The sequence below is a fragment of the Mesobacillus harenae genome, assembly GCF_013343715.1.
Classification (GTDB): domain Bacteria; phylum Bacillota; class Bacilli; order Bacillales; family Cytobacillaceae; genus Mesobacillus_A; species Mesobacillus_A harenae.
Genome location: NZ_JABUNR010000026.1, coordinates 1 through 42,572, shown reverse-complemented (window position 1 = coordinate 42,572; position 42,572 = coordinate 1). Strand labels below are relative to the sequence as shown.

36 protein-coding genes, 9 tRNA genes and 1 rRNA gene are annotated in these 42,572 nt (G+C 40.5%); 39 read left to right on the top strand and 7 right to left on the bottom strand.

Annotated features, from left to right (window positions below; all coding sequences use genetic code 11):
* Nucleotides 1-193 precede the first annotated feature (193 nt).
* From rrf to rocF, 11 genes are all read left to right on the top strand, one after another.
* A 5S ribosomal RNA gene (rrf, locus tag HRJ06_RS22135) occupies nucleotides 194-309 on the top strand.
* Between the two features lie 11 nt (nucleotides 310-320).
* A tRNA-Asn gene (locus HRJ06_RS22130) sits at nucleotides 321-395 on the top strand.
* 28 nt (nucleotides 396-423) lie between these two features.
* Nucleotides 424-496: transfer RNA gene (locus HRJ06_RS22125), tRNA-Thr, on the top strand.
* Nucleotides 497-516: 20 nt separating this feature from the next.
* A tRNA-Glu gene (locus HRJ06_RS22120) sits at nucleotides 517-591 on the top strand.
* A gap of 37 nt (nucleotides 592-628) precedes the next feature.
* Nucleotides 629-704, top strand: a tRNA-Val gene (locus tag HRJ06_RS22115).
* A 17-nt stretch (nucleotides 705-721) separates the two neighbouring features.
* Nucleotides 722-797, top strand: a tRNA-Thr gene (locus HRJ06_RS22110).
* Nucleotides 798-804: 7 nt separating this feature from the next.
* A tRNA-Tyr gene (locus HRJ06_RS22105) sits at nucleotides 805-888 on the top strand.
* Between the two features lie 82 nt (nucleotides 889-970).
* Nucleotides 971-1,045: transfer RNA gene (locus tag HRJ06_RS22100), tRNA-Gln, on the top strand.
* Between the two features lie 88 nt (nucleotides 1,046-1,133).
* Nucleotides 1,134-1,206, top strand: a tRNA-Lys gene (locus tag HRJ06_RS22095).
* Between the two features lie 64 nt (nucleotides 1,207-1,270).
* A tRNA-Ala gene (locus tag HRJ06_RS22090) sits at nucleotides 1,271-1,346 on the top strand.
* Nucleotides 1,347-1,529: 183 nt separating this feature from the next.
* Nucleotides 1,530-2,426: an arginase gene (rocF, locus tag HRJ06_RS22085; RefSeq protein ID WP_174735113.1), complete on the top strand. Its 897-nt coding sequence runs from the start codon at nucleotides 1,530-1,532 to the stop codon at nucleotides 2,424-2,426.
* A 571-nt stretch (nucleotides 2,427-2,997) separates the two neighbouring features.
* Here the strand turns inward: rocF and HRJ06_RS22080 are convergent.
* Complete coding sequence (locus HRJ06_RS22080; RefSeq protein ID WP_174735112.1) at nucleotides 2,998-3,156, bottom strand: aspartyl-phosphate phosphatase Spo0E family protein; 159 nt, start codon at nucleotides 3,154-3,156, stop codon at nucleotides 2,998-3,000.
* 230 nt (nucleotides 3,157-3,386) lie between these two features.
* Here HRJ06_RS22080 and sigW point away from each other — a divergent pair, with 230 nt between their 5' ends.
* From sigW to HRJ06_RS22010, 14 genes are all read left to right on the top strand, one after another.
* Nucleotides 3,387-3,950, top strand: coding sequence for an RNA polymerase sigma factor SigW (gene sigW, locus HRJ06_RS22075; protein ID WP_174735111.1), 564 nt, complete (start codon nucleotides 3,387-3,389; stop codon nucleotides 3,948-3,950).
* Between the two features lie 15 nt (nucleotides 3,951-3,965).
* On the top strand, nucleotides 3,966-4,619 hold the full coding sequence (locus HRJ06_RS22070) for an anti-sigma factor family protein (protein ID WP_277874719.1): 654 nt from the start codon (nucleotides 3,966-3,968) through the stop codon (nucleotides 4,617-4,619).
* Nucleotides 4,620-4,738: 119 nt separating this feature from the next.
* Nucleotides 4,739-5,560 (top strand): diadenylate cyclase CdaA, encoded by an 822-nt coding sequence (cdaA, locus tag HRJ06_RS22065; RefSeq protein ID WP_174735110.1) that lies wholly within the window; start codon nucleotides 4,739-4,741, stop codon nucleotides 5,558-5,560.
* Complete coding sequence (locus HRJ06_RS22060) at nucleotides 5,553-6,788, top strand: CdaR family protein (RefSeq protein WP_174735109.1); 1,236 nt, start codon at nucleotides 5,553-5,555, stop codon at nucleotides 6,786-6,788. Before cdaA ends, HRJ06_RS22060 begins: the two co-directional genes overlap by 8 nt.
* A 32-nt stretch (nucleotides 6,789-6,820) precedes the next feature.
* Nucleotides 6,821-8,170, top strand: a complete 1,350-nt coding sequence (glmM, locus tag HRJ06_RS22055) for a phosphoglucosamine mutase (RefSeq protein ID WP_174735108.1) — start codon at nucleotides 6,821-6,823, stop codon at nucleotides 8,168-8,170.
* A 514-nt stretch (nucleotides 8,171-8,684) separates the two neighbouring features.
* Complete coding sequence (gene glmS, locus HRJ06_RS22050) at nucleotides 8,685-10,487, top strand: glutamine--fructose-6-phosphate transaminase (isomerizing) (protein ID WP_174735107.1); 1,803 nt, start codon at nucleotides 8,685-8,687, stop codon at nucleotides 10,485-10,487.
* 373 nt (nucleotides 10,488-10,860) lie between these two features.
* Nucleotides 10,861-12,015, top strand: a complete 1,155-nt coding sequence (locus HRJ06_RS22045; protein ID WP_174735106.1) for an ABC transporter substrate-binding protein — start codon at nucleotides 10,861-10,863, stop codon at nucleotides 12,013-12,015.
* Nucleotides 12,016-12,133: 118 nt separating this feature from the next.
* The gene (locus HRJ06_RS22040; RefSeq protein ID WP_174735105.1) at nucleotides 12,134-13,009 is read left to right on the top strand and encodes an ABC transporter permease subunit; all 876 of its coding nucleotides are present in this window, start codon (nucleotides 12,134-12,136) and stop codon (nucleotides 13,007-13,009) included.
* A 12-nt stretch (nucleotides 13,010-13,021) separates the two neighbouring features.
* Nucleotides 13,022-13,999 (top strand): branched-chain amino acid ABC transporter permease, encoded by a 978-nt coding sequence (locus HRJ06_RS22035; protein WP_174735104.1) that lies wholly within the window; start codon nucleotides 13,022-13,024, stop codon nucleotides 13,997-13,999.
* Nucleotides 13,971-14,744 carry an ABC transporter ATP-binding protein gene (locus HRJ06_RS22030; protein ID WP_174735103.1) on the top strand — a complete coding sequence of 258 codons (774 nt, stop codon included), beginning with the start codon at nucleotides 13,971-13,973 and terminating at the stop codon, nucleotides 14,742-14,744. The genes HRJ06_RS22035 and HRJ06_RS22030 overlap by 29 nt, the downstream gene beginning before the upstream one ends.
* A complete protein-coding gene (locus HRJ06_RS22025) occupies nucleotides 14,737-15,447 on the top strand; it encodes an ABC transporter ATP-binding protein (protein WP_174735102.1) in 711 nt (236 codons plus the stop codon). The genes HRJ06_RS22030 and HRJ06_RS22025 overlap by 8 nt, the downstream gene beginning before the upstream one ends.
* Before the next feature lie 189 nt (nucleotides 15,448-15,636).
* A complete protein-coding gene (locus HRJ06_RS22020; RefSeq protein ID WP_174735101.1) occupies nucleotides 15,637-16,662 on the top strand; it encodes an alpha/beta fold hydrolase in 1,026 nt (341 codons plus the stop codon).
* 298 nt (nucleotides 16,663-16,960) lie between these two features.
* Nucleotides 16,961-17,383 (top strand): anti-sigma regulatory factor, encoded by a 423-nt coding sequence (locus HRJ06_RS22015; RefSeq protein WP_174735100.1) that lies wholly within the window; start codon nucleotides 16,961-16,963, stop codon nucleotides 17,381-17,383.
* A 219-nt stretch (nucleotides 17,384-17,602) separates the two neighbouring features.
* Nucleotides 17,603-18,310: a Na-translocating system protein MpsC family protein gene (locus HRJ06_RS22010; protein WP_174735099.1), complete on the top strand. Its 708-nt coding sequence runs from the start codon at nucleotides 17,603-17,605 to the stop codon at nucleotides 18,308-18,310.
* A gap of 166 nt (nucleotides 18,311-18,476) precedes the next feature.
* Here HRJ06_RS22010 and cysC read toward each other — a convergent pair whose 3' ends face one another.
* From cysC to HRJ06_RS21990, 4 genes are read right to left on the bottom strand one after another with little or no spacing between them, the layout of a single operon-like run.
* Complete coding sequence (gene cysC / locus HRJ06_RS22005; protein WP_174735098.1) at nucleotides 18,477-19,070, bottom strand: adenylyl-sulfate kinase; 594 nt, start codon at nucleotides 19,068-19,070, stop codon at nucleotides 18,477-18,479.
* Nucleotides 19,060-20,226, bottom strand: coding sequence for a sulfate adenylyltransferase (gene sat, locus HRJ06_RS22000; RefSeq protein WP_174735097.1), 1,167 nt, complete (start codon nucleotides 20,224-20,226; stop codon nucleotides 19,060-19,062). The genes cysC and sat overlap by 11 nt, the downstream gene beginning before the upstream one ends.
* Nucleotide 20,227: 1 nt before the next feature.
* Nucleotides 20,228-21,325: an inorganic phosphate transporter gene (locus tag HRJ06_RS21995; protein ID WP_174735096.1), complete on the bottom strand. Its 1,098-nt coding sequence runs from the start codon at nucleotides 21,323-21,325 to the stop codon at nucleotides 20,228-20,230.
* A gap of 12 nt (nucleotides 21,326-21,337) precedes the next feature.
* Entirely contained in the window at nucleotides 21,338-22,048 is a 711-nt protein-coding gene (locus tag HRJ06_RS21990) for a phosphoadenylyl-sulfate reductase (RefSeq protein WP_174735095.1), read from the bottom strand.
* 270 nt (nucleotides 22,049-22,318) lie between these two features.
* On the opposite strand from HRJ06_RS21990, the gene HRJ06_RS21985 reads away from it, so the two are divergent.
* The 6 genes from HRJ06_RS21985 (at nucleotide 22,319) to HRJ06_RS21960 (ending at nucleotide 29,039) form a co-directional block, all read left to right on the top strand.
* Entirely contained in the window at nucleotides 22,319-23,008 is a 690-nt protein-coding gene (locus tag HRJ06_RS21985; RefSeq protein ID WP_174735094.1) for a 2-phosphosulfolactate phosphatase, read from the top strand.
* Nucleotides 23,005-23,784 carry a phosphosulfolactate synthase gene (locus HRJ06_RS21980; RefSeq protein ID WP_174735093.1) on the top strand — a complete coding sequence of 260 codons (780 nt, stop codon included), beginning with the start codon at nucleotides 23,005-23,007 and terminating at the stop codon, nucleotides 23,782-23,784. The genes HRJ06_RS21985 and HRJ06_RS21980 overlap by 4 nt, the downstream gene beginning before the upstream one ends.
* Entirely contained in the window at nucleotides 23,781-24,179 is a 399-nt protein-coding gene (locus HRJ06_RS21975; protein WP_174735092.1) for a VOC family protein, read from the top strand. Before HRJ06_RS21980 ends, HRJ06_RS21975 begins: the two co-directional genes overlap by 4 nt.
* 194 nt (nucleotides 24,180-24,373) lie before the next feature.
* On the top strand, nucleotides 24,374-25,627 hold the full coding sequence (locus HRJ06_RS21970; RefSeq protein WP_174735091.1) for an ATP-binding protein: 1,254 nt from the start codon (nucleotides 24,374-24,376) through the stop codon (nucleotides 25,625-25,627).
* Nucleotides 25,628-26,293: 666 nt separating this feature from the next.
* Nucleotides 26,294-27,982, top strand: coding sequence for a methyl-accepting chemotaxis protein (locus HRJ06_RS21965; protein ID WP_174735090.1), 1,689 nt, complete (start codon nucleotides 26,294-26,296; stop codon nucleotides 27,980-27,982).
* A gap of 178 nt (nucleotides 27,983-28,160) precedes the next feature.
* Nucleotides 28,161-29,039: a TSUP family transporter gene (locus tag HRJ06_RS21960; RefSeq protein ID WP_174735089.1), complete on the top strand. Its 879-nt coding sequence runs from the start codon at nucleotides 28,161-28,163 to the stop codon at nucleotides 29,037-29,039.
* Nucleotides 29,040-29,218: 179 nt separating this feature from the next.
* Here HRJ06_RS21960 and HRJ06_RS21955 read toward each other — a convergent pair whose 3' ends face one another.
* Both HRJ06_RS21955 and mgtE read right to left on the bottom strand, forming a co-directional pair.
* A complete protein-coding gene (locus HRJ06_RS21955; RefSeq protein WP_174735088.1) occupies nucleotides 29,219-30,394 on the bottom strand; it encodes an FtsW/RodA/SpoVE family cell cycle protein in 1,176 nt (391 codons plus the stop codon).
* A 372-nt stretch (nucleotides 30,395-30,766) separates the two neighbouring features.
* The gene (mgtE, locus tag HRJ06_RS21950; protein ID WP_174735087.1) at nucleotides 30,767-32,128 is read right to left on the bottom strand and encodes a magnesium transporter; all 1,362 of its coding nucleotides are present in this window, start codon (nucleotides 32,126-32,128) and stop codon (nucleotides 30,767-30,769) included.
* Between the two features lie 641 nt (nucleotides 32,129-32,769).
* Here mgtE and HRJ06_RS21945 point away from each other — a divergent pair.
* From HRJ06_RS21945 to HRJ06_RS21910, 8 genes are all read left to right on the top strand, one after another.
* Nucleotides 32,770-33,546 carry a hypothetical protein gene (locus HRJ06_RS21945; protein WP_174735086.1) on the top strand — a complete coding sequence of 259 codons (777 nt, stop codon included), beginning with the start codon at nucleotides 32,770-32,772 and terminating at the stop codon, nucleotides 33,544-33,546.
* 419 nt (nucleotides 33,547-33,965) lie between these two features.
* Nucleotides 33,966-35,048: a D-alanine--D-alanine ligase gene (locus HRJ06_RS21940; protein WP_174735085.1), complete on the top strand. Its 1,083-nt coding sequence runs from the start codon at nucleotides 33,966-33,968 to the stop codon at nucleotides 35,046-35,048.
* A gap of 26 nt (nucleotides 35,049-35,074) precedes the next feature.
* A complete protein-coding gene (locus tag HRJ06_RS21935; protein ID WP_174735084.1) occupies nucleotides 35,075-36,451 on the top strand; it encodes a UDP-N-acetylmuramoyl-tripeptide--D-alanyl-D-alanine ligase in 1,377 nt (458 codons plus the stop codon).
* A gap of 253 nt (nucleotides 36,452-36,704) precedes the next feature.
* Complete coding sequence (locus HRJ06_RS21930) at nucleotides 36,705-37,397, top strand: alpha/beta hydrolase (RefSeq protein ID WP_174735083.1); 693 nt, start codon at nucleotides 36,705-36,707, stop codon at nucleotides 37,395-37,397.
* A gap of 242 nt (nucleotides 37,398-37,639) precedes the next feature.
* Entirely contained in the window at nucleotides 37,640-39,094 is a 1,455-nt protein-coding gene (gene cshA, locus HRJ06_RS21925) for a degradosome RNA helicase CshA (protein ID WP_174735114.1), read from the top strand.
* A 296-nt stretch (nucleotides 39,095-39,390) separates the two neighbouring features.
* The gene (gene uvsE / locus HRJ06_RS21920) at nucleotides 39,391-40,356 is read left to right on the top strand and encodes a UV DNA damage repair endonuclease UvsE (protein WP_174735082.1); all 966 of its coding nucleotides are present in this window, start codon (nucleotides 39,391-39,393) and stop codon (nucleotides 40,354-40,356) included.
* A 93-nt stretch (nucleotides 40,357-40,449) separates the two neighbouring features.
* Nucleotides 40,450-40,929, top strand: a complete 480-nt coding sequence (locus HRJ06_RS21915) for a PH domain-containing protein (protein WP_174735081.1) — start codon at nucleotides 40,450-40,452, stop codon at nucleotides 40,927-40,929.
* Nucleotides 40,922-42,412, top strand: a complete 1,491-nt coding sequence (locus HRJ06_RS21910; RefSeq protein WP_174735080.1) for a PH domain-containing protein — start codon at nucleotides 40,922-40,924, stop codon at nucleotides 42,410-42,412. Before HRJ06_RS21915 ends, HRJ06_RS21910 begins: the two co-directional genes overlap by 8 nt.
* Nucleotides 42,413-42,572: the final 160 nt, after the last annotated feature.

The following is a 42,572-nucleotide window of genomic DNA, read 5'->3' as shown; positions in this document are numbered from 1 at the left end:
GTAGATAGGTCTGAGGTGGAAGCGTGGTGACACGTGGAGCTGACAGATACTAATCGATCGAGGACTTAACCAAAATATAAGGCGATACTCAACTTTCTTTTCTTCTTCTTTATTACATTATCTAGTTTTGAGGGAACAAATTCCTCTTGAAAAAAACATACAAGCTATTATAATAGAGTATGTCTTATAAAAGTCTGGTGGCGATAGCGAGAAGGTCACACCCGTTTCCATACCGAACACGGAAGTTAAGCTTCTCAGCGCCGATGGTAGTTGGGGTTTTACCCCTGTGAGAGTAGGACGCTGCCAGGCTGTTATATTATTCCGCAGTAGCTCAGTGGTAGAGCATTCGGCTGTTAACCGAACGGTCGTAGGTTCGAATCCTACCTGCGGAGCCATATTATTTTATCTAAACAAGCAGGAATTGCTTCCATAGCTCAGCAGGTAGAGCACTTCCATGGTAAGGAAGAGGTCAGCGGTTCGAGCCCGCTTGGAAGCTTTCTATTTCTATTATTCTATGGCCCCTTGGTCAAGCGGTTAAGACACCGCCCTTTCACGGCGGTAACACGGGTTCGAATCCCGTAGGGGTCACCAGTATTTTTTATATAAGCACAAAGCCTTTTTAAAAAATGGAGGATTAGCTCAGCTGGGAGAGCATCTGCCTTACAAGCAGAGGGTCGGCGGTTCGATCCCGTCATCCTCCACCATTATTGTTAAACACTATGCCGGTGTAGCTCAATTGGTAGAGCAACTGACTTGTAATCAGTAGGTTGGGGGTTCAAGTCCTCTTGCCGGCACCACCTAAATGGAGGGGTAGCGAAGTGGCTAAACGCGGCGGACTGTAAATCCGCTCCTTCGGGTTCGGCAGTTCGAATCTGCCCCCCTCCACCATTATAATCTAAAGAAACTTTGGACATGCTATATACTGTCCTTTTTATTTTGCTAAAATACCTCGTTCAATTTAACTAACTATTGGGCTATAGCCAAGCGGTAAGGCAACGGACTTTGACTCCGTCATGCGCAGGTTCAAATCCTGCTAGCCCAGCCATTTTTATCTTTTTAAAGCGTTTGAGATCGGGACATCGAAGATACCTTATCTTTAGTAAATCCTAAGATTAGGACGCATTTTTTATAACGAGCCATTAGCTCAGTTGGTAGAGCATCTGACTTTTAATCAGAGGGTCGAAGGTTCGAATCCTTCATGGCTCATATCTCATATGTAATTTTTGGTGGAGGCCTCCGAACCCTAGAGCCTTCCGTTCAGTCAATGTTTGGGGCCTTAGCTCAGCTGGGAGAGCGCCTGCCTTGCACGCAGGAGGTCAGCGGTTCGATCCCGCTAGGCTCCACCACCATCATATACTACATATTGCAAGCCCTAAACTCTGTTTAGGGCTTTTTTTTGTGTTCCAGATAGGGGTTCTCTTGTTTTTAGGGGATATCTGTATTTATATGCATAGATTTGTCGAGTTGAGTCATTCGTTACAAAACAGTTACAATAGATAGTAGATGACAAGAATTAAAGGGGAGAAATTATGCGAAAGCTTTCAATAATTGGTATGCCAATGGACTTAGGACAAATGAGACGTGGCGTTGATATGGGACCAAGCGCGATTCGATACGCTGGCATCAACGAAAAACTAAGAAACTTATTTGTTCAAATTGATGATTTGGGAGATATTCCGATAGGCAGGCCTGAACTTGTGGAAGATCCTAAAACGAACTTAAGAAACTTGGACTTAGTTGCTGAAAAAAACGAGCTTCTTTCAGAAAAGATTGATGAGGTTATTAAGTCGGGGTCATTTCCGCTGATTTTGGGTGGGGATCACAGTATTGCCATTGGGACATTAGCTGGTGTTTCAAAGCACTATAAAAACCTTGGAGTTATCTGGTATGACGCACATGGAGATTTAAACACTGCCGATACTTCTCCATCTGGAAATATCCATGGTATGCCCTTGGCTGCCAGTTTAGGAATTGGACATGAAGCGCTGACTAGTATTGGCGGTTACAGCCCTAAAATAAAGCCTGAGAACACAGTGATTATTGGTGCCAGATCGCTTGACGATGGTGAGAAAAAATTAATAAAAGAATTAGGGATTAAAGTTTACACAATGCATGAAATTGATCGAATAGGCATGACGAAGGTAATGGAAGAAACGATTGAATACTTAAAGGGAAAAACAGATGGGGTTCATTTGTCCTTAGATTTAGATGGACTTGATCCTTCTGATGCACCTGGTGTGGGAACACCTGTTATTGGGGGTATTAGTTATCGGGAAAGTCATTTAGCTATGGAAATGCTGGCAGAAGCTGATATGATTACTTCTGCAGAGTTTGTTGAAGTAAATCCGATCCTTGATGATAAAAACAAAACGGCATCTGTGGCTGTAGCCTTAATGGGATCATTGTTTGGTGAAAATTTATTATAAAATAAGTAAAAACAAGAGTGAATGAACTTCACTCTTGTCAGTTTGTCGACAAAAGGGGTTTGGAATGTTCTCATTCCGAACCCCTTTTTGGAATATTTTGAGGACTAGATGTTCCTGAGGACCAAGTTGATCTAAAGCGACCATCCTCTAATTGATCTCGTTGGATTGGACAATTTTTCGAAAGCATCTTCATCATCTCAAGCGTTATACGGTTCTATTTTAAAATAGACTTTCGTATAGTTCTACCTTAAGTTTAAAAGCTCTGTTGATTGGAGTGGAAGGCGCGTAGACTCCTCGAAAATGCTATCGCATTTCCTTCGTGCGTGGGCATATTCGAGGATGCCCAATCAATGTCCTGCGGGATTAGCTGGAGAGGTGAGACCCCGCAGACGCCAACGGCGGCGAGGAGGCTCAGCGCCGGCCCCGCGGAAAGCGTAGCGCCTGGAACGGAAATCAACAGCCCATTCCACCACGAACCAAAAAAAGACTGTAAACAAACCGATTTTCATCGAGTTTGTCTACAGTCTGACAAGAGTGAATGGACTTCACTCTTGTTTTTATTTGCGATAATTTAGTTTTCGGAAAGCATTCTATGATACCGGTTGATAAGTTCATCAAGTTTTCTGCTAACTTCAATAACTTGCTTGCTTTGAAGAGGCATGCGAGAGGCTAACAGGTTCATTTCCACGCGGCAATTTTCGATATCCTTCAGCAATTTATTCTGACACATAATGTGTCCCCCTTTACTGGGAATGAAGTATGTACACTAAAATATTACACTTCTATTATTGGACTTTTTTTCCATTCATAAAGCATAGTTACCCTTTGGGAAATTTTTTAAACTATTTCTATAGTTTTTTGTTAAAATAATGGAAGTTGAGAGGGAAAAAGCAAAGAAAGTGAAACCTTTTCTGCTATCGATTCGTAAATCGTATAGCCGCAGCAGAGCGGAGGGGAAAAATGGAAACAATCGTAAAGAAAAGGATTAAAGAAGTCTTAAAGGGCGACCAAAACGCCTTTGGTGAAGTTGTAGAGTTATATAAAGATAAAGTTTTCCAGTTATGCTACAGAATGCTTGGCAATCGGCACGAAGCTGAAGATATAGCGCAGGAAGCATTTCTTCGTGCGTATATGAATATACACAGCTTTAACCTCAATTTAAAATTCTCCACCTGGATATACCGGATTGCGACTAATCTCTGCATAGATCGAATACGAAAGAAAAAACCAGATTATTTCCTGGATGCTGAGGTCCCGGGCACCGAGGGTTTGAACATGTATTCTCAGGTAGCATCAGATACTGCTCTTCCTGAGGATGAATTAGAGAGTCTAGAACTACAGGATGCTGTACAAAAGGAAATATCAAAGCTGCCAGAAAAATACCGTTCTGTAATCGTTTTAAAATATATTGAAGAACTGCCTTTAAAGGAAATTAGCGAGATCCTAAATCTTCCGTTAGGAACGGTTAAAACGAGAATCCATCGGGGGAGAGAAGCTTTAAAGAATCAACTAAGGTATGTTTAATGGAGGTGAGAACGATTGAATTGTCAGGACACGATTAACCAGTATATGCATGAATTTTTAGATGAGGATATTTTACCTGAACATGAAAAGGAGCTGCGGGAACATTTACTGCATTGTCCAGCTTGTCAGAACGAATTCAGGGAACTGAAAAAGGCTATAGCTCTTGTACAAAGTACATCACACATTCAAGCTCCTGATGGTTTTAGCTCAGACGTAATGGCGAAGCTTCCTAAGGAGAAGAAGAAGGTTGAATTAAAGCGTTGGTTTAGACATCACCCGTTGCTAACAGCAGCATCCCTGTTTATAGTTCTCATGATGGGCAGCCTAATATCCACCTGGAATCAAGACGAGCAGTTCTCTGTCAGCAAACAGCCTAATCTGGTTGTTCAAAATGGTACGGTAATAATCCCAAGGGGTCAAGTTGTTACGGGAGATGTAGTCGTACGTAATGGCACAGTTAAAGTGGAAGGTGAACTACAAGGTAACTTAACGGTTATTAATGGCGAGAATTACATGGCTTCAGCAGGGAATGTTACGGGTGAAATACAGGAAATTAATGAAGTGTTTGAATGGATATGGTACCATATAAAAAATGCCATGAATAATTTAATAGGTGTGATTGGGAATAACGAAAAGGAGCAGTCACTTTTAGAAGTGGCTGCTTTTTAATCCCTAGTTACCTGTAGTCATTAAAAATGACTATAATATGATATAATAATAAAGCTATAGGGATTTAAGCCTTATAGCATTACATTCAGGTTTTCAACTACATTTTTGGAGGAAGTACAATGCCGTTTGCAGATTTCGCTATATTAGACTATCTAGCCAATATCGTTGACATTCTCCTTGTCTGGTTTGTTATCTATAAGCTAATTGCTATTGTAAGAGGCACTAAGGCTGTCCAGTTACTAAAGGGTATCTTTGTTATACTCATTACAAAGTTTATAAGTGATTCTTTTGAGCTAAATACACTCAGTTGGATGATGGAACAAGCCATGATTTGGGGCGTACTAGCCATCATAATTATTTTCCAGCCTGAACTGAGAAGAGCACTCGAGCAACTGGGCCGAGGCCGATTGTTTGCTAGGACGGCGTTCCAGGAAGAGGACGAAGAAGATAAAACAGTTCAAGCAATCATGAAAGCAACAGATTACATGGCAAAACGCCGAATTGGTGCACTAATTTCTGTAGAGCGAGAGACCGGCATGAGTGAGTACATAGAGACTGGCATACAATTGCATTCAAAAATATCAGCAGAACTATTGATTAATATCTTTATTCCAAATACTCCGCTTCATGATGGTGCAGTCATCATTCAAAAAAATCAGGTTGCAGCAGCAGCGTGTTATTTGCCTCTTTCCGAGAGCCCATTTATTTCTAAAGAACTCGGGACCAGACACAGAGCTGCCCTTGGAATAAGTGAGGTAACAGATAGCATTACGATCATCGTCTCAGAGGAAACCGGGAATATTTCATTAACAAAAAATGGGGAGCTTCATCGTGATCTGAATCAGGAAAGCTTCAGGGATCTTTTAATTAATGGACTAATCCAGAATCATACCCAAGCGGCTACTGCTCGGTGGAACTGGAGGGGGAAGAAAAATGGATAAACTTATGGACAATCCATGGTTTATGAGGGTAGTTGCTCTTGTACTCGCAGTTATGCTGTTTTCTTCAGTGCCAAAAAACGATCAAGACACATCTCAGGATGTAAATGTTCCTTCCGACAGAAGTACTGAAATCATATCGGACGTTCCAATAAAGACATATTATGATACGGAAAACTTGGTTGTGACCGGTGTTCCTGAAACAGTAGAGCTAACAGTACAGGGGCCGAAAAATTTAATCTCCCAAGCCAGAACACTTAAGGACTTTGAAGTTTACGTTGATTTGACTGAAGTTGATATTGGGGAACAGCGAGTCCCGATTCTAATTACTGGCATATCTGATCGAATTTCGGTGACAATTGATCCTGCTTTCGTAAACGTATCTGTTCAGGAAAAAGTTACACAGGAGTTTAGAGTAGAGCCTGAGTATGATCGTGATACAATTGGAGAAGGTTATATAGCCGAAACTCCTGAAGTTAATCCCAATACTGTAAGAATTACTGGTGCTAAGGATGTCATAGAGTCAATCAGCTATGTAAAGGCGACTGTCAACTTGAATTCACCGATATCTGAAACTGTGACGAGAGAAGCAAATGTACGGGTACTGGATAGAGATCTAAATAAACTAGATGTTATAGTTGAGCCAGAAATAGTTGAGGTAACTATTCCAGTGAAGACATCAAGTAAAGATGTTCCGATAGAAATTGTCCGTGAGGGATCCTCACCAGATGGGGTAACGATAGAATCTATAACGTTAAGTCAAGAGGAAGCAACTATTATCGCCGATCCAAGTATTTTAGAAAAGACAGACAGCGTCAGAGTGGAAGTAGATGTCAGTCAAGTAACAGAGGATACAGAGCTGACACTGCCGGTCATTATCTCTGAAGGGGTCGTTTCTGTTTCTCCTGAAACAGTTAAAGTTAATATAAAGGTAGACAATCAAGATGAAAAAACAATTTCTAATATACCCATTAATATTGAAGGAACAGCCGAACAATATAATGTTGATTTTATAAATCCTAACGATGGTGTAACTAATATTATTGTCTCCGGCAGAAGGGAAGCAATATCTCCCATATCATCTGATGACTTCGATTTATTTATAGACATCTCCAGTCTCCAGGAGGGAGCACACGAGGTTGATATTCAGGTTAGCGGCCCAGATGAGGTTAACTGGAGACTTGGCAGGGAAACAGCCAGCATAGAGATTAGCCAGCAGGATGATGTATAAGTGACGATTAATTTTTGAAGGAGCGATTGCCCATGGGTAAATATTTCGGTACAGATGGAGTACGCGGAGTTGCAAATAGTGAACTGACTCCTGAGCTTGCATTTAAGCTCGGGCGTTTTGGAGGATATGTTTTAACAAAGGATAAGGAGCGTCCGAAGGTATTGATAGGGCGGGACACAAGAATTTCGGGGCATATGCTTGAAGGAGCGCTTGTAGCAGGTCTGCTGTCAATTGGGGCAGAAGTAATGAGAGTCGGTGTTATATCAACACCAGGCGTAGCTTATTTAACAAAGGTACTTGGAGCACAGGCAGGGGTCATGATTTCCGCTTCGCATAACCCAGTAGCTGATAACGGTATTAAGTTTTTTGGCCCTGATGGTTTCAAACTTTCCGATAGTCAGGAAAATGAGATTGAAGGTCTGATGGATATGGAAGAAGATCAGTTGCCAAGACCTGTAGGTGGAGATATTGGACAAGTTAATGATTACTTCGAGGGCGGCCAAAAATACCTTCAATACTTAAAACAATCTGTGGATGAGGATTTCTCAGGAATTCATGTAGCTCTAGATTGTGCTCATGGAGCCACCTCATCATTAGCCACCCACTTGTTTGCTGATTTGGATGCTGATTTATCGACCATGGGTGCCTCACCGAGCGGGTTGAATATCAATGATGGAGTTGGTTCAACTCATCCAGAAGCACTTTCAGCGTTCCTGAAGGAAAAAGGTGCAGATGTTGGGCTGGCTTTTGATGGTGACGGTGATCGTCTAATCGCGATTGATGAGAATGGAACGATCGTGGATGGAGATCAAATTATGTATATCTGTGCAAAATATATGAAAGATCAGGGCCAATTGAAACATGGCACAGTTGTTTCTACAGTGATGAGCAACTTAGGATTCTATAAAGCGCTTGAGGAACACGGCATTAAGAGCATGCCTACTGCAGTTGGGGATCGATACGTCGTAGAAGAAATGAAAAATAATGGCTATAATCTTGGCGGCGAACAGTCTGGTCATATTATTTTCCTTGACTATAACACTACTGGGGATGGTTTGTTGACAGGACTGCAGCTTGTTAATATTATGAAAGCTACAAAACGGCCGCTTTCTGAACTTGCCGGTGAAATGAAAAAGTTCCCGCAAGTGCTCGTTAACATACGAGTGACCGACAAACACCATGTTACAGATAATGAAAAGGTGAAAGCGGTTATTAGCAAAGTTGAAGAGGAAATGAACGGAAATGGGAGAATTCTTGTAAGACCTTCTGGTACAGAGCCATTGGTGCGTGTAATGGCAGAAGCTCAAACTGAATCACAGTGCCTTGAATTTGTTGAACGAATTGCAGCTGTTGTCAGAGAAGAAATGGGTCTAGCTGAATAACTATATTTCCTATGCATAGGGAACCGTTTAGGTACCCTATGCATATTTTTAATTATAAGAAGGAGAGTAACAGAGGGGCATGGAACTGCTCCTTTTCTGTTTAACTTTCTTTAGCAAGGGTAAAAAAGCGGTGAAGGTCAATTTCCTTTAGTTCACTATTGACGGAAGGATAATCCGTAGGTTATGATGATTCTGTTTTTGAGTTTTGAATTAAACTTTATTTTTATAAAGAAAGGTGGATTGGATGGCTATTTTAAGTTTAAAGCGCCAGGGCTAATTCTGTCAGGATTAGTTGACGAGGTGGAGGTTCATCGATCGTTCGGCGGATGCCTCCCGGTTGAAAGCACAACCGTTAATCACATCTTTAAAACATTAAGGCAACTTAATGCACAAAGAGATGGGAATGTTAAAAATAGCTGGCTGTCTAGCCAAATAACTAAAACAGAGATAAGGGGGGCGAGTTAGTCCCCTAAAGGTTGACTTGTCCCCCTTTTATTAGGGAGGATACAATTAAATGTGTGGTATCGTTGGATATATTGGATCAAATGATTCTAAAGAAATTTTGCTTAAGGGCCTGGAAAAGCTTGAATATAGAGGCTATGACTCAGCCGGTATTGCTGTCATGAACTCTGAAGGTGTTCATGTTTTTAAGGAAAAAGGACGGATTGCAGACTTAAGAACTGCAGTTAAACCGGATGTAGCAGCAAACACAGGGATTGGGCATACACGCTGGGCTACACACGGTGTACCTAGCAAGCTTAATGCCCATCCTCATCAAAGCAGTTCAGCAAGATTAACACTCGTGCATAATGGGGTCATTGAAAACTATGACATCTTAAAACGTGAATACTTGCAAAATGTTTCCTTGAAAAGTGATACAGATACTGAGATCATTGTTCAGCTAATTGAGCTGTTTGTTAATAAGGGAATAGCTGTCGAAGAGGCGTTCCGCAAAACGCTCTCACTTTTAAAAGGTTCGTATGCAATTGCCCTTTTAGATAGTCAAAATGAAGAAACGATCTTTGTTGCAAAAAATAAGAGCCCGCTGCTAGTCGGTTTAGGAGAAGGATTCAATGTGGTGGCCAGTGATGCGATGGCTATGCTACAGGTAACAGACCAGTTTGTCGAGCTTATGGACAAAGAGACAGTCATTGTTACAAAAGATAAAGTTACGATCCTTAATCCAGAAGGCGAAGAGATGAGCCGTGATCCATATACAGCTGAACTTGATGCGAGCGATATCGAAAAAGGAACATACCCTCACTATATGTTAAAAGAGATTGATGAACAGCCGCTGGTTATTCGTAAAATCGTTCAAAACTATCAAGGCAGCGATGGAGAACTAACTATCGACAAAGATATTTTGAATGCAATGAGCCAGTGTGACAGGATTTATATTATTGCTGCCGGCACCTCTTATCATGCAGGGCTGGTTGGAAAACAGTTCATCGAAAAGATGGCCAAAATTCCTGTTGAAGTTCATATCGCCAGCGAGTTCAGCTACAATATGCCGATTCTTTCTGAAAAACCGCTATTTATCTTCATATCCCAGAGTGGGGAAACAGCAGATAGCCGGGGCGTTTTAGTTTCAATTAAAGAACTAGGTCATCAAGCCTTAACGATCACAAACGTTCCGGGATCCACTCTGTCCCGTGAAGCAGATTTTACCCTGATGCTTCATGCTGGTCCTGAAATAGCTGTAGCTTCTACAAAGGCATATACGGCGCAGCTTGCTGTCTTATCCATTCTTGCTGAAGTAACGGCCAGATACCGCGGCTTAAAAATTAATTTTGATTTAATTCAAGAACTAGGAATCGTAGCAAATGCAATGGAAGTCCTATGTGATGCTAAAGAGGAGTTTGAGGAAATTGCCCGTGAATTTTTGGCCACGACGCGGAATTGTTTCTTTATTGGCCGAGGAATCGACTTTTATGTAGGGCTCGAAGGAGCTCTTAAACTGAAGGAAATTTCTTATATACAGGCTGAAGGATTTGCAGGAGGCGAGTTAAAACACGGGACAATTGCTTTAATTGAAAATGGCACTCCTGTTTTAGCGCTTGCTACTCAGGAAAGTGTAAACTTAGGCATACGCGGTAACGTCAAAGAGGTCGTTGCGCGTGGAGCAAACCCTTGTATCATCTCCATGAAAGGAATGGAGACAGACGAAGATCGTTTTGTCATTCCGGAGGTATACGAAATCTTAACACCTCTTATCTCTGTAATACCGTATCAATTAATTTCTTACTACGCAGCTCTTCATCGTGAATGTGATGTCGATAAGCCAAGGAACCTGGCAAAGTCCGTTACAGTCGAATAAGGGCACGTTTCTAAACGTTTTTTCGAAGAAATTATTAAAACCGATAGTTTTTAAATTATAAGTAAATAATTTCTTCAACCCTCTACTTTTAAAAGCAGAGGGTTTTTTTATGCAGCATTCTGCCAATTTTGCCCATTCATTTTACTTCTTAAAGACGTTTAAATTGCTATCTAATTCAAAAAAGTGAGAACTGATAGAGGATTTTCACCCAAAAGAGGGGAGACTCCCGATAACCCCAAATTACAAAAAATAAAAAATCAACAAGTATGTCAGAAAAGTTTCCATAATATTGTTTACTTTGACAAGCTTTTGTATTTTAATAGTTATATGGTTTTGAAAATTTATATATTTCAGAAAAAAACGGGGGATAAAAATGAGAAAGCAATTTAAAAAGATCATCCAATTGACAACGTTGTCCAGTTTGCTGGTACTTACAGCATGCGGCGGCAATGAACCAGCAGGAGACCAAGACGCGCAAACCGAAGGAGGAGCAGTTAAAGCAGATATAGGAGTTGTGTCTTATATTAGCGGTCCTGGAGCAGCCTACGGGGAAGCAATTACAAATGGATTAAAACTAGCGCAAGAAGAGATTAACAGCAATGGTGAAGTAGAGATAAACCTTGTTGTTGAAGATTCGGCGGGTAAACAGGACCAGGCATTAACAGCGGCACAAAAACTAATGAATTCTGAGAACGTGACAGCCATTATTGGACCAACTTTAAGTACAGAAATGAATGTAGTCGGCCCTGAAGCAGACATTAATGGTGTGCCAATTATGGGAACATCGACAACAGCAGAGGGGATCCCGCAAATAGGTGAGTATGTTTTCCGTAACTCGCTTCCTGAGGCATTAGCTATCCCGGCTGCGATTGATAAAGCAATGGAAAAATACGACGCTAAGAAAGTTGCTATCTTATACGGGAATGATGATGTATTTACAAAATCAGGCTTTGATACTATGAAAGCTGCAGCTGAAGAAAAAGGACTTGAGATCCTAACGATTGAGACCTTCCAAAAAGGCCAATCAGACTATAATGCTCAACTAACAAAAATTAAAGGTTTAAATCCTGACCTGATTTTAGCATCTGCTTTATATAATGAAGGAGCAGTTATTATGGGACAGGCACGGAAAATGGGAATTGACGTACCATTCGTAGGCGGAAATGGTTTTAACTCTCCTGAAGTTATCAATATCGCAGGGGATGCTGCAAATGGTTTAATAGTTGCAACGCCTTGGTATGGTGAAAAAGACGATCAAAAGGTACAGGATTTTGTAACTAAATATGAAGAAGAATATGGAAAAAAGCCTGACCAATTCGCAGCTCAGGCATATGATGCTCTTTATATTATGGCTGAAGCACTTAAGAATGCAGGGGAAGCTGACCGTGATGCTGTAAGAGATGCATTGGCTGAGATTCAAGGCTTTAACGGAATTCTTGGAGAATTCTCCTTTGATGAAGAGGGAGATGTCGTCATGGAGCCAACCGTTTTAGTAATCGAAGGTGGAGCATTTAAGGTTTTCGAATAATAAAAGAAGAATGATTACAAAAACACTTTAAAGCTCCGGCGCGTATTAAGTGCCTGGGCTTTACTTTTTAAGAACACAATTTGAAGTTACTTACAAAAATGTTAGAAGGTGGATAGCCGTGTTAATCGAACAATTAATAAACGGAATAACCCTCGGCAGCATCTATGCCATCGTTGCACTTGGGTTCACATTGGTCTTCGGGGTGCTTGGTATCATTAATATGGCACACGGAGAAATCTTTATGTTTGGCGCCTTTATCGGTGTGGTTGTGACAGCTAGCTTCCAGGGGCCGCTTTGGCTCGCTTTTTTGGCAGCAATTGCGGTTACAGCAGTAATGGGTTATCTACTTGAGCGCTTTGCTTTAAGGCCTCTTCGAAGCAAACAAGGTGTTTCACATTTAGCTCCATTAATCAGTACAATTGGTGTTTCAATATTTTTAGAAAATCTGTCACATCATCTTTTTGGTGCTGGTAATCACCCGTTCCGTGCTTCATTCGCGGAAATTAGCTTTCAGATCGGGTCGATAACTGTATACCTTGTACAGATTGTAATTTTTGTCATTTCAATCCTTTTAATGTATTCTCTTTCTTTTTGGCTTGGTAAGACCAAGGCCGGAAAAGCATTAAGAGCAACAGCAGAAAACCTCGAAACGGCAAGCCTTCTTGGGGTTGACGTAAAAAGAACGATTACGATGACCGTTATCATCGCATCTGCGATGGGAGGCATTGCAGGTATTCTCGTCGGCATGGCTTTTAACTCTGTTACTCCTCAAATGGGATTATCCATAGGGTTAAAAGGCCTGGCCATTATCATTCTTGGCGGCATGGGCAATGTTAAAGGAGCAATGGTGGGCGGTCTCATCCTTGGTTTAGCTGAAACCTTCATAGTAGTATACGGGGATTCTGGCTATAAGGATGCCATAGCCTTTGCGGCGATTATTATCATTCTTCTCATTAGGCCTCAAGGATTGTTTGGCCAAAAAATTTCAGCGTAAGAAGGTGAATCCATGCTTGCAGAATTAATTAATCCATATTATTTACAGGTAGCATCCTTTGTTCTTATCAATATTATTCTAGGGATAAGCATATACATTACACTATCAACTGGCCAGCTGTCTCTTGCCAGCGCGGGATTCATGGGGATCGGTGCTTATACTTCAGCACTCTTAACGCTGAATTTCGATCTGCCTATTATCGTAGGTGTTCTAGCAGGAACTTTAATGGCGGGTCTATTTGGCGTCATTATTGGTATTCCAACCTTAAGGCTTAAGGGCGTCTATTTGGCAATTGTAACGCTGGGCTTTGGTGAGGTTATCCGGGTTATCTTTGTCAACTGGGAGTCGTTAACAAAGGGAGCGGTTGGTTTATCAGGCATCCCGCATATGGGCCGTGAAATCCTAAAAACCTTAAAAGGCTTTGGATTTGACCCTCAGGTGTTGGGGCTGCAAAACAATCAGTTTATTTTCATGACAATTTTCCTGCTTTTATTATTCATTACTATAGGGATTATCCAATTTTTCAGAAGGCAAAACAGTTCCCGTGTTGGACGGGCCTTTGCGGCAATCAAGCTTGATGAACAAGCAGCTGAATCAATGGGAATCAATATCACGTACTATAAAGTTCTCGCCTTTGCACAGGGGGCTTTGGTTGCAGGGTTTGCCGGAACATTATTTGCACACGTGCTTGCATATATTAGCCCAGCTGATTTTGCTTACCACCGTGCAGTTGAAATTCTAATTTTCGCAGTCTTTGGCGGGAGTGAAGTTATTTGGGGTCCAGTATTTGGTGCTTTATTTTTAACGGTTATGCCTGAAGTACTTCGCTTTATCAGTGAATATCGCTATATGATTTACGGCTTGGTAATCATCATTATGATGGCTGTCCGTCCACAGGGACTTATAGACGTAAATATAATCAATTGGATCAAAACGAAAGTAGGAAAGAGGGGGCAAAAGCATGGTACTTCAAATACAAAAAACCTCTAAAAACTTTGGCGGTTTGAGTGCGTTGTCTGATGTCACTTTTTCGATAAATAAAGGGGAAATCTTTGGGCTGATTGGGCCTAATGGAGCCGGTAAAACAACGATGTTCAATTTGATTACATCCATGTATATGCCCACTTCAGGGGAGATTATTTTCAACGGAGAAAACATCAATGGACTAAAGCCGCATCTTATTACACAAAAAGGGATTTGTCGGACGTTCCAGAACATTCGTTTATTCCCGCAAATGACAGCAGAGGAAAACGTTATGGTTGGGGAACATTGCCGCAGCAAAGCAGGTGTGTTAAGCAGTGTTTTTCGGACAAAGTCCCAGCGGCAAGAAGAGGATAATATCCGGCGGAAAGCGAATGAGCTGTTAGAGTTTGTTGGCTTGGCAGGTTATGCGGATGTTATTTCAGATAGCCTTGCATACGGTCAGCAAAGAAGATTGGAGATTGCTAGAGCTTTAGCAAGCAGGCCCCAGCTTTTGCTTCTAGATGAGCCAGCAGCTGGAATGAATGAGACTGAAACGAGCGAGCTTTTTCAGCTCATTAAAAAGATTCAGGAACAAGGCATTACAGTTTTACTGATTGAGCATGACATGCCTCTTGTGATGAAATTATGCGACCGGATTGCAGTCCTTAACTTCGGCAAAAAGATTGCTGAAGGAACTCCAGCCGATATTCAAAATAATCCTGATGTCATCGAAGCTTATCTCGGCACTGAGGAGGATGAAGTGTATGCTTAAAGTTGATGGAATTGCTGCATTCTATGGGAAAATCCAAGTGCTGAAAAACATCAGCCTTGAAGTTAAAGAGGGCAGTATTGTTACAATCCTTGGTGCAAACGGAGCTGGGAAAACGACCACGATGAAGACAATATCAGGTTTGTTAAAACCTCAGCAGGGGAGTATTGAATTTAAGGGTGAGGGGGTAACCGGCCTTCGACCTGACCAGCTTCTCCGAAAAGGAATCGCGCTTGTTCCGGAAGGTCGCCAAATTCTGGCGGGAATGACTGTCCGCGAAAATCTTGAGATGGGTGCATATCACCGCAAGGACAATGAGATAGATCAGGATATAAATAATGTCATGAAACGGTTTCCGATACTTGAAGAAAGACAGAAACAGCTGGGTGGAACTTTATCCGGGGGACAGCAGCAGATGCTAGCCATTGCGAGAGCAATCCTTAGCAAGCCAAAGATGCTTCTCTTGGACGAACCTTCAATGGGATTAGCACCATTGGTTGTAGCTGACATTTTTAAAATCATAAAAGAAATTAACGAAGCCGGGACGACGGTTCTCCTGGTTGAGCAGAATGCAAGGCAGGCATTGCGCATTTCTGATTATGGCTACGTGCTTGAAACAGGAAAGATAGTTGCTGAAGGAAAGTCGAAGGAACTGTTAAATGATCCGAGAATTATGGAAGCCTATTTGGGACGGAAATCAGGCTAACAGCTCTCAGAATGAAGACCAAATTACGTTGTGATTTGGTCTTTTATTATGAATCTGAATGTTATGTTGTATGGGATATACAAAGGTGTATACATTTGCCCATTACCTATCAAAACCGGCATCTAGTTCAGTTACAGTTTCTATAAACTGCTGCTATTTAATATAATAGTACAAAGCGAGGGGATGTAGATGGGGTTATTTTCTAAAAGAGATTTTGTCATTCCTGATGGGGGAATTGATTCTGTTGAGAAAGTTACATTAGGCGGGGTGGACCAAGCTGTGCTGATTCAGGCGATGGACCCGAGTAAACCGGTGCTGCTCTTTGTTCATGGGGGACCCTGTATGCCGGTCCCAGGTGTTGTTTCAAGAGGACAGGATTATGCCGTTTCAATAGCCACTAAAGAGCTTGTGAAGCATTTTGTCGTTGTTTTTTGGGACCAGCGTGGGGCGGGGAAGTCGTTTAGTAAAAAAACACCTGCCAAAACAATAAGGGTTGAGCAGTTTATCAGCGATTGCAAAGAGTTAATTGACTTATTAACATTCCGTTTTAAAAAGAAGAAGGTATATTTAGCGGGACATTCTTGGGGAAGCATTATTGGTTTGTCAATTGCCTCTAAATATCCCGAAAAACTTCATGCCTATGTGGGAATCTCTCAAATATTAAATTGGACGGATAATGATAAACGATGTTTTGATTGGTTAAAGATCAAGGCTCAAACAGCAAACGATCAAAAAACGTTAAAAAAGCTGGAAGTGTTAGGACAGCCACCTTACGTTAAGACAGTTAAACAATGGACTGACTTTCGCCAGCTCTTGCTTAAATATAACTCAATGATCTATGAAACCAATGAAATTAAACATCCTGGGATGGTCGGGGGGTTAAAACTGTTTTTAAGAAGTTCTGATTATACGATTAAGGACATATTCGAAACTTTTTATAGTGCATATAAATTAACGTATACAAAAGAGTTAGTTGAGGACTTTGCCAAAATCGATCTAGATAAGCTTGATTCTTTGGATGTCCCCGTGTATTTTCTGCATGGGAAACAAGACTTTCACGTAAGTGGAGAGCCGGTAGAGACATTCTTTCAACAGTTAAATGCACCGGCTGGCAAAGAGATGGTTTGGTATGAAAATTCATCACATATGTTTCACCCAGAGGACGCTAAAAAGATAGAAGGGTTTATTATTAACTCTGTCAAAGCCGACCGATAAATTAGGTTTCAATCTATAAGGAAATTAGTAGAATGAGAAGATTTATGTTGCACGTTTAGTAACCTATTATTAGAATAGAGATAGAATCAAAGAAATAAAGCTTTGATTTATAGAATTTAAGTGTTTTACACAATCATATGAAAATGTTATTAATTTTTTGAAGACATAGATGTTAGTTGAATATAGTGGTGGAAATGAACTGGGCGCAGAACCGGACATGAGCCAGAAAGGAAAGAGAGACATTCTCTTTCCTTTCTGGCTTATTTTTTTAAAAAATACGATAGCAGGAGGTTTTTAAATGATTCAGGATAAAAGCTTAACCAGCAAAAACCTTTACTCTATCGTTGTCAGTAAGGAGGAAGATATCCTGACCGCAAGGAAAAAGGCGAGAGAAACAGCAAAAGTAATGGGGTTTAACCCCATTGATCAATCGAGAATTGTGACAATCATTTCTGAACTAGCCAGAAACATTTATAAATATGCGGGCGATGGAAAAATTATCATGGAAGTTATTAAAGATAACCTTAACAAGGGTTTGTCCATACAGGCAATAGATAATGGCCCAGGAATAGCAGATGTTCAGCTGGCGCTTGAACAAGGGTATTCAACCTCTGGAAGCTTAGGAGCAGGTTTGCCTGCTGTTAGACGAATGGTGGATGAATTCTCGATTGAAACAGAAGTTGGCAAAGGCAGTCATATAAAACTTGTCAAATGGATTTAACAGAAGCAGAGTGGGCATTATATAGTTAGTTTACCGAGGTATTGCCAATTCGGGTAATGCTTTTTCATAATGAAGAAATACGGCTAAATTTATTGTTTTGGCTGAAAACCTGAAAGGGTAGCATAGAAAGGAAAATAAAGGGTAAATTAATATAACATATATTGCTAGAATATTTATGAACTGTTGACCGCACTTGAATTGGAGTGAGTATTTATAAAGATGAAAGAAACGCAAACTAGAAAACCAGAAGCTGAAATCGCCAGTTATATAGGGAAAGTCTTACGAGATAAGTTTGGAAAGGGACCTGAGTCGGTTTTTGTAACCATCTCTCTTCCGTTTATTTCCGTCTATATCCGGAACTTTTTTTCGCCAATTGAACAGGCGCTGATGGATCAGAAAGAAGCAAATACAATTCAAAATACACGAGCATTGCTTATGGAAAGCCTCAGGGTTGAGATAAAAGCTTACATTCAAGTTATAACTGGGGTAGAAATCAAAGAATTTTATTATGATTGGAATATAGCCAATAAAACCGGCGCTTTTCTTGCGATTGCAGCCCAAGATAAAAATAGCAAAAATGTTGCCCAAAAATTCAAGGGAAAAGACGCAGTCGACCTAAAGATAAAAGATATTAGTCAAGAAGTACAGAAGGCTCCAGAGCACATAGAGTCTTATCGAATGAATGATCGGCTTATGTTAGTCATCAGAGAGGGTATTTTAGTTAAGATTGAGAAGGAGTTAATCAGGCAAGGGTATGAAAAAATCCTGAAAACGACGAAGCGGATTTTAGAAAAGTCCTATCTGCATGATAACGAATTTGAAAAAATCCTGAATCAGAAGGTGACAGAAATCTTCGTTGATTGGGACTTCGACCTTGATAAGAGTGCTATCTGGTTTATTTTAAATGGCGAAACAGAAAAGCATTAGTGTTAATACAAGGTATGAATGAATCTGCCAATTTACCAATTGCTGGCACGGGGGTACCTGCCCTGGTTGATTTGCGTTCGTCCGCGATAACATACCTTGACTAATAATTTAGATTTCATTTCGCAACAGAAAATGCCCTCTCCATATTGGAAGAGGGCAAGGAAACTTAAAAGTAGCTGTTTTGCTCTAGATAAGAGATTACCTGTTCAGCCGCTTTTTCAATGGATTGTTCACTTGTTTTAATGGTTAATTGTGGATTGAGCGGGACCTCATAAGGAGAGTCGATCCCAGTGAACTGTTTAATTTCTCCGCTTCTTGCTTTGCTATATAATCCTTTTGGATCTCTTTGTTCGCAAATATTGAGCGGGCAGTCCAGATGTACCTCAATAAACTCATCATCTGAAAATAGTTTTCTAGCCTGATCCCGATCCTCCCGGAAAGGAGAGATAAACGCTGTAAGGACAATTTGACCACTGTCTACAAATAGTTTGGCTACTTCGCCAATTCTCCTGATGTTTTCAATGCGATCCTGTTTGCTAAATCCAAGTCCCTTATTTAAGCCGTGGCGGATATTATCTCCATCCAACACATAACTTTTAATCCGTCTGGCATATAACTGTCGATCCACCTCATTTGCTAGCGTGGACTTTCCTGAGCCGGATAACCCGGTAAACCAGAGTACACAGCTTTTATGTCCGTTTAACCGCTCCCGATCCTTTTTACTAATAGCTGCTTTATGCCAAACAATATTATTTTTCATGTCTACGGCCACTTCCAGAGGGAATGAGCGGGCTCTGCATTCCTTTAATCAGTATTTTCGCCACTTCAGGGCGAGTACATTCGGAAGGTGGCATTTCACCATTCTGGAGCATCCCTCTGACTTTTGTACCTGACAGTGAAACCCGTTCTGAACTGTCATGTGGACAAGTTTTAGGAGATGCCATATTGCCGCAGCGCCTGCAGAAAAAGCTATTTTCAAAGAAAAGTGTTTTTATGCCTATTTCTTCCTCAGTAAAATTCTTGAAAATATTTTGGGCATCATAGGTTCCGTAGTAATTACCAACACCTGCATGGTCACGGCCAACAATAAAGTGGGTACATCCATAGTTTTTTCGGACAATTGCATGAAAAATTGCTTCACGTGGGCCGGCATAGCGCATAGCTGCCGGAAAAACAGCTAAGAGTACACGTTCTTTAGGGTAATAATTTTCTATTAATGATAAATAGCTTTCCATCCTGACATCGCTTGGAACATCATCAGCTTTTGTCTCACCAACAAGGGGATTTAGGAATAACCCATCGACCGTTTCCAAAGCGGCCTTTTGAATATATTCGTGCGCCCGATGAACGGGATTTCTCGTTTGGAATCCAACAATTGTCTTCCAGCCGCGCTTTGCAAACTCAATCCTGGTTTGTGCAGGATCAAGACGGAATTCTTCAAATTGGTTTTTTTCCGGACGGCGAAACATCGTGATAGGGCCGCCTAGATATACATTTGGGCGCTCAAAAAGCTTTTTTACACCAGGATGGGCGATATCATCTGTTTGGAAAACATGCTTTGCTTCTTCTCGTTTGTCTGGTACATATAAATCAGTTACTAGGATTTTACCGTATAAAATTCCATCTTTTATAAGGCCAACCTCTTCACCGACCCCGATTTTTCTGGCGGATTCCTCTGAAGTTGGAAGAGTAATTGGTATACTCCAGGGAATTCCGTTAGCCAGCCGCATCTTCTCTTTTACTGAACTGTAATCTTTTTCTCCCATAAAACCTTCCAGTGGACTATAGCCGCCTATTGCCAGCAATTCAAGATCACTCAGGGAGATGCTGTCTAATTCTATGTTATTTTTAATGGTTAATGGCAGAGATTCGCTGCACATTTTGTTTATTAATTTACCTCCATGAGGCTGTATCATTTTATCTTCCTCCTGCCTTTTTAACACGAGCATTTTCTTTATAAAAAACTGTTTTTTTATAGTCGCTCGATTTCAGTAAACTAATGGATCCGATGGTTGCTACGAAAACAGCTATGACAATTACGACGGAATAGATATCAAAATCGAGAAAAATCTTAACAAGGTTATAAGAGATCACGAGAGAAAAGAGGGGAGAGACAATCCAAACCTTCAGGAGCTTTCCAATTATATCTTTCTCCCATATTTTCCACCCTTTATCAGCGAACCCCACACCGAGAATGCTACAGGTTGTAATTTGAGTTTGAGGGACAGGCATCCCAAAGAGAGACGCACCGATAACCAAGGCCGCCCCAAGTCCTGAGACTGCGCTGCCCTGTAAAAGACTGAGCTGAGTTATTTTTTTTCCGTTTGTTTCGACCACTCTACCCCCAAGGAAGAGGGCTCCAGCGGCTACAAACAGACCTCCTGCTGCAATTCCGCTATCCATACTAATAAGTCCAGCAGCTATTAGGGGACCTACCGCATTGGCCACATTATTCATTCCTGCTGAGAAGGCTTCAAGAAAGCCGGTACAGACGACAAGAATGCCCATAAAACGCATCCACTTTTTCTGGTTTAGAAACTGCAGCCTGTCTTCTGTCAGCTTGATAAATTTAGCTATAATGACAGCAAGAAGGAATGCAATCAGCGGAATGACTAACCAAAGGACAACAATGGTAAGTAAAGTGCCGACATACAAAGTTTTATAGGCAATCCCTACGCCTACAATCGCACCGACCGTAACCTCGCTCGTTGATAAAGGTATCCCTGCAATATTTGCAATAAAGAGCGAGAGGGTAGCGGCAGAAAGAATAATTAAAGAGATATTAATATTGATAACATTCTGGGGAATAAGCCCTGAACCTAATGTTTTTGCGACTTCTCCACCCCCCAAAGCTGCCCCTAGAAAAATGCCGGCAGCACAGATTAGCAAGGCAAGTCTTCTATTTTTAACAGCACCTGAACCATAGGCAATTCCCATTGTTGCAGCTGCTCCACTAGCGCCAATATTTATTGCAAAGAAAAATGCTGCTATAAACACCAAAACGATAACCGTCATGAGCTTCTGCTCCTAGCCGTTATGAAGTCCACACTCGGTTTTGTCATTATTAGCCCACCTTCCGGAACGGGAGTCAGAAGGATCATCGGAGGGCAGTGTACATTTTTCGCAGCCAATACTAGGGTAGTTTCTGTCATGCAGCTCATTATAAGGAAGATTGTTGAGTTTGATATATTCCCAAACATCCTTCCATGTCCATTGAATTAATGGACAAATCTTTACCCGTTTGAACCGGCTATCTTTATTAATAAATTGAATGTTTTTTCGAGTTGGGGACTGCTCACGTCTGAGCCCGGAAATCCAGGCGTGAACACCTGACAGCTGGTCAGTCAGCGGTTCAATTTTTCGAATCTGGCAGCAAAGGTTGGGATTCGATTCCCATAGCTTATCGCCATGCAGTTCTTTTTGCTGATTGAGAGTTAAGCTCGGTTGAACAAGATCAATTTGTAAGTTTGGATATTTGGATTTGATTTTATCAATAAGCTGATAGGTTTCTTTAAAATGAAGATCCGTATCAAGGAAGATAACTTTAGCTTGGCTAGTTACCTTGGAAATTAAATCAAGAAGTACGATCCCCTCGGCACCAAAGCTGCAAGCATAAACAAGTTTATCTCCGTATTCCCGGAAGGCCCACTTTAAGACGCCCATAAAGTCACTGCATTCAGTGATTAGCATATTTACTTTCTCATCATCCCAAGTCTCAAAAGTTAAGGTTTTAGACATACATTTCCCCCCTTTTAACCATGGTGATCTAATATAAAAAAATGGTATGGCTTTAAAGGCAGATTATTCAGTAGAGGTGAAATAGTTCGGAGGGTAAAAGCCTATTTCTGGGAAGTGCTCATAAAGAACAAAAATTAGGAACCACATCCCCTTTGGGCGAATATAATTCCTTTGAGCGCTAAAAAACCAGACAAATCCTTTAATGAACTAGAGTGCAGTTTAAGAGATTTAAAGGAAAAGAGAACCCTGTAGGAAAGTGGGGGAGATGACGTGGAAATAAACATACACCAGGGAAATTGTCCATCACTAAAGCATGCACAGGTTAATATTGTGATTGATGTTATTCGTGCATTTACGGTTGCCCATTACGCATTTATTCATGGCGCAAAAGAAATATGGCTCGCGCGGACTCAAAACGAGGCGTTCTTACTAAAAGAGAATTATCCGGATCATCTTTTAGCTGGAGAGGTAAACGGCCTTCCAATTGAAGGGTTTGACCTAGATAACTCTCCAAAAACGATTGTAGAATCCAATATAGATGGGAAAACACTGATCCAGAAAACAACCAACGGTGTAACAGCAGCCTTAAATGCACTAGACGCAGAAATCGTACTTGTTACAGGATTTACAAATGCGAAAGCTACAGCTGAGTATGCCAGAGAAATTTGTGGGCCGAGACAGAGTCTCCTCATTAATGTGGTAGCTTCACATCCTTCCGGTGATGATGATTTGGCCTGTGCGCAATATATATCAGCGTTGATAAATAATGAACCATGCTCTGCTTCATTGACAGCTGAAAGAATTCGAAATTCAGCTGCTGCAGAGAAATTTTTTGACGATGCACAGCCAGAATTTGATAAAGAGGATATTGGGCTATGTGTAAAAGAATTGGATGGCACCTTTGTCATGCAGATTAAATCCAAAGGGCAAACTCCAATAATTGAGAGGGTGGATATGTGAGCTACTATGGATTAAGCTTGCCTAAACGGCAGTTAAAACCAAGGAAATATGGAATATCAGTTTTGATTGATAATGGAATTCCATTGGACTTTTTTAAGGATACAATTAGCAGTGCTGGAGAATTTATTGACTTTGTAAAATTTGGATGGGGAACATCGATTATTACAAATACATTAGATGAAAAAATTGCCTTTCTTCATGAAAATGGAGTGGAATTTTTCTTTGGCGGCACTTTGTTTGAGAAATTTCTAAGCCAGGGAAAGGTAGATGAGTTTCATCGATACAATAGGAATTACGGAGCAAACTACATTGAAATCTCAAACGGTACCTTTGAAATTTCAAACAAAGAAAAAGCAGGGTTTATTGCTGATTTTTCAAAGGAATTTAGGGTTTTTAGTGAAGTAGGCCAGAAGGATAGTTCAATTGCTAATACCCAGGGAGCAGACGAGTGGGTGGAATATATCCAGGAAGATCTTGAAGCGGGTGCGGCAAAGGTAATCACGGAGGCGAGGGAGAGCGGAACAAGCGGAATGTGCAAAGATAACGGCGAGATGCGGTTCGACATTATCGATCAAATTTTACTATCAGGTATTAACCTGGATAAAATTATCTTCGAAGCACCAACAAAAGCAATGCAGACTGCTTTTATAAAAATGGCAGGTGCCAATGTAAATCTGGCTAATATCGCTTTTTCCGACCCAATAGCATTAGAAACGCTACGGCTTGGCCTTCGTTCTGATACATTTTTTCAAATAGAAAAGGAGGAGAAGCAATGAGGGACATAAATAAGGTCTTCCACCTTGCGATTCCATGCAAGGATTTAGATGAGACCGTAAGCTTTTACGAAGGACTTGGATGCCAGCTTGCGAGAAGATATGATGACAGGGTAACATTTAATTTCTTTGGTGACCAGGTTGTCTGCCATTTAAATCCTGAAAGCGTGGATGAATCTCCGAAAATGTACCCGCGGCATTTTGGTGTTACCTTTACAAATCGCCAGGAGTTTAATGAAACTCTCAAATGGGCGGAAGATAATAATTTGCCATTTTTTCAAAAAGAAATGGTCAGGTTTAAAGGCAGACAAGAAGAACACGTTACCTTCTTCTTAATTGACCCTGCTAACAACCTGCTCGAGTTCAAATGGTATCATGACAATAGTATGATTTATTAAACTTTCAACAGATTCATGTATATAAGCATATAGAGTAAAGAGTGGAGGCTGAATTTAGGGGTCAGCCTCCTTTTGATATTAAAGGAAATAAAGTAAAATTTTACATATATTTGTGTTGCTGAATTCTTACATTAGGGTGATAATGAGGGGAAAGTTAGAGAATTTTCATATGGTGAGCAAAGGAGAGAAGGTTAATGGTAAGCTTTACAAAAGATTTGATTTTACACTTCTCCCTTATAGTCTTTTTGGGGTTTATGTATAACTATCTATATATGCAACGACGGGAGATCCATCAAAGAAGGTGGTTTATTGGTTCTGTCTTTCTTGCAGCATCCTTAACGATGATTTTTCCAGTGGAATTTGATCAAAGCCTCTATTTTGATTTGAAGCTGATTCCCTTTTTTATTTGTATGTTTTATATAGGACCTGCTGTAAGTATTGGATTGCTGGGGTTAATAATTGGGGTCCAGAGTTTTATCACAGGAAGCTTCGTACCGATAATTTTGCTCAATTACACGATCATATTTATTCTATTTTTATCTCTTCGTAAATTCTATTCGCACAAGTCTCTTAAGAATAAACTGCTCATTGGCTTAGGCGTAATCTTGATTGTTGGAACAACAAGAGCAGGGGCTTTGTTGATTGGAGGCTCTTTGGAGCAGATAATACTGTTGCTTATTTATACTTTTGTTTCATTTATTGCTCTTGCTGGAACTATCTATATAATTGAAATGACCAACTTTCAGCTGAAAACCATTAATGAGCTTCATAAAGCAGAGAAGTTTTCGGCCATCAGCCAGCTGGCTGCTTCTGTGGCACACGAAATTCGTAATCCAATGACAACGATTCGTGGTTTTATGCAAATTCTTCAAAATGACCGAAGCCTTCCAGGAAACTATGATATGTTCCTGTCTGTGTCCCTCCAGGAACTCGATAGAACACAGACAATTATAGATAACTTTTTATCTTTGGCTAAACCGAATAACTCTCGAAAACATCACCTTGATTTAACAGCCCTTTTATATCAGATTATTGAATTCATGAAGCCATACGCCCATATGGCCAATATAAATATAAGCAGTGAAATCGAAGAAAATTTACAGGTGAATGCGGATTCACAGGAAGTCCGCCAGCTTCTTATTAATATTATTAAAAATGGCATTGAAGCTATGGAAGATGGCGGCAACTTCACTATTCATGCCTATATACGTAATGAAGATATTTATATTGAACTAGTGGATGAAGGAATCGGAATGAACAAAAAGCAGCTAGAGCGGCTTGGCAACCCTTATTATTCAACAAAGGAAAAGGGTACGGGCCTCGGGTTAATGATCAGCTATGATATTGTAAACAGAATGAAAGGAAGCATAAAGGTAGATAGTCAGATGGGTTTAGGCACGAAATTCACTATTCTTCTGCCAGCTGTAACTCACAGGATTGATACATAATCTTCCCTAATAAACACACTCCTTCGACACAAACAGCTGCCCATATGGTATTATTCATTTATAAGAAAAAATTGGATATAAAGGTTAGTTTTACAAGTAGGGGAGTGAAGTAATGAGGGCGAGAGCGAAAAAGAGTGAGCCAGTAACCTTAGATAAACTTAGAGACTTTCTGACTACCGTTTTTTTGCACATTAGTTTTTATGCCTTTATTATATTTTTAGTGATTTTTTTCATTAATAATTTTAGTTAAAAGAGCTGTCTTGCTGACGGCTCTTTTAATTTTCATCCAGGAAATATAAAACTTAATGGCTCTTTTCTAAAAGATTGTTTGTTTTTGCATGGAAAACTAAATTGTGATTGGAGTTGAAGATGCGAGACTCCTCGAAAACGCTGTCGCATTTCCTTCGTGCGTGGGTTATTCGAGGAAGCCCTTCAATGGCCAGCGGGCCCACCGCCCGCCCCGCGGAAAGTGAGCATCAAAAGCGGAAATCAACGACTGCATTTTTAAATAGCAACAAAGTTTACGAAAAACAGCTTAATAAATTCGGAAGTTCTTAAAATAATACTGAACTGGACGATAAACCTGTTAGAGACAAAATGATTGGTGTGCTGGTTTTTCAATCTTAATTTTTATTCCAATGATAATCAGAAAGAGGATATCCTATTATGAAAATTAAAACGAAATTTATAGGGATTATAGCTGTGTTCGTTCTATCAATTGCTTTTGTAAGTGTTTTTTCAAGCATGGCACTTAATAAAACAGTTACCCAAAACGATTACTTAAAAGAAAAAATGGAAATGAGTCTTATAGCAAAATCAATTCAGTACGAGCTAACGGGACTGTCTAACGATGAAAGAGCTCTGCTGCTCACTGGTGAACCCGCATTTGCTGAGGGAATGGAAGATAAGAACAATACATTACAGCAATCCATTCAGGATTTATTATCCCTTTCGCATGATACAACTGAAAAAGAACTTCTAGAACTGATTGATTATAACCTGATTAAATATTGGGCCTTAAATCAATCCATTATTAAAAATGTTCAGCTTGATGCTGAGCGTGCACAAAGAATCCATTTTGCAGAAGAAAGAATTGTGCGAGAGGAAGAGCTTGAGCCAGCCGTAAATAAACTCTCCGAAAACCTGGAAAGCGAAGTGGCTGCTTTAAAGCGAGAGCTTCAGAAAAATGCTAGAACAAGTCAGATTATCATTCTCTCAGTCTCGGCTATTGCTGCATTAGCCGGAGTTGTTATTGCCGTTGTTCTTTTGAAAGCCATTCTGAAGCCTTTGAATACTCTTAATAGGCAGATGGCTGAAATTGCTTCTGGTGAAGCAGATTTAACAAGAGAAATTCGTTTATATAACCAAAAGGATGAATTTGGGGTGTTAGCTCTATCCTTCAACCAGTTTATTTCAGTTATACGTGAACTTGTTCTGAAGATTGGAGTCTCGGCTGATCAGATTGCTGCAGCATCCGAACAGTTTTCAGCCGGTGCTGAGGAAACTAAACAAACATCTGAACAAGTTTCGGCCTCTATGCAGGAAATCGCTTCAGGAACTTTGCAACAATCGGCGATGGCTGAGGACGGGCTTCTGTCTGTCAGACAATCTTTGCAGGGGCTGCAAGCAATCGCACTCAGCACAACTGGGCTCGCTGATGAGGCCGCCGCAGTAAGGGACCAGGCAGAATATGGAGAGAATAGTGTGAATCAAATCGTCAGCCAAATGCAGTCTATTCATCTATCTGTTGATGAAGCCGATAAAGAGATGAGTTCTTTGGCTGGATCCGCACGGGAAATCAGCCATATTACCTCATTGATTAATGGCATTGCCGAACAAACAAATTTGCTTGCATTGAATGCAGCGATTGAAGCTGCTAGAGCAGGGGAACAAGGTCGGGGATTTGCTGTAGTTGCAGCCGAAGTACGTAAGCTTGCTGAGCAGTCTGGGCAGTCCTCCAAGCAAATTAGTGAATTAATTAAAATGATTCAAGCTAAGACAGATGGTACTGTCCATGCCATTCACTCCGTAAAAGGAATTGTGGCCGAGGGAGTGGAGCTAACGAATGATACTGCGACCCAATTTGGGGAGATTCGGAATTCGATCGACAAAATATCTTTAGGTATCAAAGGAGTTTCAGCTACTACTCAAGAGCTGACGTATGGATTTGAAGAGGTCGATAAGTCAGTTGCTGAAATTACTGAAATTATGAAAAGTACTTCGCAGCACACTCATTCGGTTGCTTCGGCCACTGAAGAACAGTCTGCTTCCATGGAGGAGATTCAGACAGGAGCCGGATCTCTAACAAAGCTATCAGAAAACCTTCAGGAAATGGTAAAAAGATTTAAAGTTTAATTACCTAAATAGGGCCATCTTGTATAAAAATTCCTAATCTATGCGATAACAATATAGGTAAAAGGTGCACCTGATTACAGGTGCACCTTTTTTATGCTTTAAAGTCTTAGGGACGAATGGGTCGTTAAGGTCTGGTATAATATAGATAAAAAGCAACACTTGTCGAAGGATGTTTTACGTGGATCTATTGTTATTTCTCTTTCTAGGAGTCATCATTAGTATTTTGTCAGGTTTTTTTGGAGTAGGGGGTGGCTTTATTTTAACGCCAATCCTGCTTTTATTAGGTTTTTCTCCGCTTGAGGCTATTGTGACCAGCTTGCTTTTCTCAATGGGGACTTCCGTTTCTGGCGTAATCGCACATTATCGCTTGAAAAACATCTTGTGGCGAAAAGGGCTGGCTCTGGGCATCTTTGGTATGGCTGCCACACAGGCAGCAAAGCCTTTTGTGCTTTATTTAAACGAACGAGGCTGGGATGAGATTGTTATTCCAGGTTTATATATAACATTTCTAGCCTATTTTGCTTTTACGATGATTTGGGATGGGCAAGCTGTCTTAACAACGGAACAAAAACGGGGATTCCCGCCGCTAGTAAGACTAGCTCTAATTGGTTTATTAGGTGGTGCTGTATCAACTACTCTTGGTGTAGGAGGAGGGTTCATAATGGTTCCGCTAACGATTGCTTTTCTAGGGTTGGAACCCAAAAAAGCAGTTGGCACGAGTCTATTGGCTGTATTAGCGATAGTTACTACTGGTTTCTTCTCTTATACGTATACTGAGGCGGTCACGATTAATTATCCAATAGGGTTTTGCCTAATCGCAGGCGGATTAATAGGATCTCAGTTTGGGGCAAAATGGACGGTTCTTTATAAGAATAAGGAAATGAAACTATTGCTCGGAAGCCTATATACGGCCACTCTGATTAGTGTTGTCTCGAAATTGGCCCACTTCAATACATTCGGATTAACATTGTTAAGCGTATTTGTTTTGTTTTTCCTTACGCTTTCGATTTTGCGTATTATTCAAAAGCAAAGACTTAAGGAAAAGCTGTCCGATTAATGGTGAAAAGTAAAAAGGAGGTTAGCCGAAGAAAAGACTGCCAAAGTGGGAGTCTTTTCTTGTGAAAAATTTTCATTATGGATAATAATATGCGTTGTCTACACCCAGCTCCAGCGCTAAACAGTCGGCTTCACATTATGAATTTGTCGGAGGTGTTCAAGGTGCATCGGCTTTTGTTCTTATAGTTCAGAATTAGAAAACATATAGGTTTTATGATGAAAGCGAATACTATAAATCAACCCCATTGCAAGCATATTTCCCATTAGTGAACTTCCTCCATAGCTGATGAAGGGAAGCGGAATCCCTGTAATCGGCAGCACCTGAATGGTCATTCCGATGTTTTGAAAAACATGGAAGGTGATCATACAAATGACACCGGCACAAATATAAGTATTATAAGCGTCGGTCGTTTCAAGCGCTGTCTTAATTAAATGGTAGATTAATAGAAAGAAGATGCCAATTACAAGACTGCCACCTACAAATCCATATTCCTCTCCGATTACACTAAAGATAAAATCTGTATGGTTTTCTGGTATGTAAACTTCTCTTCCGTTAAAGCCTTTCCCTGTCAGCATCCCTGATCCTATTGCACGCATTGAGTTGATTAGGTGGTACCCGTCCCCGGTCTGAAAACTATGAGGATCAAGCCAGGCATAAATCCTTCTAAATTGATATGGCTGAACCTTTAAATATTTTTCAAGGAAATCGGGATTAGAGATAACGAGATAAAAAACAGTGGAAAAAATAACTATTCCAGTGCCATAGATAGGAATAATTAGCTTCCAGGTAATTCCTGAAACAAGAATCAGGCCAGTAAAAATAGCCACAATCACAAGGCCTGTACCTAAATCTGGCTGCAGCATAATCAGGCCTAAAGGGATAGACGTTATAATCCCGAGTTTAAAAAATAACAGGAAGTCACTTCCTATTGTTTTTGTTTGATATTTTTTTGTATGGGAAATGATGGCTCGGCTTAATGCCAGGATTAAAAAGATTTTAACAAATTCTGAGGGCTGAATGGATCCCAGTCCAGGGATAATAAACCAACTTTTTGCGCCATTCCTTATTGGAGCAATGGATTCAGGTGCGATTACTAACAATACCAGGAGAAAAACCCCAAAGCCGTAAAGATACCAGCTGAGCTTCCAAAATTGTTCACTATCAAACAGTACAACAATACTGATAATAATTGCCCCTACTGCATACCAGAAGACCTGTCTAAGGACAAAGTTATCTGCATACTGGCCTGTTGTTTGGGCGCTATAAATAGCCGTACAGCTAATGATAAAACAAAGAAGTAAAATCAGGGTAAGGGTCCAGTCGAATTTATCATGATTTTTAGGAGATCGTTCCATTTTAGCACCAGCTTCTTTAGTAAACTTTTACAATTTTATGCTAGCAAAGAAAAAATATCCTTACAATATTTTCTTATTGAGAATTAAATAATATTCTAAGCCTACTCTATAGACGAAAGAAGCTTGTCGGAAGTTTCCTGAACAATAGTGCAAATGTCCGTTAAGGGAAGCGTGTGTACCAACTGATAAAGGAAACATTAAGATCGGAAGGCTTCAATGTCAACTTTACGCAGAAAGGTGAGCACAGATATAATCACTCGAACTGGATACAAAAACACATATGATTATTCATGTCTTGGAACATTTGTAAAATCAAAAAACCGGTCCCTTATAGGAACCGGAAGTTTATATGGTTATACAAATATTGGTTTCTTAGAGAAGATAATGCAGGAATGCTGTTGCAAGGCCAAAGTATGTTACCAGAGAAAATATGTCATTAAGTGTTGTAATCAGCGGCCCAGAAGCGACAGCAGGATCAATTTTAAACCGATATAAAATTAGCGGGATTACCGTTCCGGCAAGTGTTCCGATTATGAGAGTCAGGAATAAAGAGGATCCAACCACAAATCCGAGTACAAGGCTACCGCGCCATACATAAGCGATAATAAAAATTAACAGTCCGCATATAAGCCCGATAATTAAACCAACACCAAATTCACGTCCAATTAATCGCAGGACCATCTTTTTGTCAACATCAACTGAAACTAGTCCTCGTACGACAACAGCTAGTGACTGGGTTCCGGTATTTCCGGTCATCCCTGCAATCATCGGCATGAAAAAGGCAAGGGCAACAACCTGATCAATGGTTTCTTCATAGCTGCTAATGATACTCCCTGAGATTACCCCAATAAATAATAGCAAAATAAGCCAAGGCAGCCGCCGATAGGCTGCAACAAGAGTTTTTGTTTCAAAATCAATCGATTTCCCGGAAGCTGATAGTTTTTCAATATCTTCATTGGCTTCCTGAATCACGACGTCAATAATGTCGTCTACTGTAACAATCCCTACTAGGACGCCGCTCTCATCGTCAACTACTGGAAGGGCCAGAAAGTCATACCGCTCGATCATGGTGGCAACATCCTCCTGATCAGTAGTCGTAATAACCGAGATGACTCGCTCATACATAATATTCCTAATAATTTCGTGAGGTTCTGCGATCAATAAATCTCGGTATGATACAACTCCAACTAGCTTTCGATCTTGGTCGACAACATAAAGATAGTTAATGGTCTCAGCAAAATCAGCAAATGATTTTAACTTTTCAACAGCATCCTTTACCGTATAATAGTTGCGGATCCACACGAAACGGTTTGTCATGAGACGTCCTGCTGTTTCTGGAGGGTAGTTCATAATATCTTGGACGATTTTTGATTCTTCTTGCTTCATACCGGCGAGTAATGTTTCTATTTTTTGGGGAGAGAGATCGTCCAAAAGAGAGGCAAGATCATCATTATCCATTAGATCGAGGACTTTACCTGTCCGTTCTATCCCAAGCTTGTTTAATACTTCGAGCTGTTTTTCTTTATTAAGTTCTTGTATTAAATCGGCGAGTGCGTCTGCTTTTAAAAAAAGAAGAAAGCGTGTTTTATGTTTTAACGGAAGATCATCATAAAAACGGGCAATATCATAGGGCTGCAGTTCATCTATAACAGCTTCAAAGTCTTTCTTCTTGTTTTCTTTTATATATTTAATAATATGGAGAGTAATTTGATCTTCTGTCATGTTTTTAATCATCTGTCACACGCTCCTTCCGGTAGATTATCTATGAACTAAATCATTATGGTATAAAAGTTTGGCTCTTTTCTAAAAGATTGTTGTTTTTGCATAAGTTGAGAAAACTAAATTTGATTGGAGCGGAAGATGCGACTCCAGCAGGACAGGTGAGACCCCGCAGGCCCCGGGGAAAGCGTGTCAAAAGTGAAATTCAACGACTGCGTTTTAAAATAGCAACAAAGTTTACGAAAACAGCCAAAAGTCTTAATCTATGTTATTTTATCGGAATTCATAAAAGGCTAACTTTAAAACCTTATATAAAATTATTGGACTCTTCTGCTCAGATAAATAGAATGCAACCATATTATAATGAAAATAAATTTAGAAGGGAATAAGCCGCCCGAATATATTGGAAATAATTATCGACTGGCTCTGTTAACTGACAGTTGATTTCCACTAAAAGGCCACAAACAACAAAATTCGCAGAATGCTCTATAAGCTTTGTCACTTCATTCATCAAAACAGATATTTTCTTTGATTTTTGTTAAAATAAAGAAGATAAAAAGCATGTTAGAGTGTTTAATAATAATATATGCTTGATTATGGAATATGCAGAAATAAAGCAGCTTTTTAATTGGCGGTTGTTCAGGAGGGTAACACAATTGAAAAAAAACCAGCATTCTAATCTGGAACTTGTCTACATTCATTTAAACGAAAGAGACCAGTATGTAATAACGAGCGGATTTGAGTTTAATGAATTTACGTATGCTCTTTCAGACAGCTTAAGTAATATCTTGCTTATAAAGCATCGGTATGAAGATGGAGACTTTAATTCGGATACGCAGCTGGAATACGTTCAGGCAGACCGCCTTGGAAAATTAATTACTTCAGATGTCAGCAGCTACCAAGACTTTTGCTGGATTGATTTTGAAGATGTGGAGAACTTAAATTTTCTAACAGGGCAAGAGCTAGCTGAAATTCTATATTTAGGCCATAAAAAGCATCATTTAAGGCCTCCGTTTTACAACCAGCTTGAAAACCGATACGTGTACCTTGCATCTGAGGATGGGTGGTACAATAAAACATATTATCGAAATCTGAATCATTTTTATACAATGGCAGGCAGTGCACTCTCTGCTAAGATGAGCGTCTTGAAACCTGAAAAATCCCTTTTGGGAGTTAAGAAAAAGCGGACCTATCCTGCCATAAACAAGGATCTAATCAAATCTTTGATCCCATTCATGAGAGAAGGGGCTGTTTTTTCGTTCCAAAATACCGGGCTAGTTCGAAATAAGCCAGAGATACCCATTTGGACGATTGGCGACTTTGCTGATATGGATGAAATGCGTGAAGAGTTTAAACACATTGGGAAGCAAAGGTGGGATAGCAGACTCATTTATGATAAAAAAACGCGTGAATGGGAGATTTCTGCAGAATAAATGTATAGAGAGAGGGCGGCTAATCCTAGGGGTGGCTGCCTTCTGCTTGTCTTAAGATAGTCTGTCAATTTGGAGTAGCACTAGGCGGATTAATAAACAACAAAACTATGCAACAGGTACAATTAGTGTGGAAATGTCAGTGTTTAAATTTCTGTAAAAACAGCACTCGGGCAAAAGGATGTATATAAAAGAGCGAGTTTTTAGCCGAGCTAATCTTACATATATATAAATGGCTGCCTTTTTTTACGTTCATTTTTGCATGATCTTGGCTAATCAATTATTAAGGTGTTTACATGGGATGAAAAAGGAAATAGTAAAGCAGTAGTGAACTCAAAAAGATTCTAATGAAAGAAGGTTATCACTCCCTCTGTAATTTAAGAAAGTGGTAAAATATAAGTGCCTAAGAATGGAGGAAAAAAATGAAAACAAAAATTGGACTGCTTTATGGCGGAAAATCAGCTGAGCACAAAGTCTCGATGCAGACAGCTCTTGCTGTAATCAAAGCCCTTGATTTCAACAAATTTGAAATTCATCCCATATACATAACTTTAGACGGACAATGGATTAAAGGGGAACAACTGGACAAACCTGTCGAACATGTTAAGGAGTTAGAGTTTGGCGGCAATCAATCACTTCCGTCTCCTGGTTTCAGCCCGATCGTATTTCAAGATGGTTCATCTGAAAGTAACAATACGCTTGATGTGATTTTCCCGCTTCTTCATGGACCGAACGGTGAGGACGGAACTGTTCAGGGCCTTTTGGAACTATTGAACCTTCCATATGTAGGCAATGGGGTCCTGGCATCTTCTGCGGGAATGGATAAGGTTGTTATGAAAAATATTTTCGCCCAGGCTGGCCTTCCGCAGGTAAGCTATGTAGCGTTTATTCGCTCTGAATGGGAAAGGGAGCCGGCGAAGGTATATAAGTCGGTAGAAGATAATATAGGGTATCCTTGCTTTGTTAAACCAGCTAATCTTGGTTCCAGCGTGGGAATTAGCAAATGTACTAATCGTACTGAGCTAGAAGCTGCCTTCGGGGAAGCATTTTTGTTCGATCGCAAGGTAATCATTGAACAGGGTGTTACTGCAAGAGAAATAGAATTGGGTGTACTAGGAAATGATGATCCTGAATGTTCCGTTGCCGGGGAAATTGTACCTAAAAAAGATTTTTATGATTATAAGGCAAAGTATGAAGATGGAGATACGGGTTTAATTATTCCTGCTGAAATTTCCTCTGATGAATACTTTGAACTAAAAAAGATGGCCATTAACGCGTTTAAGGCATTGGACTGCTCAGGGCTTGTCAGAGCAGACTTTTTCTTGACGAAGGATGGAGAGTTCTTTATTAATGAAGTGAATACTATGCCTGGTTTTACCCCGTACAGTATGTTCCCGTTGCTGTGGAAGCATACCAATCTTGAATACCCAGAGCTGATTGAGCGGCTCGTAAACCTTGGGATAGAACGCCATGGTGAAAAGCAAAAGATTAAATACACATTTTAATAAACACAAGGTATTGGAGGTTTCTTATGATCCGGAAATTGCTTAAGGATATAGCCAGGATGATTCAGGCGGACAACTTTAATCCTGGACACAGCGATATCCAGGTAACAGGAGTATCGATTGACACTCGTAAAATCACAGAAGGTAATTTATTTGTTCCTTTTAAGGGAGAAAAGGCTGATGGGCATGAGTTTGTTGAGGCCGCTATAAAAAGTGGGGCATCTGCAGCACTATGGCAAAAGGATGTGCCTAACCCGCCTGAAAACCTTCCTCTTATTATAGTGGAAGATACCTTAGCTGCACTCCAGAAGCTAGCCAAAAGTTATCGCGATGAATTAAATCTTAAGGTAATCGGGATAACAGGGAGCAATGGTAAGACAACGACCAAGGATATAACAGCCAATCTGCTGGCTTTAAAGTATAAGGTACATAAAACTGGCGGGAATTATAACAACCATATTGGACTGCCATTGACTATCCTTGAGCTCGAAGAAGATACAGAAGTAGCAGTCCTCGAAATGGGAATGAGCAAAAGGGGAGAAATTGAGTTTCTATCGAAGCTGGCAAGACCAGATGCTGTTATCATCACAAATATTGGCGAGTCGCATCTTTTGGATTTGGGTTCAAGAGAGGCGATCGCCGAAGCAAAACTGGAAATTATTAAAGGGTTAAAAGAAAATGGCCTTATTATCTACCACGGAGATGAACCTTTGCTCCAAAATCAGCTGATTTCCTACTCAGGAGGCCAGCGAATCAAGACTTTTGGAAAAGGCAGGGAAAACGACTGTTTTCCTATTAAAATTGAGCAAGGTACAAGCGGAAGCGTCTTTATGATTAATGGGAGCAATCAGTTATTTAAGCTGCCGGTGTTAGGTGCCCATAATATTATGAATGCAATGGCCGGGATGCTTGTCGCAAGGGATTTTGGTATTTCATTTGAAGAGATGAACGAGGGCTTTGCCAGTTTAAAGCTTACCAACATGAGGATGGAAATGGTAGAAGGGGCAAAAGGCGAAAAAATTATAAATGATGCCTATAATGCCAGTCCAACTTCTGTGAAAGCAGCGATTGACCTTGTAGCCAATTTACCGGGGTACAGCAAAAAAATATTAGTGCTTGGTGACATGCTGGAACTTGGGCCGCTTGAGGAAGAATTTCATTATCAGATTGGCGCTGATCTCGATGCCGCAAAAATCGACTATGTGTTTACTTTTGGCGAGTTGGCTGAATTTATTGCTAAAGGTGCCCAAACATCACTTAGTGAGAATAGAGTACGGTCGTTTAGCGATAAGAAAAGTTTAATCAGTGAGCTGAAAAAACAAACTGATAAAGGAACTCTTGTGCTTGTTAAAGCTTCAAGAGGAATGCGGCTCGAGGAAGCTGTTCATTCGCTTCAAAAATAAAGTAAACTATAGATAGCTGATTCCTTCCTGTTGGTCATGGCTCCTAAGGATTCGGCTGTCCCGAGGGGCCTAGTTTTTCAAAGCCATTCCCCTTAATCTTCATTCGCTCGCAAACTCCCTAATTTAGAAAGTGATCCATTACTACTTTGTAAGCTGCCTGTTCCTGAGTGGTTAAAAAAAGGTTTAATGAAATACGTGTGAAACCTCAAAATTGGGGAAAGATTTAAATGAGAAATAATTGCGGGTGATAGTGATGATCGGCTGTTTATGTATACATGGCTTTACAGGTTCTCCACTTGAAGTTGAACCATTAGTGGAGTTTCTAAAAGAAAAAACTGAATGGATTTTTGAAGTGCCAACCCTCCCTGGACACGGAGAACCCCTGAGCTTAGACGGTATTGAGTATAGGCAGTGGATTGAACACGCGGAAGCAAAGCTGCATAATCTTTTTGAAATATGCGATCAGGTATATATAATTGGGTTTTCTATGGGTGGGCTCATAGCAAGCTATCTATCAGCGCGCTACCCTGTAAAAAAGCTTGTTTTACTTAGTGCGGCTGCCTACTATGTAAATCCCAAACAGCTCGCAGCAGATATCGTGATAATGATGAAGGATTCTTTTAAAGGAAACTTGCTTGAAAATGAGCTATTTACACGCTATAAGAGAAAAATTCAACAAACACCATTTAAAGCAACTATTCAATTTCGCAAATTAGTATCAAATATCCGGCCGATATTAAAAGAAGTGACCATCCCGACCCTTATTGTACAGGGGGAAAGTGATGGAATCGTCCCCCCGCGAAGTGCCAAATATTTATATAATACGCTTGGTTCTGCTCAAAAAAAGCTAATATTTCTAAAAAATGCTAAACATGTAATTTGCCACAGTGAAGAGAAGGAACAGCTATTTAGAGAAGTATATGATTTTCTGTTAGATCCTGCATAACATGAACGGGTGCAAAGTCTTTGGCAGACCTATTTGATTGCAATCATTTCCTAAAGATGGTAGAATTAACTTCTAGTGTCTAAGTGAGAAAATCTTGTAGGCTGACATGCTCCCATTGCAGGAGAATGTCTTTTTTTGCTAATAAGGTCTAATTCAATTATGGTTAAAATAAACGAAAATAGTCACTTAAAAACTAAAATATAAATATTTTTGAAAACGAAGGAGATTGAGGTATTTTGACAATGTTTCAAGATCTGGGCATTAGCCCGGCAACTTTAAAAGCTGTTAAGAAAATGGGATTTGAGGAGGCAACTCCTATCCAGGCGGAGACAATTCCTTTAAGCCTTGAAAACAAAGACTTGATTGGCCAGGCACAAACAGGTACTGGTAAAACAGCTGCTTTTGGAATCCCGCTTGTTGAAAAAATCAAGCCTGAGAAAAAGGTTATCCAAGGGATTATTATTGCGCCAACACGTGAGTTAGCTGTTCAGGTATCTGAAGAGCTTTACAAAATTGGCGGAGGTAAAAAGATCGGGGTTCTTGCAATTTATGGAGGACAGGATATTAACCGCCAAATTCGCGCACTTAAAAACGGTCCTCACATCATAGTGGGCACACCTGGCCGTCTATTAGACCACATCAACAGAAAGACGATGCGTCTTGATACTGTGGAGACGGTAATTTTGGATGAAGCAGATGAAATGCTTAACATGGGTTTCATTGAGGATATTGAATCTATTCTTTCCAAGACACCTGCAGAGCGCCAGACACTTTTATTCTCTGCTACGATGCCAGGCCCGATTCAAAAAATTGCGGAACGGTTTATGAAGAGCCCGCAGATCGTCCGTATGAAAGCAAAGGAAATGACAGTTTCCTCGATCGAACAGTTCTATGTTGAAACTCACGAAAAGAACAAATTCGACGTGTTGACTAGGCTTTTAGATATCCAAACGCCAGAATTGTCGATTATCTTTGGCAGGACTAAACGCAGGGTCGATGAGCTTTCAGAAGCGCTGACTTTACGTGGTTATATGGCAGAAGGAATTCATGGGGACTTAAGCCAGGCTAAACGTCTTCAGGTTCTTAGGAAATTTAAAGAGGGTTCCATTGATGTACTCGTTGCAACAGATGTTGCTGCCCGCGGACTCGATATTTCCGGAGTAACTCATGTTTATAATTTTGATATTCCTCAGGATCCTGAAAGCTATGTTCACCGAATTGGACGTACAGGCCGTGCAGGAAAACAAGGTATGGCAATTACGTTTGCTACACCTAGAGAAAGATCGTATTTACAAGTTGTTGAAAGAACAACCAAAAAACGGATGGAGAAGCTTGAAATTCCAACCCTTGATGAAGCATTGGAAGGTCAGCAAAAGGCTGTTGTTGAAAAAATTGTTCAGGCAATTGAATCCAACAATCTCCAGTTCTACAAGCAGACTGCCGCAGAACTTATTGAAAAGCATGATGCTATCACAGTTGTTGCAGCTGTTCTTAGAATGCAGACTAAAGAACCGGATCAAACTCCTGTTAAGCTTACGGAAGAAAAGCCTATGTCAGGCGGCCGTGGGAGAGACAAGAAGCCTCAAGATCGCAGAAGAGGTAATGATAGCGGGAGAAAAGGCTTGAAGCCGCGCTCGGGCTCTAAACGTAACTATAGCAATAACCGTGATCGGGATAAATCAAGATCCCCTAAATAGTAATAACTTAGCCACAGGAAAATATCCTGTGGCTTTTCTGTTTTTTATAAGGTAATTGTTTGCTGGTTCCATCCAGCTAAATACCCCAGCTAGAAGTGTACCTCGCCTTCCTTCGAGTGATAATCAAGATCGAATCGCTTCCGCTCGTCCATATGTCGCTTAACTAGCGTTTGCACTTTTATTCTTTGTGCTATAATCCAAACCTAAATCTTTACTCGCGAGCAAACCTAATAGAAACTGGACATACTAACAATAAAAACGCACCCTTTTAGTCTTTTTAAAGGAGGAAAAGGAAGTTGACAATCATAAAGCTTGGCTATGTTGCAATGAGTACACAGCTGCAAAATGCATCTCCTTCTCAGACAATGACCCTTCGCCAATTTCAAACCATAGCTGACCGAGATGCGGCAATAGCTAAACTGGAAAGGATTGCGGTATCTAATCTTGAAAATTGCCTGCGTCTGCTAAAGCACAATTCTGCAAATGATATTGAATTTTTTCGATTTAGCTCCAAATTGATTCCCTTGGCAAACCATGAAGAGCTTGATGATTGGAAATACATGCGGGCATTAAAGGAACCGCTAAAAAAGATTGCCGATTATTTAGAGGAGCATAAACAGCGGGTAGATTTCCATCCAGACCATTTTGTTCTATTGAATTCGACTAAAACTGAAATTCTTAATACGTCTATTAAAACTCTCGCTATGCATGAAGCGTTACTAAAAGGGATGAGGGTCGACACTGAACATCGTTGCGTCCTGCACGTGGGCGGTGCTTATAAAGATAAAGAGAAGGCTCTTGAACAGTTTATAAGCAATTGGGCTCTCGTACCGAATAAGATTCAGCGGATGATTATGCTGGAAAACGACGATACAACTTTTAGTTTAAGGGATACTCTGTACCTGTGTGAGAAACTTGGAATTCCCCTAGTATTCGATTACCATCATCATCTTGCCAGAAATGATTATAAGGAGTGGGAGGAAGATTGGGAGCGTGTGGTTGCCACATGGAGTCATTCAGCATTACCGATTAAGATGCATATTTCAAGCCCCCGTTCAGAAAAAGAGTATCGAGCCCATTCCGAATTTATTGATCCTAAAATGTTTCAAGCATTTTTAAACAAAATTAAAGGATCAATTCCTGAAATCCACTGTATGATTGAAGCCAAAAAAAAAGATGAAGCTTTGTTTCAGCTGGCCGAGGATTTAAGAAATATGGAGGGGGTTGAAGCAATTAGCGGTGCGGTTTTCAAACTACAGTAAAGCTGCCACGGTGCCTAGTTTAGAATATACGTCCTGAATAAGTTTGTTGTATACTAAAAGGATGCACAGGGCAAATGGCAGGAGGGGATAACGATGCTATCTGAACCACAAAGTAAAATATCGGAACGTGCTTTAAAGGTCTGGAGAATTTCCGGTGCACTGCACTCGGGATTTATTTGGCTGATCTCTGCAGGCCTTATTTTCTTGTCCAGTTATATGCAATGGCCAATCTGGGTAATCGGCGCAATAATATTAGGTGCTTTATCCTATACATATATGTTCGTTTTCCTGCTTCCATCCCTGCGTTGGAAACGTTGGCGATATGAAGTAAGGGAACAGGAAATTGAACTGCAATTTGGTGTTTTTATTATTAAAAGAACACTCATTCCAATGATACGGGTTCAGCATGTCGATACACAGCAAGGACCGCTTTTAAGAAAGTATGGGCTTGCTACGGTGACTGTGTCAACAGCTGCAACAACTCATGAAATTCCTGCACTTGATTTGAGCGAAGCTGAGGGATTAAGGCATTCAATATCCAGGCTCGCAAGGGTGGCGGATGAAGATGTCTGAACCGCGAAGGCTTCACCCAATTGCAGCAGTATCCAATGCTTTAAGACAATTAAAGGAATTAATTCTGCCGCTAGTCTTCTTTCTTGTCTTCGGCAGCCGAAATGGTGACTGGGGTTCATATTATTTATACGGATTAATGGCAATAGTAGGGTTTGTCTTTCTTTCCGGTGTCCTATCCTGGTTTCGGTTCACCTACAGGATTGAGGATGGAGAGTTGAGAATTGAGTATGGATTGTTTGTAAGGAAAAAACGTTACATCCCTTTCGAGCGCATACAAAGCTTTGATTTTTCGGAGGGGATTTTACAAAGGGCTTTTAGTTTAGTAAAAGTAACAGTGGAAACAGCAGGTTCGGGGGGCATGGGAATTCATAGTGGAGATGCTGTCCTAACCGCTGTTTCGAGAGAAGAAGCGCGCTTAATTCAAGCGTACTTAACAGAAAAAAAGTCAATAGGGGAGGATGGTTCCGAATTTCCTGAAGTTAAAGAGGAGCTGGTCTATAAAATTACTCCTAAAGAATTGCTGCTCCTCGCTTCGACATCAAGTGGTGTAGGAGTTGTCATATCTGCAGTGTTAGCTTTCTTGTTTCAGTTCGAGGAGTTTATACCCTATGAAAGATTGTTCAATGGGGTAGAAGCATTTATTTCAAACGGGATCGTGTTTGTTGCCGTAATCATATTTATTGGTTTTTTAATCGCTTGGGCTGTTGCTTTAATTGGAACAATGGTGAAGTACGCTAATTTTACGGTACGGAGAATAGAGGATGATTTAGTCATCACAAGAGGTCTTCTCGAAAAAAGGCAGTTCACGATTCCGCTGCACCGTATTCAGGCCATCCGTATTAGTGAGAATTTAATCCGGCAGCCTTTTGGCTTTGGAGCAGCCTTTATAGAAAGTGCAGGAGGCTCATCAGTAAGTGAAGAACGTGCAAAAGTACTGGTTTTGCCTATTGTAAGAAAGGAACGGATACCTAGTCTATTAGAGCCCCACCTAAAAGGTTATAAGCTTGGCTTTGAGCTCCAACCCGCACCTCAGCGAGCCTTGCCGCGCTACCTAGTAAGGGGTTCGCTTATGGTGCTGCCTATTCTTGCTGTTTCTCTCCTGTTCTTCAAGCAAACCGGCTTTTTTAGTTTGCTGCTTCTCATTCCAGCAGCTGCATGGTCATTCTTAAATTACCGAGATGCAGGATGGAATCTAACTGAGCAGCAGTTAACCATTAGATATCGTAAGATCATTAAAACAACGGTTTATATGAACCGGACAAAAATCCAATCAATGGCCATAATGAAAAGCTATTTCCAGCAGCGTAAGCAGCTATCAACTATAGAGGCTGTTGTTAAATCGGGGCAAAGCGGATCAGGCGGAAAAGTAATTGATTTGGACGAACAGGATAGTGCAATTATCTATTCCTGGTATTCTTTTGATGGCAGCAGAAAGGGCGGAAATAATACTGACACTGACAAACCACCTGAATCTGAAGAGTAAAAAAAGCGCCCCTGGGGCGCTTCAGTTTGTCGACAAAAGGGGTTCGGAATGTTCTCATTCCGAACCCCTTTTTAGATTTTAGCGGATTTTTCATGGAAAATAGACTCTCTTATCTATACTTTTAGGCCATTACTGGACTTCTCCACGTCCAGTTGGCCAT

What these genes read in the sequence shown, in the direction of transcription:
- sigW (WP_174735111.1), top strand. Translation starts at nt 3,387, where the DNA reads ATGGAAACAATCGTAAAGAAAAGGATTAAAGAAGTCTTAAAGGGCGAC.
- HRJ06_RS21910 (WP_174735080.1), top strand. Translation starts at nt 40,922, where the DNA reads ATGTCTGAACCGCGAAGGCTTCACCCAATTGCAGCAGTATCCAATGCT.
- HRJ06_RS21965 (WP_174735090.1), top strand. Translation starts at nt 26,294, where the DNA reads ATGAAAATTAAAACGAAATTTATAGGGATTATAGCTGTGTTCGTTCTA.
- HRJ06_RS22020 (WP_174735101.1), top strand. Translation starts at nt 15,637, where the DNA reads ATGGGGTTATTTTCTAAAAGAGATTTTGTCATTCCTGATGGGGGAATT.
- sat (WP_174735097.1), bottom strand. Translation starts at nt 20,226, where the DNA reads ATGATACAGCCTCATGGAGGTAAATTAATAAACAAAATGTGCAGCGAA.
- cshA (WP_174735114.1), top strand. Translation starts at nt 37,640, where the DNA reads ATGTTTCAAGATCTGGGCATTAGCCCGGCAACTTTAAAAGCTGTTAAG.
- rocF (WP_174735113.1), top strand. Translation starts at nt 1,530, where the DNA reads ATGCGAAAGCTTTCAATAATTGGTATGCCAATGGACTTAGGACAAATG.
- HRJ06_RS21975 (WP_174735092.1), top strand. Translation starts at nt 23,781, where the DNA reads ATGAGGGACATAAATAAGGTCTTCCACCTTGCGATTCCATGCAAGGAT.
- HRJ06_RS21995 (WP_174735096.1), bottom strand. Translation starts at nt 21,325, where the DNA reads ATGACGGTTATCGTTTTGGTGTTTATAGCAGCATTTTTCTTTGCAATA.
- HRJ06_RS22030 (WP_174735103.1), top strand. Translation starts at nt 13,971, where the DNA reads ATGGTACTTCAAATACAAAAAACCTCTAAAAACTTTGGCGGTTTGAGT.
- cysC (WP_174735098.1), bottom strand. Translation starts at nt 19,070, where the DNA reads ATGAAAAATAATATTGTTTGGCATAAAGCAGCTATTAGTAAAAAGGAT.
- HRJ06_RS21915 (WP_174735081.1), top strand. Translation starts at nt 40,450, where the DNA reads ATGCTATCTGAACCACAAAGTAAAATATCGGAACGTGCTTTAAAGGTC.
- cdaA (WP_174735110.1), top strand. Translation starts at nt 4,739, where the DNA reads ATGCCGTTTGCAGATTTCGCTATATTAGACTATCTAGCCAATATCGTT.
- HRJ06_RS22045 (WP_174735106.1), top strand. Translation starts at nt 10,861, where the DNA reads ATGAGAAAGCAATTTAAAAAGATCATCCAATTGACAACGTTGTCCAGT.
- glmS (WP_174735107.1), top strand. Translation starts at nt 8,685, where the DNA reads ATGTGTGGTATCGTTGGATATATTGGATCAAATGATTCTAAAGAAATT.
- glmM (WP_174735108.1), top strand. Translation starts at nt 6,821, where the DNA reads ATGGGTAAATATTTCGGTACAGATGGAGTACGCGGAGTTGCAAATAGT.
- HRJ06_RS21940 (WP_174735085.1), top strand. Translation starts at nt 33,966, where the DNA reads ATGAAAACAAAAATTGGACTGCTTTATGGCGGAAAATCAGCTGAGCAC.
- HRJ06_RS22035 (WP_174735104.1), top strand. Translation starts at nt 13,022, where the DNA reads ATGCTTGCAGAATTAATTAATCCATATTATTTACAGGTAGCATCCTTT.
- HRJ06_RS21970 (WP_174735091.1), top strand. Translation starts at nt 24,374, where the DNA reads ATGGTAAGCTTTACAAAAGATTTGATTTTACACTTCTCCCTTATAGTC.
- HRJ06_RS21990 (WP_174735095.1), bottom strand. Translation starts at nt 22,048, where the DNA reads ATGTCTAAAACCTTAACTTTTGAGACTTGGGATGATGAGAAAGTAAAT.
- HRJ06_RS22060 (WP_174735109.1), top strand. Translation starts at nt 5,553, where the DNA reads ATGGATAAACTTATGGACAATCCATGGTTTATGAGGGTAGTTGCTCTT.
- HRJ06_RS22010 (WP_174735099.1), top strand. Translation starts at nt 17,603, where the DNA reads ATGAAAGAAACGCAAACTAGAAAACCAGAAGCTGAAATCGCCAGTTAT.
- HRJ06_RS22080 (WP_174735112.1), bottom strand. Translation starts at nt 3,156, where the DNA reads ATGTGTCAGAATAAATTGCTGAAGGATATCGAAAATTGCCGCGTGGAA.
- mgtE (WP_174735087.1), bottom strand. Translation starts at nt 32,128, where the DNA reads ATGATTAAAAACATGACAGAAGATCAAATTACTCTCCATATTATTAAA.
- HRJ06_RS21955 (WP_174735088.1), bottom strand. Translation starts at nt 30,394, where the DNA reads ATGGAACGATCTCCTAAAAATCATGATAAATTCGACTGGACCCTTACC.
- HRJ06_RS21935 (WP_174735084.1), top strand. Translation starts at nt 35,075, where the DNA reads ATGATCCGGAAATTGCTTAAGGATATAGCCAGGATGATTCAGGCGGAC.
- HRJ06_RS21930 (WP_174735083.1), top strand. Translation starts at nt 36,705, where the DNA reads ATGATCGGCTGTTTATGTATACATGGCTTTACAGGTTCTCCACTTGAA.
- HRJ06_RS22025 (WP_174735102.1), top strand. Translation starts at nt 14,737, where the DNA reads ATGCTTAAAGTTGATGGAATTGCTGCATTCTATGGGAAAATCCAAGTG.
- HRJ06_RS22015 (WP_174735100.1), top strand. Translation starts at nt 16,961, where the DNA reads ATGATTCAGGATAAAAGCTTAACCAGCAAAAACCTTTACTCTATCGTT.